Below are 57,671 nucleotides of genomic sequence, written 5' to 3'. Positions count from 1 at the left end.
GCAACAACACGTCGGGTTGCAGCACCTCTGTCAATTCCCTTGCCTCTTCGGCGTTCGTGGCAATGCCGACCACTTCATACCCATTCACTTTCTCGACAAAGCGCCGATTAATTTCAGCGATGCGGCGGTCGTCTTCAATAATAAGTACACGAATCATCCCCCCTGCTTCCCTCCCTCCGAAATATTGATGCATAAAGGTGTAGAGGCCTTTTATGGGAAATGCTTTCTTTCAGCATGGGTTGGCACGGCCCGACCGCTTCGGAATAATGACGGTAAACACCGTTCCCTCTCCTTGTTTCGACTGGTAGGTGATTTGCCCACCAAGCATCGCCAGCGCCTTCTTGACAAGATCAAGCCCATACCCACGGAGGCCGTTGGCTTTGGTCGAAAAGCCGCGGTCGTATATCCGTTCCGCCACATCCGGATCAACGCCTAATCCGTTATCCTCGACCTCAATAATCAAGTCATCGCCGAGGTCGGTCAAAAAAATGGTCACTCGTTTCTCTTCTTTTCCGTTGTGGAGGACCGCTTCCATGGCGTTATCCAACAAATTCCCGATAATCGTCACCAAATGGTCGCGATCGATCCATGGCGGCACATCGCGAAAACTGCTTTCCCGATCAATTTCAAAGGTGATTTTCAGCTCATGGGCGCGGTTGAACTTGCCAATCAGCAGCCCGCCGATGATCGGATCCGGGATTTCTTTCATGACAAAACGAATGATATTTTGTTGTAAGTTCGTTTCTTTCGTAATAAGCTCAAGCGCTTCTTCATACGACTCAAGTTGAATCAACCCAGAGATCAAATACAGCTTATTGGAAAATTCATGTGTTTGCGCCCGCAGCGCATCCGCGTACACCCGGAGCTGGGACAGCTCTTTTGTGAGGCGATACAGCTCCGATTTGTTGCGAAACGTCGATACCGCTCCAATGACGCGCCCAGTTTTATCCTTAATCGGGATTCGGTTCGCAATGACCGTTTCTTCACCTAACACCATTTCATCGTCAAATTCCGCCTGTCCCGTCCGAATGACTTCAGGCAACCTCGAGTGGGGAATAAGCTGTAAGATAGGCATTCCCAATACACCGCGTTCGTTCTCATACCCAAGCAACTTCAACGCGGTTTGATTGACCATTGTAATCGTTCCCTCTTGATTGATGGCCACAATTCCTTCGCGAATCGCTTCTAAAATCGCCTGCTTTTCTTGGTAGAGCAAACCGATTTCTTCCGGTTCAAGACCATGAATCGATTTTTTCACCGTGCTGGCGATCGCCATTGCACCCACCGCTCCGAGAAAGAGGGCAAAAACGGAGAAGAGAAACATCTTCATACGATACGACCATACTGTACGCTGAATATCCTCTAGCAAAAAACCAACCGAAACAATGCCGATCACATGTCCGTTTTCATCAAAAATCGGCGCTTTTCCCCGGATCGCCGGACCAAGCGAACCGACCGCCTCGGAAATAATCGCTTTGCCTTTCAGCACTTCGCCGTTGTCGCCCCCTACCATATGCTTTCCAATCCGATCTGGCAGTGGGTGAGCGTAGCGGATTCCCTTACGGTTGCCAATCACTACGTACTCCGCCCCTGTCTTTCGGCGAATATGTTCGGCAAACGGCTGCAAGCGCACTGACGGATTCGGGTCGCGGAACGCCTCGCGCACGAGCGGAGTCGACGCGACCGTCTCGGCCACATTCAGCGCTCGCATGCCAATTTGTTGTTTGAGCGTCGTCGCAAACATATGCTGAAACAAAAACGTTAAAACCACGATCACCAGCAGCAACAATGAACAAATAATGACCATTAACCGTGTTTGAAGCTTCATAGGGCTCGCTCCCCAAACAGCAAATAAAGAAAGACAGTCCGCCTGTTAGGCGGAACGTCTTTCTTTCTATTATTACATATCTTCGTTGATGACGACCGATTTTCCTCTTAGTTTCATGACAAACGGCACGGCAATCCATAAAAAGGCAATGACCAACAAGACGAGCGAAATCGGCTTTTCAACGAAAACGAGATAATCGCCATTCGATGCCGTCAACGCCCGGCGCATATTGTTTTCGATCATCGGCCCGAGAACAAGCCCCAACACAAGCGGTGCCAATGGATAGTCGTGCTCTGCAAGCCAGTAGCCAAGCAGACCAAACGCCAGCAACAGGAACACATCAAACGTCGTCACTTGCACCGCATACACACCGAACACGGAAATGGCAATAATAAGCGGCAACAAATATTTCGTCGGCGTCTGGATAATTTTCGCGAACACTTTGACGAGCGGCATGTTGAGAATGAGCAACATGACGTTGCCGATAAACATGCTGGCGATCAATCCCCAGGCGACAGCTGGATGCTCATCGAACAACAGTGGACCTGGCTGGACGTTGTACATAATGAGTGCACCCATGAGGATCGCTGTCGTCCCTGAACCAGGAATGCCCAGCGTCAAAAGCGGAATCATTGCGCCCCCAGAAGCCCCGTTGTTCGCCGACTCCGGCGCCGCCACACCGGCGATCGTCCCTTGCCCGAACTTTTCCGGATGTTTGCTCACTTTCTTTTCAAGAATATAGGAGAAAAACGATGCCAACGTGGCCCCGGCTCCCGGCAGCACCCCGATGAAAAAACCGAGCAGCGACCCACGGGCGATCGGCCCCGCGCTTTCTTTCAAATCCGCTTTCGTCGGCAACACGCGCCCGATTTTGGCGATGTCCCCGTCGTTCGTCTCATGATGGAGAATGGACTTGAATACCTCTCCTAACGCAAATAGCCCGACCGCTACGGTTAAAAACTCGAGACCTCCATATAAATAGGAAATGTCGTACGTAAAGCGGGCCACGCCGGAAACGTTGTCGAGCCCAATCGTAGAAAGCAACAAACCGAACACGGTCATGATCCACGCTTTTGTCATCGATTTGCCGGCCAGTCCGCTCACCGCCGCCAACCCGAGCAGCATGAGTGAAAAATATTCCGCCGGGCCGAACTTCAACGCGACATTCGATAACGGCTGAGCTAATAGCACGAGGCCGATTAGCGAAACAATTCCGGCGACAAAAGAGCCGATCGCGGCAATGGCAAGCGCCGCCCCCGCCCTTCCTTGCCGGGCCATTTGATAACCGTCCAGTGTCGTGACAACCGATGACGATTCCCCAGGCGTATTTAACAAAATCGATGTCGTCGAACCGCCATACATCGCCCCATAATACACACCGGCCAGCAAGATGATCGAACTGGCTGCCGCCTGTTCCGGACTAAGACCGGACGTCATCGACGCCGTCACCGGAATAAGCAGCGCCACCCCGCTCATCGGGCCAATCCCAGGAAGCACGCCGACCGCCGTGCCGATCAATACACCAAGAAAAGCGAAAAACAAATTGTGCGGCTGTAGCGCCGTCTGAAATCCATCAAGCAAAAACGATAGTGTACTCATGCTGCTCCTCCTTTCATTGGAACCAAACCGGCCAGCTTGGCAGCGTTCCTTGAAGCAGTTTGACATAAAGGCCGTAGACGCCTAGCGAAAAGCCAGCCGCAATGGCGATCGACTTCCATAGCGCCCCTCTTTCCATCGTTTGAAAGCCGATAACAAGAAACAGAAACGTCGTGATTACATACCCAACCGTTTCAAGCAACGTCGCATAGAAAACAGCAGCAATGAAAATGATGAGAAACTTTTTGTACTGCCGCGGCGGCTTCTCTCCCACTGAATCCTTATAATCCTTATAGCCTCTCGTTTCAAACAACAGCTTGATGCTTAATAATGCCAGAACAAGTCCAAGCAAAAACGGAAATACGTTCGGTCCTACCGCACTGCCGTAGGCGCTTTTCGATAGGCGCAAGCTTTCCGCCATAAACAAGGAACCAACCGCCAAGAATGCCACCGCCGCGATACGATCAGCCGTTTTGTTCATGGTTCTTCCTCCTGTTCTTTACAAAAAAGGGGAAGAATGTTCTTCCCCCTTGCTTCATTTATGCATGCCAAGCGACTTCAGAAGGTCGCCGATTTGCTGCTCCTGCTCTTGCAAAAACTTCGTAAATTCGTCCGAATTGCGATATTCCGCCGCCCAGCCTTGTTTTTGCAGTTCTTCTTTCCACTTCTCGTGTTCAGACAACTTTTTCAATGTTTCTTCCCAAAACGCTTTTGCCTCTCGGGACATTTGCTTCGGCCCAAAAACCCCGCGCCAAATCGTAAATTCCGCATCAATGCCAAGCTCTTTCAACGTCGGCACGTCTTTCAGCACTCCGCCGAGGCGTTCTGGAGCGGAAACCGCCAACACCCGCACTTTGCCGGCTTTGAGATATTCGCCAACAGAAGAGGCATCCGTTGCAATCACATCGGCATTGCCGCCAAGCAGCGCAGCCATCGCTTCCCCGCCGCCATCGTACGAAACATACTTGACTGATTTCGGATCGATGCCCGACTTATAGATCGGCAAAATCGCGACTAAATGATCCATCGAACCTGGCGCCGATCCCCCGGCTACCGTGACCGATTTCGGATCTTGTTTAATGGTATTAAGCAAGTCGGTTAACGTTTGAAATTTCGAATCCGCCTTCACAACAATCGCGCCAAAGTCCTTCGTCAACTGGGCGAGCGGTGTCGTGTCTTTGTAGCCAAACGGGCTGTTCCCTTCTTTTTTCAAGTTGTTGATAATAATTGGCGGGGAGTTGACAAATAGTTTGTAATCGTTTTTCACATCTTGGGTGGCGTATTCGGCCATAAAGACCGCCCCGCCGCCGCCTGGTTTGTTTTCAACCGTCATGGTCTGTTTGACGAGCCCCGTCTCATCCAACACCTTCGTAATCGCGCGGGCCGTTAAATCCCAACCGCCGCCCGCCCCAGACGGAGCAACAATCGTAATCGGCTTCGTCGGATAGTTTGAGGCCGATGAGCCAGAGTTCGAACCGGATGATTTCGACCCCGCCGATTCATTGCCCCCACAGGCCGCCAAAGCCAGTGTCATCATCCCTGCGGCGAGCAATCCCCACCATTTCGTTTTCTTCATTTCTCCCTTGCCCCCTTGTTTTTTGATAACGTTTTCAATCACAACCTTACCATGCCGCGGGATGAGCGTGAAGTTTTTGAAAATAAAATGAATTTTGTGCATTTTGTTCATGGAGGTATAATCAGACCTGATATCAAGCACCTAGCGGAACGCTGGAGTCTCAAAGCAAAAAAAGACCGCCAGCCTTCAAAGCAGACGGTACGTGAACTACCCCCACTTAATTTTCTAGCGAAAATTTGAAGTGGGGGCTTCCAAAGAAGTTTGACTGCTTCAAGCAATCCTTATTCTTTGAGGCGTGTCCACTTCGCCGCTAGAGCATAAGACACTCAGGTCTACAGCTTTACTTTTCTTTAAGATGTTTAATGCGCCATTGACATCAGCATTAATTAGTTTGCCAGACTTTGTTCGATACAAGCCGCGCTTAATACGTTTGCCGCTGAACTTATATTCTTTTGGATTGTCGGCATTATATTCAGGAATCTCATCGCCGTCAAAAAAGCTGGCTTGAGACGTATATGATTCTTCCTGTTTCAAGAATTCAATGCCGTAAAATTCACAAAGATATTCTAGTTTTTCTTTTATGTTACCGAGAGGAATATTGACAAAGTTTTGATTTGTCTTTTTTCCTAGATTAATATTGCGTTGCCATGTTTCCGCATAGCCAATGACAAGTTTGCCAATTTGATTTTCAATACAGTAGTTAATGATGTAACGGCAAGTCTTGTTGATATAATCATTCACTTTATTATTGCGATTCATAGCAAGCAAAGCCTGTTTACGAGTGGTGCCTTTGATTTTTTGCTTATCTTTTATGCTTTGAAGTCTGGCATTTTCTTTGTTAAACCATTGATTTATACTTTTTAATCTCCGCCCATCAATGATGAATGATCTGCCGTCTGATGTGACACAAGTGGCAAAATTGTTTAATCCTAAATCAATTGCCAGTGCTTTTTGGTCATTTAATTCTCTTTGATCTTCAGGCATTTCATATTTGTACTGAATCTCAAAGAACCTGGCATGATGCTTAGGAATGATTTCAATCTGCTTAATCTTTTTGTCCAGTAACACAGGCGGAATCGTTATCGTGATAGGCTTGCGAGTCTTTTTAAATAGGCGAGAATACGGTATCGTGAATTTGTTGCCGTCTATACGAATCTGGCCAATGATCAGTGAATGAAAGCCATCTTTTTTAAGATATTTTGGAATACTGATAGCCTTGTGGTCATATTTTCCTTGTTTGGCAAGACTGATCAAACCAAAGAAAGATTTAAAGGCTTCATTGACCTTTTTTAAAATTTGCTGTGCCATGTTGCTGTTTAACAGCTTATAGTTTTCGTTAGTTTTTGCAAGATGATAGTTTTTCTCATAATTAAGAAATTCCTTGTGTTCAAAATAGTATTGTCTGACATTGTACAATCCGACGTTGTACATGTTCTTGGCAATATGGCACAGTTCTCGAAGAGTCAAGTATTCTTCTTTGGTCAAACCATTTAGCTGTTGTTTGATACAAAAATACATTTTTTCACCTCCCATCTAACTATATTATACTATATTTTACTGAATCTATCCTATTTTCAGCAAAATATAGTTAAGGCGATTCATCTCCCACTTACTCCGCTTCGCTTCGTTGAAGTGGGAGTCTTCTCGCCTAATTAAGATAAAACTTTGGTACAGTACATATTTTATGTGACAGGACAATCATCCGTTTTTTTACAATCTATCACTTACGAATCAATGATTTCATCTGCCTCTTTTGTCGCCGCCAACCGTCCTCGTTAGATAGCCGCCTCTTGTGTTTAATTTCCCTGCTCTTCAAGCAATTCCCAAACATCTTGCTCTGGAAGATCCACCAACCGAGCAATATCTTCCACCTTCATTCCTTTGCGCGCCATGTTGCGGATCAGTTGTTTCATTCCTTGCTTCATTCCTTGCTTCATTCCTTGTTTCATTCCCTGTTTGATCCCTTGTTCAATCCCGCGTTTAATTCCTTCTTCCAACCCCTGTTTTCTTCCCCTTTGCTCATAGGAAATGATCAGCTCCAACATTTTCTCTTTTTCTGTCGTTTCCATCTCCTTCACCTCTCTTTGCAGTTGTTGCTCTTCCTCCTCCGACAGCTTCACATACGTTTCAAAAAAGCCCAACAAGAGCCGTTGCCTCGCTTCATCCAGCTCCAATCGCACCAACATGCGCAAAAACTCTTTTTTCAACTCAATTTTCTCACTTTCAGTATACCCCATTTTGCCAAGGAGGGCAGCCGCAATCGGATTGTCATGCCGGATATAGTCTCTCCAATGTTTCTTGCGCAACTCCACCGGGAAAAAGCGAAACTGCAGCACGTCGCCAAAGGGAAACTCGATTGAGAACACGGACGGTTCTTCGCGGAGGGTGTCATGGCTGAAGACAGCGATCGGAACGATGCGGGTGCGGTATTTTTCAAACAAACGGCTGAAATAGATAAACATGCGCTCTGGAAACGATGGTTGCACGTAGCTTTGATTCTCCACATGAACGATGATCAGCCCATCCTCCCCTTTCAGCTTCGTCTCGACTAATAGATCGACGCGGTATTTTTCACCTGCCGTGACATCGGTAAACAGTTCTTCGGACAGAAAGGACAAATGGCTGAAATCAATGTGTTCATGCATGTCGGGAAAAAAGAGGAGAAGAAACTCTTCGAAGAACGTTTGGATCAGTTCTTTAAACAACCGGTCGTGGTCAATAGCCATTCCATCACCCCTCTTTGAACGTGTTCAATTCTATCCATTCGCAAGCAGGGGGTGAAAATCCTGCATCGGGGACAGAAAAAGTTGTACCGTACTGTATAGCGCTTCAGTCCCCCACAGGTACGATAAAAACGTATTCCTGTACCACGTGATTTAACTGTTGAACAGATGTTTCAATCCCTCATAGGTACGATAAAAACTAATCACTCTGATTTATGCGCTGAGTTTCTGCATAGTTTCAATCCCTCATAGGTACGATAAAAACCTTTATTTTGGCGTAAAGAAGAAGCATTCTTGTTTCTTCTTCTATGAAAAGCCAGTCATCGTACTATGTGTCAAAGGATTCACTCCATGCACAGGAATGGCCTTGACGCATATTCACAACTGTTTCAATCCCTCATAGGTACGATAAAAACTCTTTTGCGGTTTGCTTCAAATCCTGAATGATCGTCGTGTTTCAATCCCTCATAGGTACGATAAAAACTGACGGATTGGGATTGGTAGGCTGTTATCGGACATTAGGGTTTCAATCCCTCATAGGTACGATAAAAACCTTTGCCATACGTCCACGCTGTTTTCATCTACAGGTTTCAATCCCTCATAGGTACGATAAAAACTCTTTTCCTCGGTGGAAATCCGTTCATTTTTGGTGTTTCAATCCCTCATAGGTACGATAAAAACGTGGGAGCGGGTTATTTACGACGCTCCAAAAATACGTTTCAATCCCTCATAGGTACGATAAAAACTGTGAAAATGGATTTTGACGCTCGCAATGTGAAAGCGAGGTTTCAATCCCTCATAGGTACGATAAAAACTCAAGACCGATGACGTGACCGTAGGCGATTTGTTGGTTTCAATCCCTCATAGGTACGATAAAAACGGAAGCCGACTTGCCGGAGAAAACGGCGAAACTGTTACGTTTCAATCCCTCATAGGTACGATAAAAACGAATGGCAACCGGTTCGTGCTTGTTGGGCAGCAATGTTTCAATCCCTCATAGGTACGATAAAAACGTCGGAGAAGGTGACTTCAATGCTAGCGATATTGCGTTTCAATCCCTCATAGGTACGATAAAAACACAAGTTCCACATCTCGTTTGCGGAACTCGTCGTCGTTTCAATCCCTCATAGGTACGATAAAAACTCAATGAAGTTGGCGATTGATATGGCAAAAAACATTTTTGTTTCAATCCCTCATAGGTACGATAAAAACGATCATCCACCACAATCGTGACGTATTGACTTGAGTTTCAATCCCTCATAGGTACGATAAAAACTGATGGCCGGATCTAAATCAACGTTGAATACCTTTTGTTTCAATCCCTCATAGGTACGATAAAAACCCAAACCATTCGCATAAAATCAAGCTTTTCCCCTTTTGGCTGTTTTCAGAATATCACGTTTCAAAAATTCTGTCAATACTGTTGAGCCGTGTTGGTTGTAGGATTTTGACGCAAAAAAATATTGTCGTCGATCCCCCGGGGTTTTTGCACGATTGGAGGTCGACGACATTTGAAAGGCGGTCAGCTTTTGTTTTTCTCCATTCTCCCGTACTCTTCCCTCACCGCGGCCACAAGCGGGTGCGCACTCTCAAGCCCCGCGTATTGCCGAAGCGCTCCTTCGATTCCGTGGTGTGCGATCGTTTGTTGCAGAGCGGCGGCTTCTGCATCGCTCGCATCATCAAAGCGCAACAGCGCGGCAATTCCTTTGGCGAGACCAGCAGGAACGCTGCCAAATAGTGTGCAGTATTGCGTCGCCGGAGCGATGAGCCGGTCGTTCGGCCCGAGCTTGCGGATCGGCGAACGGGCGACACGGACGATATCGTCGGAAAGGGACGGGTTGGTGAAACGCCCGATCGTCGTTTTGATATAGGAACGGTGCTCTTCCTCATGCCATCCGTGCTTTTTCAATAAGACGGCTCCCGACTCACTGAGCGCTTGCTCGACATTCAATCGAATACCTTCATCGTTCATCGCTTCCTGGACGGTTTTGTAGTTTCGCAGATACCCTAAGTAAGCGGCCAACGCATGGCCGGTATTGACCGTAAACAATTTGCGCTCGATATACGGCTCTAAGTCAGCGACAAAATGAGCCCCTTGAATCGGCGGAACAGTGCCGATGACGTTTCGCGTTTCAATCGTCCATTCGAAAAACGGTTCCACCGTGACAGCGAGTGGATCGTCATTCGTCTGATTCGGCACGATGCGGTCGACCGCGCAGTTGAGAAAACCAACGTTTTCATCTGCCAGCTGCTGCCCAGCCGTGGAAAGATGGGCAAAGACGTGCATTTTCAGCGTTTCCGTGCCGCCGATCATGTTTTCACAGGCAATGACGTGAAGCGGCTTCTGATGAACCGTGAAGCGCCGCTCAAGCCCAGCGGCGATGACTGGCGCAATAGCCGGCAAAATGTGCGGGCCGACCGCGGTCGTCACCAAATCAGCGTCTGCGATCGCCTCGATGACCGCTTCCCGCTCCGTTTGGCTGTTCAGGGCCGAAACGCCGCGCACCCATTGTTCTTCGCGCCGCTCGCCGGCAACAATGACGCGATACTCCCCCCGCTCTTTCAGCAAACGGACGATTTGTTCATTGACATCAACGAACACGACGTCATATCCCGACGCCGCCAGCAGGCTGCCGATAAAGCCGCGGCCGATGTTGCCGGCGCCAAAGTGGACGGCCCTCATCAGCCGTTCACCTCATGGAGCAGCGCAAGAATTTCCTCGGCCGTTTTGGCGTTCGCCATGGCGGCCACATTGTCTGCTTCGGCGCAGACGAGTGCGAGTTTCGAAAGAATATCCAAATGTTCCCCGTCTTTGCCGGCAATGCCGATGACGATCGTGGCCATGTTGCCGCCTCCAAAATCGACGCCGTCCGGAACTTGCACGATCGAAATGCCGGACTGTTTCACGAGCGCTTTTGCCGCTTCCGTTCCGTGCGGAATGGCGACGTTGTTGCCGATATACGTTGATGTCAGTTCTTCCCGTTCAAGCATCGCATCAACATATGCCGGGGCGACATATCCTTGCTTGACCAACACCTCGCCGGCGAGGCGGATCGCCTCTTCTTTCGTTTTTGGTTGCGCATTGAGCACAATGTTTTCTTTGTTTAAAATCGAATGGGTCAACATCCGTGTCACTCCTTCATCGATATCCAATAATCATCGAAAAATTGTTCCAAATGGCCGCTAATAAGCGAATACACTTCGTCTTCGCCGCCATAAGCCAACGTGGCCGCGCTTTGCTCGTTCTTTACGAGCAACGTGCTCACATGGCTTAATACTGAAAGCACCTCTTCATCCGCATCAGCAGGGCCGAGAAGCAACACGACCGTGTTGATCTCCATCGGCTCCCCGTCCATCCCCGCCACCGTTTGCGGCGAATCAAGTCGGTACATCGTCAGAGACGGACGAAGGACAGCGAAGCTTCGAGCGTGGTAAAGCGCCAGCGTCGTGCCAGGGACGCCAAGCCCGCCAAGCGACTCGCGGCGCCGCAGCTCCTCGATGACGACATCGGCATCGACAATGACGCCACTTCGTTCGAGGCGGCGGCACGCGTCCGTCAATATTTCATGAACAGAGCGCCTCTTGACCACCTCGAGGGAAAAACCGTCCAAAATGTGGACGATCGTCTCGCTGATGCGCCGAACCGCCTTCATCGTGTCGATGGCTGGCCTGTTTCGCCGTGCGGTTGACTCTTTCCTCATCCGCTTTTCAGCGGCCGATTTTCGCTCTAAACACTCGCGAATCTTCCGCGCTTCCTCCTCGGTCAGCATCGGGCTGACGACGATATGCGGCCCATACTCCTCAGGAAGCGGCACGGTCGAGATGACGAGATCGTACGCGCTGACATCTTTTCCTTTCCATTCAAACGCGGAAGCTTGTTCCAGCGAAACAATGTCCGGAATCTCTTTTTTCAGCCTCGTCGCTAAAATTTTCGCCGTCCCAAGCCCGCTCGAACAAATGACTAACACCCGCCAGCCTTTTTTCTCCCGCATGAGCGCGGCCGCAAAATGGAGCACCAAATAGCCAATCTCCTCATCCGGGATCGGAATGCCGCCAAACAGCTGCCGCGCCCCATCTGAGACAATGGCGAACAGCTCCGCATAGTCTTGTTTGATTGGATCAAGCAGCGGATTGGCGACCCCCATTCCGTGTTCGAGGCGATACAGAGCCGGCTTTAAATGGACGACAAGGTCTTCGTATAACGTACGGTCGGCGGATAAATCAACGCCGAGCTTATCACTGACAAAGCGGATGAGTTGTTGCGCCTTCATGCCGACGGCCAAACTCGGCTCCTCCATCACCATTCCTTGGCGGCTGCGCCATTTCGCTCCCATCAAGTGCATCGTCATATAGCCGACTTCTTCGTTAGGGATGTCAACGTCAAAGACTTTTTCTAACGATTCAGCGAGCTCATGCGCGATCTCATATTCTTTCGTCGCTTGCAACGCCTGCAGATCCCGCGGATCGAAGTGGATCGCTTCTCCCCGCTTGATGCGCTCCATGGCGAGCGCCAAATGGACGACGAAGGCGATGTACGAACTGTCGGCCATCGTAAACGGAAGCTTTTCTTTCACTTGCTCGATTTGCTGCTCAATGACAGCGAGCTTTTTTCTGTCCACAAGCCCGAGCAGCTTCTCCGCCACGGTGTCAAGCGGAGCGTCCGTCCGTTTTTGGATCGTCTCTTTCATCAATGCCAAAAATTCGTGTTCATCAACATGGCGGAACAACAAGTCGCTCATCAAGCGCCGTTTCGCCGATTCCGAACCGGCAAGCTCCACCCCGTATCCACGCTTGCGGATGAGCGAAAGCCCGTACGCTTCTACCGTTTGTTCCAATTTGTCCAAATCCAAGCTGACAGTGGCGACCGTGACGTTCAAGTCATGGGCCAATGTGACGAGTTTCACTGGCTCGTTGGCTTCCAACAGCGCAATTAAAATCATGAGCTGCCGCTCTTCGGGGGTGTATTCATGATGAGAAAGGCGAAACAGCTCTGCGGCCAGCGCCTGCTTCTTTTCCTCTTCCCCGACGAGGCGGATGCCGACTCCTGCTCTTTTCGCGAGCTTAAGCCCATAGCGGCGGAAGACCGATTCCAAACCTTGCAAATCACGATGAACCGTGCGGGCGCTGACATTCAGTTCCTCCGCCAATTCGCCGACTGTTATGTCCCTATCGTCCGCCAACAACCGTTCAAGCAACTTCCGCTCCCGTGCCGATACGTACATCGCCGTTCACCTCCCATCACGGAACAGCATTATTGACATTTTTGAAATAAATCTTTGCCTCTTCCATTCTTATTTTAAGGGCTTTTTTCTTGATTTGACAATGAATAGATGTTTCGTTTTCGTCATTGTTATTGTTGACAGATTTTAATTTTGCATGTACTTTTCTCTTTCGTCGTTTGACGAAGTTCACCGCGGTCGGGCACATCCATGCGGATGGGAGCGGAGGAAAGTGCCCCTAGCCGTCGAGGTAAACGGGAAATCACAAAGCAAAACGCAGGGGGAACGCCATTTCCCCTGCGTCTCATGCCGATTTACGCGTTCTTTTTCAATTGCTCGATCAATTCATCGTATTTCGGGCTGTTTAAGAAGTTTTCGACCGATACATGGTACGCATTGGGCAACTTCGCCTTCGCCCGGTCGGTCAAGTTTTGATGGGTGACGACGATGTCGGCGTCGGCCGGAAGCTGGTTGATCGCTGTATTCGTCACTTCGATATCGAGCCCGGCCTTTTGTACTTTGTTGCGCAAAATCGATGCTCCCATCGCGCTCGAGCCCATTCCCGCATCACACGCGAACACAATTTTCTTCACGCGGCCAGGAACCGCTTGGGCCACAGTTGCCGAAGCGGCTTCTTTCTGTTGCAATGCGGCAGCCACTTGGCTCTTTTTTCCTTTCAGCTGTTCCATTTTTTCCGTTGCTTTCGTCAACTCTTCTTCCTCTTCGGATTGTTTCGCCGCTTTTAAGAAAATCGAAGCGACGAGGAACGACACCGCTGCAGCGACGAACACGCCGGCTAGCACGCCGAAATAATTCCCTTTCGGCGTCATCGCCAGCAAGGCGAAAATGCTTCCCGGCGACGGCACCGCCACCAGCCCGGCATGGAGCACCGTAAACGTGAACACGCCGCTCACGCCGCCCGCCATGGCTGCCAAAATCAAAATCGGTCGCATGAGAATGTACGGGAAGTAAATTTCATGAATCCCGCCAAGGAAGTGGATAATGACTGCCCCCGGCGCCGATTGTTTCGCCATCCCCTTGCCAAACAGCCAATACGCCAGCAAAATCCCCAACCCTGGACCAGGGTTCGTTTCCAGCAAGAACAAAATCGATTTCCCGGTTTTCGCCGCTTGTTCGACGCCAAGCGGGCTTAAAATTCCATGGTTGATCGCATTGTTCAAGAACAGCACTTTCCCCGGCTCGATGAACAAGTTCGCCAGCGGCAACAAGTGCCAATCAATGATTTTTTCCACTCCTGCCGCTAACGTTTTACTGATCACAGAAATGACCGGGCCGACTCCTTTAAAGGCGAGCAGCGTCAACACGCCGCCGACGATCCCGGCCGAAAAGTTGTTGACGAGCATCTCAAACCCTTGTTTCACTTTTCCTTGGAAGAGCCCGTCTACCTTTTTGATCACATAACCGCCAAGCGGCCCCATGATCATCGCGCCTAAAAACATCGGGATTTCCGAACCGACGACCACGCCCATCGTCGCCGTCGCCCCGACGACACCGCCGCGGACGTCGTACACCATTTTGCCGCCCGTATAGCCAATCAACAGCGGCAGCAAATACGTAATCATCGGACCGACGAGCTTCGCAAACGTCTCGTTCGGCAGCCAGCCGGTCGGGATAAACAGGGCGGTAATCAGCCCCCAGGCGATAAACGCCCCGATATTCGGCATAATCATGCCGCTCAAATAACCGCCAAACCGCTGAATCTTCACACGGAAGCCTGTTTCGTTTCCGGTTGTATGCGTCATAAAGCTGTTCCTCCTTTTTGGCTTGACTGTACCTTTATCTTAAAACGCTTACAACCGGCCCTTCAATGATAAGTAAACGCGATTTTGTCAAGGGGGTTGTTGACAGGTTTTAAAAAGGAAAAGCCGAGCGCGGCGGGCGGGGTTACGGCGTTTCTTCTGCCAACGACAACGCCTCTCGATAGAGACGTTGGGAGAGATAAAATCCATTTTCAAGCAAAGTGTCTAACAGCGGCTTGACTTCCGCTATTTTCCTGTTTTTCTTTCCCAGAATCAAAACTCCGATTGTACCGATAGGCCGTAAAAGGAATTGTTTCGACAATGGTCTGGCAGCATGCTCATCAATCACAACGACTTGAGCACCAAGTTCTTTCGCTCCAATAATAACTTCTAACTCCCCGGCATGGAATTTTCCATATAAACTTTCAACAAGGCTGCGATTTTTTACATGGTATAGCCTAAACACCCCCTCGCTGACCAATCGTTTGAGCTCCTCTTTTCCATAATGGCGTGGGGCATGGTTATGAACAATTTCTTGATAGACAGCTTCCGGAACATATACTTCATCAAATAGTTCAGACAAAAGAGTCAATTGACCAACGATCGACAGACCTATAATCGGTGTAGAATTAACCGTAACCCTACTCATTGTGATCCCTATTTTCTTTGCTCAATTTTTGCACCGTGTCCCAATCATCTTTGATGTGTTCCTCCGTATATTCCATCCAAGGAATCGCCTTCGAACGCAATACATCGATAAATTCCCCTAAGGATTTTCCTGCCAATTCAGCCGCTTTCGCCAGCGTCACCTGTTTTCCAACAAACAAACCAATCGCCAATGAAAGCTTTATTTTTGCCTCAACTGTGTTGCCTTCCAATTCATTAATGGCGGGCAAAAACTCTTTCGGCAAGTTCACCTGAAAGTAGTCCATGGCCATTGAACTCACACCCTTTTTTATTTTATTCTATCACACTTCGCGCCTTTTGGATGCTGTCACGGAACGAATAGCATTTCCAAATTTTTTACTACACGCTCAACACGATAGAAATGAAACCGACTCAATTGAACACTCCCCACCCGCGCTCACGTAGAGAAGTAGGGGATTCTCGGGAACACCCTAACATACGGTAAGCTGTCAGCTAAGCCATCCCTGTGCATCCCACCGTTGAGCTTCCTCAAAAAGATCGCAATCGAAGCCCTTCCTTTGTTCTTTTGGTGCAAGGGGAAGATCGTTGGTGGAAGACGCCGGTTCATCCCCCACTTACGCTCATGCTTGGAAGTTGAGGCCTTCTCGGTTCGAGGTGATAAAAAGGGGACTGACCCAAAAGGGTAATTTTCCTTAACAAAACACAACATATTGTCTATATACGGTAATAAGAAAGGGTGTCCCGATCCTTTTGGGACACCCTCTTACAGCCTATTTTACTAATATCTCGCCGTCACCATTTTCTTTCTCGTGTAAAACTCGACGCCGTCGCGGCCGTTGGCGTGAAGGTCACCGTAAAACGAGTTTTTGTAGCCCGAGAACGGGAAGAACGCCATGGGCGCCGGGACAGCGACGTTGACACCAAGCATGCCGGCATCGATTTCTTCACGGAACTGGCGGATCGCTTTGGCGCTGTCCGTGTAGATGCAAGCGCCGTTGGCGAATTCCGACCGGTTGGCGATCTCAATCGCTTCGTCCAAGTCGCGGGCGCGGACGACGGACAAGACCGGAGCGAAAATTTCATCCGTCCAGATCGTCATGCCCGGCTTGACATGGTCGAAAATCGTCGGGCCGATAAAATAGCCTTTTCCGCTTGTCGCCGAGTCGCGGCGGCCGTCGCGGACAAGGAGCGCCCCTTCTTTTTCGCCGATTTCAATATATTTGATCGTCCGTTCTTTATGCGCCTCGCGGATGACCGGGCCTAAAAAGACGCCTTGGTCAAGTCCGTTCCCGATTTGAATGCGGTCGGCAGCTTCTTTGAGCCGTTCGACCAACTCATCGGCGATATCACCGACGGCGACGACAACCGAACACGCCATGCACCTCTCGCCCGCCGAGCCAAAGGCGGCGTTGATGATGTTCGTCACCGCCATATCGAGGTCGGCGTCCGGCATAACAATCGAATGGTTTTTCGCGCCGGCAAGCGCCTGCACCCGCTTGCCGTGGGCGGCGGCCGTTTTGTACACATACTCGGCAACCGGCTGCGAGCCGACGAACGAGACGGCTTTAATGTCTTTATGCTCCAGGATGCCGTTGACCACCTCGTGCGCTCCGTGCACGATATTGAGCACTCCCGGCGGCAGGCCGGCTTCCGTGAACAGTTCCGCTAAGCGGTTGGCGAGCATAGGCGTCCGCTCGGACGGTTTCAACACAAACGTGTTGCCGCAGGCGATGGCAAGCGGGAACATCCAGCACGGCACCATCATCGGGAAGTTGAACGGCGTAATGCCCGCGACGACGCCGAGCGGGTAGCGGTACATGCCCGATTCAATGCCGGTCGCGATATCCGGCAGCTGCTGGCCCATCATGAGCGTCGGGATGCCAGCGGCAAACTCAACGCATTCAATGCCGCGCTGCACTTCGCCGTGTGCGTCCTCATACACTTTGCCGTTTTCGAGCGTCACAAGTCTAGCGAGTTCGTCCCAATGTTCGACCAACAGCTGCTGGCAGCGAAACAAAATGCGGGCGCGGCGCGGAACCGGCACTTTGCGCCATTCGCGGAACGCTTCTTTCGCGGCCGCCACCGCCGCATCAAGCTCCTCGCGCGAGGAAAGCGGCACTTTCGCCAGCACTTCCCCCGTTGCCGGATTCGGCACGATTTCTTCTTTTCCAGATGTCGAAGCGACCCATTGGCCGCCAATAAAGTTTTTCAACGTTTTTGTTTCCGTGACAGAACTCATGAACGAAACCACCTTTCTAGAAAATCGAGTATAAGAGAGTGCCAAGGGCACGCCGGCGGGCGAATCGATGCAAACGCCCGCCGCATGCCTTATCGCCGACCGTGCACGATGCGTACTTCCCTACGCAGCGAATCGATCGCGCCGGCGGCTTGGGCATTGCCTTATCCGTGGCTAATGGGATTTGTGTCGTACTGATAGTCGTAACAATAATGGTACAATGCCACAATTTCCTCATGGGTCGGCACTTTCGGATTGTTGAAGGGGCTGCCGCTTGCAAGCGCGTCAGCCGCCATTTTGTCAACCGCCTTGTCAAACGCCGTTTTGTCAATGCCCCACGTTTTCATATTCGGGATGTGCAAATCGCGGCAAAGCTGCTTCACTTCCTCAACGAGTGCATCAGCCGCTTCCGTGTCGGAAACGTCTTGGAGCGGTGGCTTGATGATGCGGGCGATGACCGCCAATCGCTCGATGGCGCTGTCTTTTGTAAACTCAAGCACCCCAGGCAACAACATCGCATTCGATACACCGTGCGGCACGTGGAACAGCGCGCCGATCGGCCGCGACATGCCGTGCACGAGCGTCACCGAGGCGTTCGAGAACGCCATGCCGGCTTTCATGGCGGCGATCGCCATTTTTTCCCGCGCTTCAACGTCTTCCCCGTTTTCATACGCCCGGCGCAAATGGCCGACAATCGCTTCAATGGCAGAGAGCGCCAGCACATCGGTCACCGAGTGGGCGCGTCGGGAAATGTACGCCTCGATCGCGTGGCAGAGCGCGTCGACCCCGGTTGCCGCTGTGACGGATGGCGGGCATGAAACCGTGAGCAACGGATCGACGATCGCCACGGTTGGAAGCAACGCGGGCTGGGAGATCATCATTTTGACGTCCGTCTTTGTATTGATAATGACCGTTACTTTCGTCACTTCCGAACCCGTTCCGGCTGTCGTCGGAATGGCGATGAGCGGCAGCGGTTTTTCGATGAACCGTTTCTGATTGCCGACATAGTCGCTGATCGTTCCTTCATTCGTCATCATCACGGCCACCGCCTTGGCGGCGTCGATGCTGCTGCCGCCGCCAAGGGCAATAATGACATCGCATTGCTCGCTTCGGCAGACGTCAAGCGCTTCCTTCACATGGACATCCGTCGGCTCCGTATCGACACCTGTGTACTTGGCAAACGTCATCCCCACCTGTCGCAAATATTGCTCGCAACGGGCGACAAGACCGATTTTCTCCATCACCGGATCGCTGACGATAAGCGCTTTCGTTCCGAGCGCCTTCGCCTGCGGGCCAACTTCCGCAAACGTCTCGCGCCCGTATACTACTCGGCTGGGCATCAACAATTCGTACACCGTTTCTCCCCCCCACCTTTTTTTGATAACGGTTTCACTCTCTTTAAGGCAAATTCTGTGCCAACATCAAAAGGCGCAATGACAAGGAACAGCTTCGAAACAAAAAACGTACTCGCCAACAAAAACACGACACTTATCCTACATAACCAGACAATTCCCCGACATTATGAGAAGCAAAAAAGAACGGCCTGTCTGCCGTTGCTTATAGTCCGTATTTTTTCAGCTTCTCGTATAACGTCGAGCGGTGAATGCCGAGCCTTCTCGCCGCTTCCGCCTTATTGCCGCCCGCGGCGACAAGCGCCGCAGCGATTCGTTCCCGCTCGGATTGATAGACCATTTCCTTCCATTGATCAGCGATGTTCACGCCGCCGTCCGGCAGAGAAGCAGTTGCCGTCCGAATGGTCGACAAGTAAGGCGGCAAGTGGTCGCGTTCCACTTTCTCCCCTTCGACCATGCCGATCAGCCACTCGACGACGTTGACAAGCTCGCGGATGTTTCCCGGCCATGAATAGTTGACAAGCACCTCCATGGCCTCTTTTGCGAACGTTTTCGCCGCCACGCCAAACTGCCGGCACATCCGCTCCATATGGTAAGCCAAGAGAGCCGGAATATCGGTTTTTCGCTCGCGCAGCGGCGGGAGGTGGATGCGGATGATATTCAACCGATAAAACAAATCCTCGCGAAACGTCCCGTTTTGCACCATCTCCTCGAGCGGCTTGTTCGTGGCGGCAATAATGCGCACGTCCACCTCAGCCCCTGACAACCCGCCGACTTTCTCTACTTTCTTTTCTTCTAAGACGCGCAAAATTTTCGCCTGCATGGCAAGCGGCATGTCGCCGATTTCATCCAAAAACAGCGTCCCTCCGTCGGCGAGCTGAAACTTGCCAGGCTTGCCTCCCTTTTTCGCTCCGGTGAACGCCCCGTCTTCATAGCCGAACAGCTCCGCTTCCAAAAGCGACTCAGGAATGGCGGCGCAGTTCACGCTGACGAACGGTCCATCCGCATGAGGTCCTGCTTCGTGGATCGCCCGCGCCACCACTTCTTTTCCTGTCCCGCTTTCACCGGTAATCAAGACCGTCGATGGCACGCGCGCCGCCCGACGGATCATCTGCTTCACAGCGGCGATCGCCGGGTGGCGGCCGATGATGCGCTCGATTCCTTTCGGGGCGGAGGCGATCTCCTCCTGCTTTTTCGCTCCCGTCTCTTGCTTCTCCTTCCGGCTCGCCTCGCGCGACAGCTCCTGCAGGCGCCGAAAAATTTCATACACTTCCGATACTCCTTGGAAAATAAGCATCCCGACCGCCCCGATCACTTTACCATCACGCCAAATCGGAATGCGGTGCACGACCATCGGCTGGCCGTAAATTTTTTGAATATATCCCCGCTCGGGAATGCCCGATTGAACGCAAATGTGCAGACGGGTGTTTTCGATCACTTCCGTCACATGTTTGCCGATTGCCTCTTCCCGGCGGATGCCAAGAAACTGGCAATACGCCCGGTTGATCTCGCGGATGACGCCATCTTCATCGACGACGACCACTCCTTCATACGCCGCATCCAACACCGTTTTCATCGTCTCGGCCAGACGGTGCGTTTCCTCCAACTCAAGCCGCAGCCGTTCGAGCTCGTCCGTTGGTTTCAAACCGCTTTCCACATCGGGCGTTTCAGCACAGACGCCTTCCTGTTTCGTTTCCCCCTCGTCAGAAAGCACCGTCAATGCCTCGCCGATCGTCATAGAACGATCGAGCCCATCCGCTGCCGCCCACAGCATCAGCCGCCACGTGCACCGCCCCAACACCCGACCATGCTCATCGACAACGTCCATCCCCTTAAGCCCACGAGCCGCCATCAGCCGCATGACCTCTTGCAACGTTTGGCGACAGCTGACCGTCGGCGAAGCGCTGCAATCGCTCGTCATCGCCATCCCCCCTTTTCGTCGTTCCCTCTTTCCGTACCGTTCGCCGTTGGCATGGAAAATTCCTTCTGTTTACTTGTTTGAAAATCATGGCGAAGACAAGGCCCGCTAGAAACCCGGGGGCCGTCGAAAAACAACCGTTTCCCGCTCGCAAACCAAGAAAAAGGTGGCTTTTAAGCTTTCTCTATTAAAAAACCTAATCGTTTCCCACATTTCCCACTGAATCACCAGCCTTCTAGAAGGCTGGTGAAAAAAATGATCTTTTCCTGCGAAATCGATCGCTATTCGTTGAAAAGAAATACAGCATTTATGTGGCTTCTCGATTTGTTGAACGCTCTCCCACCTACGTAAACTCTTAGAGGGGGGAGAGTCTTGGGAACACCCTCCCCACGGCAGGCTATTGTCCAAGCCATCCCCGTTCGTCCCACGGTTTGGCTGTTTTCACTTACGCTGGTCACGTTAAAGTGGGGGGCTTCTCGATTATTAGAGATGATAAAAAACGGAGACAAGCGTTTGCCTGCCTCCGTCTCTTTCACCCCAAAATCCCCTCAATTTTCTCCAACACCTCTTCGCTAAGCACAACATCGACCGCCTTGACGTTTTCTTCGACTTGTTCCGGACGGCTGGCGCCGATTAAGGCGCTGGCGACGTTCGGCTGGCGCAGCACCCAGGCGAGCGCGAGCTGGGATAGCGTGATGCCAAGCTCAGCGGCGACTTTTTCGAGCTGTTCGACTTTCGCCAACACGTCATCATTCAGCAGCCGTTGAATGAACGCATTCGCTTTCGGGTCGGCGGCGCGGCTGTCCGCTGGCGGCTGTTGGCCGCGTTTGTATTTGCCGGTGAGCACCCCTTGGGCGAGCGGCGAGAAGACGATTTGGCTGATGCCGTTTTGTTCGCACACCGGGATGACTTCGTTTTCAATATAGCGATGGAACATGTTGTACTGCGGCTGGTTGACGACGATCCGGTCAAGCAAGTAGCGATCGGCCACGCCGAGCGCCTCTTGAATTTGCTGGGCCGTCCATTCACTGACGCCGACATAGAGCACTTTTCCTTGGCGGACGAGATCATCGATCGTGCGCAACGTTTCGTCAACCGGCGTCTCCTTGTCGTACCGATGGCAATAATAGATGTCCACGTAATCCAGTTGCAACCGCTTTAAGCTCGCATGGAGCTGCTCAAACACATGTTTGCGCGACAGGCCGCGGTCGTTCGGGCCATCGCCCATCGGCCAAAACACTTTCGTCGCAATGACATACGATTCGCGCGGATATTTGCGCAGCGCCTCGCCAACGATCTTTTCCGCTTCCCCGCGCGCGTAGACGTTCGCCGTGTCAAACGAGTTGATGCCGAGTTCGTACGCCTTGTCAATGACGCGGATCGCCGTGTCTTTTTCCACCGAGTTGCCGTATGTAAGCCAGCTGCCTAAACTAATCTCGCTCACTTTCAGCCCCGTGCGGCCGAGTTTTCGATACTTCACTTTCGCTCCCCTCGCCTCCTTCAAGTATAGGCAAACGCTACATCATTATTATAGTCGTTCCCTATTCATTTGAGAAAAGATTTGCCTCACTATTCTAAATAAATCGACGATAGCAGCGATTTGCATCGACAGCCGCAACATATCCGCTCAAAACATTTTTTATTTTTGAACTTCCTGTAGATTTCAGTAGATTCCTGTAGATGTTTCTTTACAATCAATTCGTAAAACGTTCACCATTTTGTCAAAAATCGTCCATGAGCCGCTTTTACGGATCATGTAAACACGGCGTGGGCGTACGATGTTGACGGGAAAGGAGGGGGGCTATTGATTTATTTCCACCAAGTGAACAAATATTACGGCGATTTTCATGTGTTGAAAGACATTAATTTGACGATCAACCAAGGGGAAGTCGTCGTCATCATCGGACCATCGGGCTCGGGCAAAAGCACGCTCGTGCGCTGCATCAACCGGCTCGAGACGATCTCAAGCGGCGAATTGATCGTCGACGGCGTCAAAGTGAACGACAAAAACATCAACATTAACGAACTGCGGCGCAACATCGGGATGGTGTTCCAACATTTCAACTTATACCCGCATATGACCGTCTTGCAAAATATCACGTTAGCGCCGCGCAAAGTGCTCGGCATGTCCGAAAAAGAAGCGAACGAGATCGCTATGTATTATTTGGAAAAAGTCGGCATCCCTGACAAAGCGAACGCCTATCCGTCCGCGCTGTCCGGCGGCCAGCAGCAGCGTGTCGCCATCGCCCGTGGATTGGCGATGAAGCCAAAAATCATGCTGTTTGACGAGCCGACATCCGCCCTTGATCCAGAAACGATCGGCGAGGTGCTCGATGTGATGAAACAGCTGGCCAAAGAAGGAATGACAATGGTCGTCGTCACCCACGAAATGGGGTTTGCCCGCGAGGTGGCCGATCGCATCGTCTTTATGGACCAAGGCCGCATTTTAGAAGAAGCGCCGCCTGATGAGTTTTTTGCGGCGCCGAAAGAGGAACGGGCGCGCGTCTTTTTAAGCCGCATTTTAAACCATTAATTCCGGTCAATCAAAGGGGGTTTTTTCTCATGAGAAAGAAAGCATGGAAATGGTGGATCGCGGTTGCCTTGACCGCCTTATTGAGCGCCGTTGCTTTGACGGGCTGCAGCACGACGGACAAAGGGGAAGGCGGAACATCGTCAGAAAACGCCAAAGCGACCAATACGCTTGAAAAGATTAAACAGCGCGGCAAGCTTGTCGTCGGCGTCAAATACGATTTGAATTTATTCGGGTTAAAAAACCCGGAAACCGGCAAAGTCGAAGGATTTGACATCGATATTGCCAAAGGGCTGGCGAAAAAAATTCTCGGGGATGAAAACAAAATCGAATTGAAAGAAGTGACGTCAAAAACACGCATCCCGATGCTGAACAACGGGGAGATTGATGCGATCATCGCCACCATGACGATCACCGAGGAACGGAAAAAAGAAGTCGACTTTTCGGACGTTTACTTTATGGCCGGGCAATCGCTGCTCGTCAAAAAAGACAGCCCGATCAACAGCGTGAAAGACTTGAAAAAAGGCATGACCGTTCTGACGGCGAAAGGATCGACATCGGCGGAAAACATCCGCAAAGTCGCGCCGCAGGTCAACGTGCTGGAGTTTGAAAACTACGCGGAAGCGTTTACCGCGTTGAAAGCCGGCCAAGGCGATGCGCTCACGACCGACAACGCGCTGCTTTGGGGCATGGCGAAACAAGATCCGAACTACCGCGTGCTTGATGAAACGTTCACTGAAGAGCCGTACGGCATCGCCGTCCGCAAAGGGGATAAAGAATTGCTGCAAGTCATTAACGAATACTTAAAAGAAATTAAAGAAAACGGCGAATACGATAAAATTTACGAAAAATGGATCGGCAAAAAACCGCAACAGTAACAGAAACGGTGGGCGGAACACATCCGCCCATCTGTTTGCCCAAAGGACAGGCAAGGATTCAGCGAAGAAAGGAGGCGCTTTTCCATGCTGCGCTTTTCCATCTTACTCGAACATTGGGATCTGTATATGCAAGGGTTTGGCCATACGATTAAGGCCAGCGTGTTGGCGCTGATCGGCAGCTTGGCCATCGGCACCGTCATGGCCATTTTCCGCATCGCTCCGATTCGTCCGCTCAATTGGATCGGAACAGCGTATGTAGAATTTATCCGCAACATTCCGCTTGTGTTGATCGTCTTTGTTTTTTTTATGGGCTTGCCCGCCGTCGGCATCCGCTTTGACTCGTTTACCGCCGGAACGCTCGGGCTGATGGTGTATACCGCCGCTTTTATCGCTGAAGCGATCCGCTCGGGCATTCAAGCCGTTCCGAAAGGACAAATGGAAGCGGCGCGCTCGTCTGGATTGACGTACTTGCAAGCGATGCGTTACGTCATCTTGCCGCAGGCGGTGAAAATCGTCATCCCGCCGCTTGGCAACCAGTTCATCAACTTGGTGAAAAACTCTTCCGTGCTTGGCGTCATCGCCGGGTTGGATTTAATGTATTACGGCGACTTAATTTCTTCCAAAACGTTCGTCACCTTTGACGTTTATATTTTCGTCGCTTTGTTTTACCTCGTCTTAACGATCCCGCTCAGCCTTGGCGTCGGCTACTTAGAGCGCCGTTTGCTTAAGGCGCGGTAGGAAAGGAGGCTAAACGATGGATTTTGCCGGTGCTTACGCGCCCGCCCATTTGAAGTTTTTGCTTCAAGGGTTTCTCGTGACATTAGAAGTGGCATTCATCTCGATTGTCTTAAGTTTTGTGTTCGGCATTATCATCGGGGTCATTCGCTATACGAAAATCCCGGTGCTTTCCCAATTTCTGGCTGTAATGGTCGAAACGATTCGGAATTTGCCGCTGTTGTTAATCATTTTCTTTACGTATTTCGCCCTTCCGGAAGTCGGACTCAAGCTGGATAAACTATATGCCGCCATTGCGGCCTTGGTCATTTTTGAATCGGCCATGTTGTCGGAAATTGTCCGCAGCGGCCTGCAGTCGATCGATAAAGGGCAAATCGAGGCGGCGCGCTCATCGGGGCTTACGTATGTGCAGACGTTATGGTACATCATTTTGCCGCAAGCGTTGCGGCGCATGGTGCCGCCGATCGTCAGCCAGTTTATTTCCTTATTGAAAGATACCTCGCTCGCCATTGTCATTTCCTTGCCGGAGCTGATGAACCATGCGCAAATCATTAACGGGCGCAACGTCAATTTTGTCATCCCGATTTTCATTCTCGTGGCATTCATGTATTTTATCGTCAACTATTCGCTGTCATTATTATCGCGCCGGTTGGAATACCGTCAGCGGTGATGGAACCGTATCCCCTTCTTCGGCTGGGGCATACGGTTTTTTCTTGCCGTCTCTTTTGTTAAAAAGATCCGTTGTTTTCGCTTTCCTGTTATATAATAGAATTACAGATTAGCCCATGACCTTCACAAAGGCGGTGACGTCCACTGACACCAGCAAAAAAAGAACCGCTTTGGCTTCTTTTGCTTTTGCTTTCCGCTACTGCGTTTCTTGGCGAAATGAAAATGAACCCGTTTGACAGCCCGTTTCGCGTCTCACTCGGCAGCGCCGTCTTTTTTCTCGGGCTTGTCGCCTTTGCTTCTCTTCCGCCGCTTGTGATCGGTGCAAGCACCGGAGCGGTGGTCGTCGGCTTTCGCATCTTTCTGGACTCGTTGACAGGAGAAATGTCGACTTCTGAGAGTCTGCTGACCCATCTTCCGGCAGCGGGGTATTATATCAGCTTTGCGGCAATGGCCTCTGTCCTCCGCTTGCGCCGTCAAATTACAGCCCCGATTCGGGCTGGAGCGGTTGGAGCGGCGCTTGATTTTTTGGCTAACGCCTGTGAACTAGGGATCCGGTATTGGATGGGCGAACCGTTTGCCTTCAGCGGCCAAACGATCATCGTCTTATGGTTATTCGCCATTTTGCGCAGCTTTTGCGTCATTGGCGTTTACAATATGTGGGTGACGAAGCATGTCCGCTCGCTCGCTGAAGCGAGAAAGCAAGAACTCGAACGCCTCATCATGGTGAGCAGCGGATTATACGAAGAAATGTTTTACTTGCAAAAATCAATGGCTCTCATGGAAGACATGACGCGCAAAAGCTATGACCTTTACTCGCGGCTGATGGAAAGAGAACACGTTGAACCGCGCGTCGCCCTGGAGCTTGCCGAACATATTCATGAAACGAAAAAAGATATGCAACGCATTTTCGCCGGCCTTTCCAAGCTCATCGGCCGCCAATCGGTGCGCGGGCGCATTTCGATTGCCGAACTGTGTGCCATGGTCATTCGCGCCAATGAAAAATACGCCAGCTTGTCCGGAAAAGCGATCACGTTTTCGTACAACGGCCATATCGATCTCATGACCGATCAACTGTATCCTCTTCTTTCCGTGCTTAACAACTTGGTATCGAACGCCGTCGAGGCGATTGGCGAAAGTGGGTCCATCTGTCTGCGCACACGCCTTGAAGGAACCGAATTGATCATCGAAGTGGAAGATAGCGGCCCCGGCATTGCCGCTGATGACATCACCTGGATTTTCCAGCCTGGATTTACAACGAAATACGACCGCCAAGGCAACCCGTCAACAGGCATCGGGCTTACCCACGCCCGCGATATCGCCCAAACGCTTGGCGGCCATCTTCAGCTCGTCAAAAGCGAGCCAGGGCAGACGGTGTTTCGCCTTGCCGTTCCGACAGCCCGCCTCCTGCAAAGCACACCGATCACAGCCGAAATGTCCGATCGCGAGGCCAACCGGCAAGAAAATGCCGTGATGTAGGCAATGGCACCCATTCTTGAGCTTCCAAAGAAAGGAGAGAAAAAAGGGCATGGGACTTCGCTTTTTTCTCATCGAAGACGATCCCGTCGTAAGGAAGATGTTAGAAAAGTTGATTCATGAATCAGGACTCGGCGAAGTGGTCGGCTGCGCTGAAGACGGTTTGAATGTTCGCGCTGCCGACTTGCTTCACGTTGATGTGGTGCTCATCGACCTATTAATGCCGGGGCGTGATGGCATTCAAACGATGAAAGCGCTGCGACAGGAAGGATTTATGGGGACATTTATCATGATCTCGCAAGTGGAAAACAAAGAAATGATCGGCCAAGCGTACTTGCATGGCATTGACACCTACATTCAAAAACCGATCAATCGCTATGAAGTGTTGTCTGTGCTCAAGCGCGTCGCCAACCATATGTCCGCCGTTCGCTCGCTGGAATCGATCCGCCAAGTGCTCAGAGGGCTTGAGCCGCAAACGGCCGATGCCGATGCCGTTTCCAAATCGTCCGCCCTCGAACAGCAGGCGCAGCAGCTTCTCCTTCTTCTCGGCGTCGCCGGCGAAGCGGGAAGCGCCGACGTGCTCCTTGTGGTGCACTGGTTGGCGGAACAGGAAGCGAAAGGCCGCCCTGTGCGTGAACTGCCGCCGCTCAAAGAACTTTATGCGGAACTCGTCCGGCGGGAATACGGCCTGCCGCCCGCTGAAACCGTCAAAGAAGCGCGGGCGATGGAACAGCGCATCCGCCGCCTCGTCTTGCAGGCGTTCACCCATCTCGCTTCCCTCGGCCTAACCGACTACACGAACCCGACGTTTGAGCATTTCGCTCCAAGGCTGTTTGATTTTGCTGACATCCGCCGTCGGATGAAGGAACTCGAACGAGGTCAAAGCGAAACGGAGTGCCGCATGAATGTGCGGAAGTTTTTAACAGCTTTTTTTCTCGAGCTGAAACGGACATAACGTGCAACAACTCTTCTTCCCCCGAAACGACTCAGCTGCCTCTCTCGTCAACCAACGGCGCCGGGACGCCAGCATCACGGTGAATAGTGTGAAAGGCAAAGCGACCGGCTGCCGTCAGTTGATTGTTCTCAGTTCATTGTTTTTCCCTCCCGTCTTGTTCATTCTTCAAGCTCCTTTCATACAAAACCGTCAACACCTGTCGAACTCCTCATCAAAAAACTCGAATAAAAAATGTTTGAATTCGAGATATATATTTGCTATGATAATGATGTGAATATTAATCGCATGACAAGAGGGGGAGAACCATGACGACATTTCAACTCGACAAAGCGCACAGCTCTGTCGCCTTCCAAGTCAGACATATGATGATTTCCAAAGCGAAAGGAGAATTCACCAACTTTGACGTCGAGGTGCAAGGCGATATCAACGAACTCGAGTCGCTGAAAGTCAAAGCGACGATCGACGCCGCCTCGATCGATACGAAAAACGCCGACCGCGACAACCATCTCCGCTCGGCTGACTTTTTCGACGTCGAAAACCATCCAACGATCACCTTTGTCAGCGAATCGGTGCGCAAACTTTCCGACACGGAATATGAAGTGACCGGGAAACTGACGATCCGCGGCGTGACGAGAACGGAAACGTTCAAAGTCGAATACAACGGCCAAGTGAAAAACCCGCTCACCGGCGGCATCTCGGTCGGTTTTGACGTCGAAGGAACCATCAACCGTGAAGACTACGGGTTGGTATGGAACGTCGCGCTCGAAACCGGCGGATTCCTCGTCGGGAAAGAAGTCAAAATCCTTGCAAGCTTTGAATTCGCCCTCAGCTGAATGATCAAGCGAAACGAAGGTGTCCCAAAAAGCAATGGGACACCTTTATCATTTCCCGACAGAAGACTCCCACTTCCATTTTGTGCAGGGCGCAGCCCAAAAATAAGCGGGAGATGAATGTCGAAAAGTCTAGCCTAAATCGTTGAATTATCCGAACAAATGTGCTATCCTGTTCTTGTACGTTGTTCTGCGAAAACGGAAGATAGGGGGCTGTGACAGGAAATTCGTCTGTCACGTAAAATCTTCAACGTTCGATCACTCCACGCTCACCGAAGGGCGAAAACCAAGCGAAAGCAGGGAGCGTGGCTTGTTCAACGCATGAGATGTGAACCGTTTTCACCATTGGAACGACGGGCAGAGCCTGCTAAAAAACTGGTGAATACACTGGTGTTCGCAGGAATCTCCACCTTCAAATTTCGTTAGAAATTAAGGTGGAGTAGTTCAATGCGCTGTATACCCGCCGTCAATCACGACCGCCTGCCCAGTGACGCCTTTGGCCTGTTCCCCTGCCAAAAAAAGAACATAATGGGCGATTTCTTCGGTCGACGCCGCCAACGTTTTCGCCACCTCATAGCCGATCCCCCGCGCCGCTCCGGTGATGAGTGCCACTCGCTTTTCCATCATTCCCCTTCCCCCTGCTTCATCTGTTTGTACACATCATCATACTGCTTCGCCAGTTCAAAATCGAGCTTCGTCAGCCCTTTCGCCCGCCATGAGGACAACTTTACGGTGATGAGCTTGTAGTCGATCGAAATGAACGGATGGTGGTTGGCGTTTTCTGAAATCGCGGCGATTCGCCGGACGAACTCGATTCCCTGCAAGTAGTCTTGAAAACGGTATTTTTTCACAATCCACCGCTCATCGGCCAGCTTCCAGCCGTCCGCTTCTTCGAGCAGCGCTTGCACTTCCGTTTCCGTTAATCGCACCTTTATCCCTCACTCTCTATATTTTGAAATATAGCGGCTAGCGGAATCGCCAAATCCGCAAACAAAAATGAGGAGAGCGTATCGCGTTCGCCAAACACGCTCCGCTTCATACCCTTTTTCGCCGCGGCCGTACACTTCCACTGTCCGGTGCAGCGGGTCGACGATCCAATATTCCTTGACGCCGAACTGTTCGTACAGCTTATATTTTTCGTTCCGGTCTTTCAGCGCTGTACTCGGCGAAAGCACTTCCACGACGAAATCCGGCGGACCATCGCATCCTCGGCTGCCAATTTTGCTTTGATCGCAAATGACGGAGATGTCTGGCTGCACCACATGCTCCGCCTGTTCATAGTCCGCCTGCTCATCAAGGCGTACATCAAACGGCGCCATGACAACCGCACATCCTTTTTCGCGAAAAAATGATCGCAAAGCAACATACAATTCGCCGACGATAGACTGGTGGACTAACGAAGAGGCCGGTGCCATGTTATAGGGCACGCCGTTGATCAGCTCCCACCGTCCGTCCCACTTGGCATAATCTTGATACGTATACCGTTCATTTTGCCGCTCGGTCGGTTTCAAGCCCATTCCCCCATCCGCTAGGTTTGCCTCTATTATACCATCGGACATCCGCGGCCGTCATACAACTCAGGTGCTTGCTCCACAAAAAAAGAGCCATCTGACCGAGATGGCTTTTTGTCCGTTCTCCTGATAATCCCTTCATTAAGGCCGCAAACTCGCCAACTGCTCGGCAAGGCGTAAATAAAAGGCATGAATATCAAACAACGGATTCGGGTCAACGCCGATCACTTCCAAATGATCGACATTGTACGTTCCCATGTCATTCCAAACTCCTTTTTTCAACGTCCCGTCATACGGCACGATCCGATCGGTCGATCCACGCTTCGGCCCGTTCATCGAAAACGTGTTGACGATGCCATCGTTCTCAAGCCAGCGGTCGTCAATGCCAAGCGCCGCATTGCGGTACGAGCCGAGAAACGGGGCGCATACGGCGGCGCTGAATACATTCATCCCCAGTTCGGGATAATAGTTGCCTGTGAGAGCTCCTCGATACGTCCGTTCTGTGGCAAAGCTCAAATAATACGTGTTCGGACTTGCCTGCACCCATTGGTTCAGCGCCTCCGCACCGGGAACGGATAAATCATAGCGGGCGGTATCTGCGGACGTCCAAACGGGGGACTGTTTGAGCCGCTCAAAATATTGGTCAAACGATTCACCCGGCTGACGGCGCAACCCCCATTGGTCGAGCTTAAAATCGTATACTTGACTCGTGTACGGCACATTGCTGGCGACAGCCGCCGCTTTCAACACCGCTTTTTGCAGGTCAAAGAAGCGATCAGTGAAATCGACCATATTGACAAGCGTCGTCCCGTCATGAGGAGTGGCAATGGTTGTCACACTCAACACAAAATTATGTCCGCCTTCAAACAACGGCGACAACGACACGTTATGCGCCTTGGCGTACTCCCGCTCTTCTTTGCTTCCGTTCTCTAGGAGAGACACAAGCATGCGGGCCGTCTGTCCTCCTTGGCTATGAGCGATGATATGGACGCGGCCGCCTCTTTTCAATTCCGGCAGCAAGCCCGGATACGTGCGGCCAAACCGCGCATGGCCGTGCTTCGCCGCATGGGCCGCACCATAATCGACCGTTCCGCCGACAAGCTGGGCGTACGCTTCGCATGCCCGGTCCCAGTTGCTTGAGAGCGGGCCGACCGCCAACGTGTACGTTCGATACCCCTGGGCGTTAAGCAGTTGTTCGATATCGCCGCGCACCCCGCCCCAGTACTTGAACCCAAACATTTCTTCTCGTCCCCAGCCGGTAAAGCCATGGAGAAGCACAATCGGCGCATCATTGGCTCGCGAAGCCGCCGCTTCAGCTCGCCCTCCCGGAACAGATAGGCAGAACACAAGCCATAATCCGAGCAACACAAGGGCAACACGCCGACAGCATTTCATCATGTTCTCCCTCTCCTTCCAACGGGCTGAAGTATTTTTTGAATTACCTAAATATTTTATACATAAGACCAAGCCCCTTCAATCCCCGCAATTGTCGGGGTTTCCTGCCGGAGAAAGGAAACGCGGCTATATCGGATCGCGACTTGACCGCCAAAGAGCGGCAGTTGATCAGCCACATCCAGGCGATGACGGCGGAAAAAGCGGATCGATTAGCGCCGCGGCGCATAAACGCACAAAACGCGGGCCACGATAACGACAGAAAAAGGTGAACGATCCGGCGCGCTACACCGAACCATTCACCTCCTACCAATCATACTTGAAGCGGTATATTAACGGCGCCCGCGCGAAAGGGGCAGCCCCTGTCCTCATCACTCCGGTCGAGCGGCGGCGCTTTTCTGCCGACGGACGAGCGCTCAACTCGCATGGACTTTATCCTGCGGCCATGAAGGCGCTTGGGGAGAGAGAGCACGTTCCCGTCATCGATTTGACGGCAAAAAGCAGACAACGGTTTGAACAGCTCGGCCCGGAACAGACGAAACAGTTGTTTCTATGGCTTGCGCCCGGCGAGCATGCAAATTATCCGCACGGAATCAAAGACAACACGCACTTCCACGAACGCGGGGCAAAAGAAATCGCCCGTCTGATCGTCGAAGGGATCATCGAGCTCAACCTTCCTCTTCGCCGCCATCTCATCCGCTTCCCTGACCAGGCGCGAGCACCGAGCCGTTAGCTCTGTCCCTGCTTCAGTCGCGAAGCGAGACTACACGCCGGCATACACCGGTACATCGAAAACTTCGCTTGTTTCTCATATGATGGCCGCTTAGAGCAGATGGCTTTTTCTTTGTCTTTTGCATTCGCCGAATCGTCCCGTCATGGCGTTGCACCTGCCTACAGCCGCTATGCAAGGCGGCAGACCGCACGCGTTGGGCAAAACTCCAATGAGAACGGCCGCTTGATCGTCGCCGCCCACTCATGGCTTCCTAGCGGGCGCTGCCGATAAAAGACGTTGGCCCACTCGCTGACGAATGATACGCTTTTTCCAACAGGCGATGGTACATCGAGGCGAGCACTTGCTGAAACAACATACCGAGCACGACCGGCACGCTGACTGCCGGAGGAAAATACGTCATCGCGAGCACCGCGCCAGCGCTGATGTTGCGCATTCCGCCGGTGAACGTCAACGCGATGATGTCCGCCGGGGCAAACTTGAGCCAACGGGCGGTCATCCAAGAAAGAAAATATCCGGAGCTCGCAATCGCCAAGACGAGAAGCGCCATGAACAGCAATCGGCCGCTTGCATGACCGAAATGCGGTGCGACGACTGCGCTGTTGATCATCACGACAAGCACCAGCGCCAATTTGGAAAGCGGCGCCAACACCGCCGCCAGCTGTTCGTTCGCTTTGGCAGACAGCCGTTCACTCACAACCATGCCGGCCAATGACGGCAAAATGATCATGAAAAACAAGCCGAGCATCATCTGCCAAACATTCATCTCGACCGCGCTTCCAGCAAGCAACAGCAACGTCAGCGGCACGACAACCGGCGATAAGAACGTATCAATCAAAATGACAGAAAGCGCCAAAGCCAAGTTTCCCCGTCCGAGCGACACCCAAATAAAGCTTGTCACCCCAGTCGGAATGGCTGCGGCCAGCACAAATCCGATCACCGTCAACCGGTCGCCGCCAAAAAATAGATGCCCAAGCCCAAACGCCCAAAGCGGAATGACGAGGTGAAGCAGACACAGCGCTACGGCGATCGGACCGGGATGAACGAGCGCCTCTTTCAAATCAGCCAAACGCAGGCGCAAACTGCCGCTGAACGTCATAAATGCAAACAGCCACGGAACAAGCACCGCATAACCGCGCAATTCATCCGACAGCCATACGCCGACCGCCACGCTCGCCGGCGTAAGCACCGGCAGCACCTTTTCCAGCATGTGATTGATCGTTTGCCACATCGGTTTCATCTCCACATCGAGCCATTGGCAGATCCGCAGCGTGAACCCGCCTACATTTTTTTATTATACAACGGAACAACTCTATTTGAACGACAAATTTTCATCGAAAACCGTGCGGAAACGACCAGGCGGCCGGCGCCGCGTTCATGTCGCTATCCTTTTTCCAACAAGACGAACACGCGCGCTGTTGCACTCCTTGCCGCGTTATTTCACTGCTTTTTCTTCCAGCCCTTCAGCCGGCAGCACAATCTCCGCCCGCTTGACATCGTACAAACCGTACGGGATTAGGCGAAGACCCGGCAGGAAATCGCACGTTAAAAACAGGAGAGTATACAAAATATCATGGAACGGAAATCCACGTTCTTGCAACAGCGCCAACAGCTCATCGTGGAAGCGGACAGCCGTGTCAAACGAATGACCGGTCGTCATCATGCCGGTAAACGGCAGCGGAATTTCCACCACTGTCTTGCCGTCATCCACGACAACAATCCCGCCGCCCATTTCGTGCACTCGTTTCGCAGCGGCCGCCATCGCCTTTGGATTTCTGCCGATGACAAGCAGCTCGGTCGTCGTATTGTACGTCGATGCCATGCCATCGATATCGACCGCAAACCGCTCCAAAATGGCTTTCGCGACCCATTGGCCATTGCGAGCAATCAACGAAGCGTACAACAGCCCTGGATGTCTGGAAAGATCGGCGTAACCGTTGACGGACGGAAGGTGGATGTCTTTTCGCTCGGTAATGACGTTGCTTTTGAAATAGGCGACCGGCACCGGCTTCTCCGGCTTCGGATGCGGATAGCGGTATAGATGCTCATCCTCAAGCCGCTCTTTAGCGAATAAAAACGGTTTTTTCGATACATACCGCCCCCAGTCTATCTTAGGCAGCGGGACAAGCAGCTTGCCGTCGCAGGCGACGATGCGGCCTTTGGAAATCACTAACGACGGTTGGAACGTGGCCAAATCCGGAAGCAAGATGACATCTGCCAACTTGCCTGGGGCGATGCCGCCGAGGTCATCGTCAAGCCGCAAATACGTCGCTGCGTTGATCGTCGCCATTTGCAGCGCGGTCATCGGCGGCACACCAAGCTCCACGGCCTTGCGAACCAGCCCGTCCACAAAACCTTCCCGCTCGATAAATCCCGGATGCGGGCCGTCTGTTGTCATCGTAATTCGGTGCGTGCTGACCCTTTTCTCTGTGATCAAGCGGATGATTTCCGGAAAATCCGGGCGGAGCGAGCTATGGCGAAGCGTCGTCCACATGCCGAGCCGCAGCCGATGGAGCGCCTCTTTAGCCGTGATAGCTTCATGGCAGGCGCTGACGCCGCTTGCGGCAATGCTATTCAGTTTCTCATATGAGCAACCGGCCGTGTGGCCATCAATCACTTTTCTCATGCGTTTTGCCACTTCAATCGTGTCGATCAAAAACGGGTCGCCTTGATATAACAGCGGCCATCTTGTCACTTCCGCCGTCCCTACGACTTCGTCCATCTCAAGCAACTTTTGAATTCTCTCTGGATCGAACCAGTCGCGTTCGCCCGGAAAGTCGGCTTGCGACACCAAACGGACGAGCCAAAAGAAATTGCCCGGCAGCGCCCGCAAATCCTCAACCAGCTGACGAAACCCATCGACGCCGAAATGCAAATAAAAAAACAAGTTGTCATTGACTGTCGTTGTCGTGCCGAGCGGCAGCACCTTAGCTGTCATGCTGACGGGATTGTAAAACACCCACGGGTGAGCGTGCGGCTCAATGAATCCGGGGGAAACGTACATCCCTTCCGCATCGATGACGATCGTATGTTCATCGGTGGCGACTTCGTTTTCTCCAACGTAAGCGATGGCATCTTCGTAAATGGCAACATTTTGGCGCAAAAATTCCCCCGAATAAACATTGGCGACGATCCCGCCTTGAATGACGATATGAGCGGGACGGCGCCCTTGCGCCACTTCAATCAGCTCCGTCCGCTTCGCTGTTCGGATCATAAACTCTTTCCCCTTTCCTCAGCTTAGAGAAAAAGCAAGCCAAGACGCAACAAGGCGAACTTGGCTCTCCCAATCATTAAGCATTCAGCAGCGGATTCATATGGGGGCATGCCCCAACGCCGTCTTCTTCGAGCAGCTGCCGAACGTCATCAGGAATCGGCATGGCAAACATGCACCCGCCCTCCTCCTTGACCCAGCCTCTCAGCTCAAAGCCGTGGCCGGTCCGCACCTCTTCGCGAAACACTTCATGGCGCAGTTTAATCGTTTTGCGGTTGACCTCCTCCACCGTTGTCCGAATCGTAATAATGTCGTCGTAATACAATGGACGCTCAAACGTGCAGCCAACATCCAGCAGCGGCAAAATGATATTCTGTTCTTTCATCAATTTCGCCGGCGGCAGCCCGATGCTGCGGAAAAACTGATGTCCGGCAATATCGAACCATTTAAAATAGTTCGGATAATAGACGATGCCGGCTGCATCGGTGTCGCCGAAGTTGACGCGCAGCTGAAACTCGTTTCGCTTCATGGCCGAATCGTCCCTTTCGCCTCGTTCATCGTTGTTTCAATAGCTGCCGCAGTTTAAAGCGCTGAATTTTTCCAGTGGCTGTTTTCGGGAGTTCGTCGATCAATTCGATGATGCGCGGGTATTTATAGTGGGCCAGATGTTGCTTCGCAAATTGCTTGAGCTCTTCTTCCTTCTCAGCTGAACGAGGAACGCCGTCTTTCAACACGACGAACGCTTTTGGAACCACCAACCCGTTTTCATTTTCCACACCCACTACGGCTGCTTCCAGTACATCGTCATGCCGCAGAAGGCAGTTTTCCACCTCGATCGGGGAAACCCAAATGCCCCCGACTTTCAGCATATCATCGGAGCGCCCGCAATACCAGTAATACCCTTCTTCGTCGCGGTAATATTTATCGCCAATATACAGCCATTCTCCGACGAATTTTTGCTTGTTTTGCTCGTGAAGGTTCCAATATCCGTGGGCAATCGAGTCGCCGCGAATGATCAAGTCGCCCACCTCATTTGGCGGCAGTTCATTCCCTTGCCCATCAATGATTTTTACTTCATAGCCCGGAACCGCCTTTCCGGAGCTGCCCGGTTTGACGTCGCCAATGCGGTTGGAAATGAAAATGTGCAACGCTTCCGTCGAGCCGATGCCGTCTAAAATGTCGACCCCAAACAGCTGTTTCCATTTATAATAAAACGATGGCGGCAACGCTTCACCAGCGGAGACACAGACGCGCAACGAACGAACGTCAAAGCGCCGGCCGGCTTTTTCTGCATAATCGATCATGGCGCCGTACAACGTCGGCACGCCGAAAAAAATCGTCGGCTTGTACGTTTCAATCGCCTGAAACATCACCTCCGGCGAAGGCCGCTCTTTCACAAGCACGGTCGAGGCGCCGACGCCTAACGGAAAATACATTCCGCCGCCGAGGCCATACGCGAAATACAGTTTCGACGCCGACAGACAGCGGTCATTCTCGTTGATTCCCAGCACTTGTCTGGCGTATGTGTTTAACGCATATTCCATATCGTGCTGCAAATGGATGATTCCTTTCGGATCCCCCGTGCTTCCTGAACTGAACAGCCAAAACGCCGCATCATCTTTGTTCGTCGGCGCCGCTTCCAGCTCCTTATCCGTGCGGGCAAGCAACCGATGAAAGGAAAGCGTTCCCTCGATGGAACTGTTAGCGTTTTCATGAATGACAATGACATCTTGCAAAAAAGCAAACCGCTCGCGAATCGGCTGAAGACGCTCCCATAAGTCTTCGTGAATGACCAACCCTTTCGCCCGGCTGTTGTTTAAAAAATATTCGTAATCCGACGGTTGCATCATCGTATTGACCGGAATCGGCACCGCTCCGATTTTGATGGCGCCAAAAAACGTATAGATAAACTCGGGGGTATCGTGGCAGACCATCACCAGCCGGTCTTCCATCCGATAGCCAAGCCCCCGCAGCATATTGCCGGTTTGGTTCACTTTTTCTTGCAATTCCTGGTAGGAAATTTGCTCATCGCGATAATAAATGGCCGTTTTCTCGCCCAACCCGCTATGGACGTTATAGTCAATAAACAATCCCGCCGCATTGTACAGCCTTCCGAACCCGCGCAATTCCATTGTTCACCATCCCATTCCCCATGAAATTGAACTGCCCGGTGAATCAGCGTGCAAAACAACTGGGCAGCGAAGCCTTTGAAAGGATGAATCTGTCTCCATTTCAAAGGCTCCGCTAACCACACGTTAAATGCCTTTCCAATTCGGTTGGCGTTTTTCCAAAAAGGCGCTCATCCCTTCTTTCGCGTCTTCGGAGCGGAACAGCAAGTTTTGCAGCTCGCCTTCGTAGCGGATCGCCACATTCAGCGGCATCTCTTTCCCGTTCATGATCGCCAGCTTGATGTTCGAGACCGCATACGTCGCGCTGCTCGCGAGCTTGCGCGCATATTCCCGCGTCCGCTCTCTCGTTTCCGCCTGCGGAAACACTCGGTTCACCAGTCCAATGTCCAGCGCCTCTTGCGGCGTGATCGTTTCGCCCGTAATGTTCATATCCAGCGCCCGCGAATAGCCGATGAGCCGCGCCAGCCTCTGCGTGCCGCCTGTTCCGGCCAACACGCCAAGCGACACTTCCGGCAGCCCGATTTTCCCTGCTTCATCGCCCATAAACCGCAAATCGCACGCCAACGCCAGCTCCAACCCGCCGCCGACCGTATGCCCTTCTAAGCAGGCAATGTACACTTGCGGCGAACGCGCGATTTTGTCGAGCGTCTCATTGCAGAACAGGCAAAATTGCGTTTTAAACCGCGGATCAGCCGAGCGTAAAAAGTTGATATCCGCCCCTGCCGAGAAAAACTTCGGCACATCGCTCATGACGATGACGACTTTGATGTCTGGGTCAAAGCGGATGTCATCGATGGCTGCATTGAATTCTTTGTAAAATTCCAAATCATACGAGTTCGATTTGTTAATGTGCAAGTGAATCTCGGCAATCCCATCCTCTTTGACAACCGTTAAATATTGTTTTTTCGTTTCTACAGCAGTCATTGTTTCATTCCCCTTCCTTCAAAAATGATTTGATTGTTTCACGCAGGCAACGACGGATAGACCTCATTTTGAAAGTTCATTTCCCTTGTGCTTCAAGAGAGAAAGAACACCGTCTGTTCCTCACCTCCTTGTGTGCTGTTGTTATTTCAACTGAACGAAAGGTTCAGCCGCAACCGTTTTCAATTCCTGCTGCAGCCGTTCAACGAGCTTGACTCCGTTCGGCAAGTACCCTTCCTGCTGCAACTCTTCCTTGCTTTCAACCTCTTTTAACCAAGCCGCCGCTTCGTTCGCCGCGGCGTTCAACGCTTCGCGGAAACGATGAGGAACAGCGCCGCGCTCATGGGCGAGCTGCTGCGCCCAATGTTTGGCGTATACAAGATGATCTTGTTGTTCTCGGATCAACTTCTGGATTCGCGATACAATGGCAGGATGGTTGGCATCAAGTGCGGATTGCAAAACAGCGTCAATGGCGGTGTTTGTTGCGTATAGTGCAGCGATGAGCGTGATCCAGTTATGCACGTTGACGGCGCTTTCCAGCGCTTTTCCGGTTTGGCCGTAAATTTCCGGCTTTTTTCCTTTCAAGCCGTGCAAATCGAAACACCAGTTGTACAACAAGCGCGCATGTCCGAGCTCTCCTTGCGCCATCGCGATCGATGCCAGCGTGGCTTCCAAATTCGGACCGCTGACCCCGACCTCAACGAGGCGGTCGCCAAGAACGTATTTATTGTCAGCGATCGTTTCGAGCAACTCAATCAGCGAATGCACAGCAGACTGCCTTTGTTCCATTGCGCCTCCTCCCCCTTTTAGGCAAATAGCCACTTCGGTTTTCTCACCCAAACGAGCTCGCTGCGGTCGACAACAACCATTTCCGCCCAATCTTCCTCATCGTACGTGTAAGTGGCATATACTTTTGCCAGCTCCTCGTTTTCCGCCTCCACCGTGCCGATGTGGGCCAATTGGTCGCCCCGTTTCACGCGAGCGAAAATGTCAAACGTTTTTCGTCGTTGGGCCGCTGTCATGTGGAGCTCACCCCCCAATATTTCAATTTCTCGCGCCCTTCCGGACTGATCCTGTCGACCGTCCACGGCGGATCCCAAACGACGTGAATATGCACGTCACGAACCCCTTTCTCTTTGAGCAGTCGATCGCGGATGTCTTGCTCGATCCACTCCATGCAAGCGCATGATACCGCTGTATATGTCATGGTCACATGAAGCTCGTCATCCACTTTTTCAATGTGGTAAATGAGTCCCATATCGACGACGCTGATCGGAAATTCCGGATCCATCACTTCTTTCAGCGCTTGCCAATACTTTTCCGTTTCGGTGTTCCGTTTGTCCATCACACCGCTTCCTTTCGCAGTTGTTCGAGTTCCTTCGCCCCGCGTTGAATCCGTTCCACGAACTCTTTATTTTTCGGACCCCGCTGTTTAAACCGCTTGATGACGTTGTCCCACGTATCCGGCTGGTCAAACAGCCATTTTTTGTTCACCGGGTCAAACTTGCACGGGAACGGCACATCGAGCACGTATTTTTGTTGCTCCTCATCATAATGGGCAGGAACTTTGACACCGATTGATTCGCAGAACGGAACGGCCGTTGACAGCCATTTTTGCCGCAGTTCGTCATTCGTCCGCCCTTTTAAGCGGTACTCCAGCTGCGCCGAGCGGCTTTTCAACCGGTCCTCGACCCCGAAAAACTCAAGCGCCATTAAAAACATCCAGTCGACCGCTTTTTGCACTTCTTCGCGCAAATTCGGATCCTGCATCGCTGTTCTCATAATGATCTCGCCGTTGCGAAGATGGAACAGCTCCTCTTTGTCCACTTTCACGAGCGCCCGCTTCCACGGCCCGTACGACGTATGCTCAAACGCATCTCCAAGAAGGGTGTAGCCCGCGCGGTCAAAAAAAGCATTGAAGACGCCGAATTCAATCCAGTTTGACAACTCAAAATCAAAGGCGTACGGGTTTTTCCAACGGTGCGCCTCCCGCTCGTACAGCAGCCTGTCAACATCTTCGCCCAAATCTTTCAACAGCCGATAGGCGATGTGGGCATGGCCGATTTCATCCTGCATAATGGCCAGCGCTGTAATTTTGCTGTTTAACGTCGGCGCTTGGTCGTACACCGTAAGCAGCGGCGGGACGCTCAGCAGCTCGGTGTCGCCGACGATCGTCAGCGTCTGTTTCAACGCGTTTAAATACTCTTCATTCATATCGTCAATGCCTTCGACGATAAATCCATTTTGAACTTTTTCCTTTAGCAGCGTTGCTTGATCCATATTCCCACCTTCCTTATTACGTTTTTTTAACTATCGTATTCTATACATAATGTTAATACAGCGTAAATAGTGTTGTCAACATAAAAATAAGAAAAATCGGAAAATTATTTTTAGTTGGGAATCCTTTTATTTCTGCTGATCAACCGTCCATTCTGTCTCTTTGTTCCATTCGGTCGTTTTTCAGAGTATACAACATTTGTTTTCCGTTCGTGTAATTTTCATGGAGCCACTAGTTGCACAACTAGGCAAAAAAAAAAAAAAAAAAAAGCCAGCTGGCTAACAGCTGGACATCGGGCATTGCCGATAGATGACCGCATGGCGATGCTCCTCTTTTTGCAATTCGCCGACAGACACCAAATATTCCAAATGCGCCAGCGTCTCAGCCACTGCAAATCGCCATTGGTGCGCCGTCAACGGCTTATGGCCGAACACGCGATGGGCGACTTCATAGGCGGTGGACCCCGCTCCTGCTAGCGCTTTCATTTTTTGCAACCGTTGTTCGTGATGGCGGAAAATGTCGCCGATCCGCTCGCGAAATTGGCGAATGACCCCGCCATGGGCAGGCAGAGCCACATCCACCCCAAGCTCCTCCACTTTGCGAAGCGAAGCAAAATATTGCTCGAGCGGATTTGGGTGGGCGCCCGGCCATACACTAATGTTCGGTGTGATGCGGTCAAGCACGTGGTCCGAGGCAAGCAGCTGGCGCGATTCTGGCTGATAAAAACTGATCAATCCATCGCTGTGCCCTGGGACTGGGATGACTATCCACCGCCGTTGCCCCAGCACAATGTCTGGACGGTCCAAAACGGTTAACACCGGAAACGGGCTGACGCGCAGCGACAGCTTCCACATGTTCTCCTCAATTTCGGATACAAGCTCATCCGGCACGCCATGGCGGCGAAACATGGCACCTACTTCGCTCGCCTGGACGCTCTCTTCCCCCCACACCCGTTCCGCCATCGCATAATCCGGTTCGCTGATCCAGACGGGCGCTTCCGTCTGCTGCTGCATCCACCCGGCCAAGCCAAAATGGTCTGGATGGAAGTGAGTGATGTAAATAGCGCGAACGTGCCGCGGCTTGATTCCCAACTGCCGAAACACTGTTTCCCATGCACGAATCGCCTCAGGATCGCGAAAGCCAACGTCAACGATGCTCCACCCATCCGTCTCCCGGCATACGTAACAATAGACATACTTCATTGGAAACGGGACTGGAATCGGAACGCGGTAAATTCCGTCTCCTACCGTTTCCATTTCAATCTGCGCCATCCTTTTCCCCTCCCCCTGCTTTTTTCCTTCCTCTTATTCACAGCGCCTCAAGTGGACATGCCAGGCGCCGATATCCCCCAATCCATTTTAGACGCATAAACGGTGACATCCCCCGCCATCTATGCTTTGCTTAGAGGTAGGGGCTTCTCGGATGATCCCGTCTTATGACTAAAATGGACCGAGCGACCCCCGTCTGCCCGACGGTTGTCATCCCCCACCTCCCCTTCGTTTAGAAGTGGAGGACTTCTTTCGGAATGGCGTTAAATCATTTCCATAAACGGATTGATCGCCTTATCGCGGTTGAATGTCACCTCACGATCTGGTGCGGCCTCAAACAATGTTTCAAAATAGCGGATGGCCGGAACGGCGAGCAGCTGATGGACATTAAAAAACAGCTCCCGCGCCCTCGTTCCGCTCCAATCATCCGGTAATAAATCGTTCGGAAATCCCGGATCAATAAAGAAAAAACTCCGATATTCATGCACGAGTTTCGTCCGCTCAATGAAACATTCGCGGTCAGTCAGCTCATTGTTCCAAGCCCGTTGTTGGAATTCTTCGTACTTTCGTTCGTACGTTTCAATAAACCGGTCATACTCCTTGGCAATATAAGAGAAATCCCAGCCGCGCTCGATGATTTGCTCGTTGCTGTGCGACACGATGGAGCTCGCCGTAAACAAAATGACGTACGGCTCCAAATGATAGTCTTTAACCCATTCCATCACTTGCGGTTCGATCGGATTCGGACTCGCCCACGTCCCGTGGGAGATGAGGCCAAACCCCATCAAGCTTAATTCTTTGCGGATTTGGCTGCGCAGCTCCCGTTTTTCTTCGGGAACGGAGTACGTCAACACCCGCCATTGGCCGTCCCACTTGTAGTTCCGCTGCGAATAGACGCGGTTGAACCCGTCCATCATCGTCCGTTTCCCTTTCGGCGTCAACGAATAATAGCTGTTGTTGCCGATTTTCCGGACTTCAAAAAATCCCTGTTGCACCATCCTTAGCGCCGCTCCGCGGATGGACGACTCGGAAATGCCGAAGTGGGACATCATTTGGATCAAGCTTCCGATCCATACTTCGTTCCCATAATGTTGAATATATTCCCCAAATAACGTAAACATGAGCGCTCTCGGCTTCACTGCTGTTCACACCTTGTCTTTTTTTTGAATTTTTCTTTTATTATGGTACGAAATCACCTTCCCTTTCAAGCGCTAAATTTATGTTTTCATAAAAACATATCGGCCGAAACGGCCGATATGCACTCTGAATCATTAAACTCCTTTCCAATTCGGTTGGCGTTTTTCCAAAAAGGCGCTCATCCCTTCTTTCGCGTCTTCGGATCGGAACAGCAAGTTTTGCAGCTCGCCTTCGCAGCGGATCGCCACATTCAGCGGCATCTCTTTCCCGTTCATGATCGCCAGCTTGATGTTCGAGACCGCATACGTCGCGCTGCTCGCGAGCTTGCGCGCATATTCCCGCGTCCGCTCTCTCGTTTCCGCCTGCGGAAACACTCGGTTCACCAGTCCAATGTCCAGCGCCTCTTGCGGCGTGATCAAATGCCAAATAGGTTCAACGGTTTAGTGCCGATATAAGAGACGACGCTTTTTGTCTCAGTGTATAAGTTCAACGTCTCAAGCGCCAGCTCGCGGCCAAACCCCGACTGCTTGTACCCCCCAAACGGCGTGCCTGGAAATGCGGAAATCGGCGAGTTGACCATGACAATCCCAGCGCGGATGCGCGCGGCGACGCGATGGGCTCTTCCGTGGTCTTTCGTCCAAACGGCTGATCCTAACCCGAAAATCGTATCGTTCGCCAGCTTAATGGCCTCTTCCTCGTCACGGAACTTCATGACAACGACGACTGGACCGAAAATTTCTTCCTGCGCCACCCGCATGTCGTTTCTTACATTGCCGATAATCGTCGGCATGTACCAATAGCCTTTCGCAAACTCCTCACCTTCCGGGATTTTCCCGCCGTATAAAATTTCGCCGCCTTCCTCAACCGCCAGCTTCACATAGCTGTCGATCACTTGCTGATGGCTTCGCGAAATGACCGCGCCCATATGCACCCCTCTTTCAAACGGGTTGCCGACGCGGATGCGGGACGCTTTTTCAATCAATTTCTCCATAAACTCATCGTAAATGGTTTCATGCACAAACAGCCGCGAACGCGCTTCGCACGACTGCCCCGTGTTGTAAAAAATGCCGTAAAGCGAGCCGTTGACCGCCGCTTCGATATCGCAATCATCAAACACGATGTTTGGCGATTTCCCGCCGAGTTCGAGCGTCACTCGCTTCAACGTCTCCGAGGCGCGCCGCATAATGTCTTTGCCGGTTTCCGTCTCTCCGGTGAAGGCCACTTTGTCAATGCACGGATGCTCGGTCATATACGGACCGATTTCAGAACCACTTCCAGCAATGACATTGACGACGCCATCCGGAATCCCGGCCTCTTGGCAAATTTCCGCCAGCATATAAGCGGTGATCGGCGTATAGCTTGCCGGCTTTAACACGACCGTGCACCCGGCTGCCAATGCCGGCGCGAGCTTCCAAGCCGCCATCATCAACGGATAGTTCCACGGGATGATTTGTCCGCATACACCGACCGGCTCTTTGACCGTGTAGTTGAAAAAGCCGTTTGGCACTTGGTTGACGTCGCCTTGCAACGTAATTGCTGCGGCCGCATAAAATTCAAAATCCTCAATCGCTTGCATAATTTGCCCTTTGGCCGCATCGACCGTTTTACCGCTGTTTAACACTTCCGCATACACCAAGTCATCGAATCGCTCCCTCATCAAGCGGGCAATTTGATTCAGCAGGCGCGCCCGCTTCGCCCCCGTCATTTTGGGCCATTTTCCCGATTCAAACGCCGCGCGCGCCGCCTTGACGGCACGGTCTACGTCTTCTTTCGTGGCTTTGGCGACGGTCGCAATCACTTCCTCTGTCGCCGGATTGATCGTTTCAAACACTTCTCCGTTGCTGCTCTCGACATACTGGCCGTTAATGAACAGCGGATAATGTTGCTTGATCTTCATCAGTGGGCTCCCCTTCCTCCTTGGCATCGTCTCTCCATCTCACCCGCTCAAACACGCTTTTGCATTGATGGCAATAGTATTGCGAAACGAGCTGAGCGGTCCCAAACATCGATAGCGGCGCTACGTTCACTGAGCCGCAAAACACGCAGCGCACCTCCCTGCCTATCGGCATCGGCTAGACACCTCTCTGTTTTATTACGTTTTATTTAATATCGTCTGTTTAACATAATACTATTAAAATTTAAACACACTGTCAATAATAAAACTGAAAAAAATGAAGATTTATAATATTCCTTCTATCCTTTGATCGATACGAATTAGCTCATGGCTTTTTAATTATATGGAACAGAAACGACCGTCCTGATCAAGAAAACCCAATGGGATGCGTTACATCCCGTCGGTTTTCTTCTCAGATCATGACGATGCCCTGCTGCCCGCTTCATTTTTCTCCTTGTTTGTTTCTCCAGACGCTCCTTTACACCAACTCGTTACGTTACGTTTCGTCCCGTCGTTTCCTCCTTCAAGAAGCAACAACATCATTCCTCCTTTACCCGACGGCTTCCATTCAACGGTTAGCATACGTTTCCTCTAAAAAGTCATACATGGGAAACATTAGACGACGATGGAGCGGTTTTTATGTAAAAGCTTGAAAAACTGCTGGCTAAAAACGGCGATTCACTTGACAATTACGCGACGGTCGAGGAACTGGCGGAGGCGGTCGTCGATTACTTGCTTCCGGATTTGGACGAGCTCGGCTTGACGGACGCGGAGTTAGAAAAGTTATACAACCATTTTGAATCGCTCAATATGGAAGATCCGCAATTCGCCGAAAAAATGGAGGAAATCGGCCAGCGGCTTGAGGCGATCGGTGCGTACGATTTCACAAGCGTGACGGAACTCTCGCCAGCGCAAATCGCTGAAATCGCCGATGTATGGACCGACCTGCTTTCCGCTTGCCAGCTGGAAGCGAAGTTTTATTTGACGAAAGACGGCGAGAAAAAGCCTCTCAGCCTGTCGACATTGTTGACGTTAGAATCAACGAACGGCTACGATTTGCTTGTTGAAATTTACAGCACCGAAGGCGAACTGCTTGCCGATTTTGTTGTGACCGAAGAGATGTTTGCCTCCGATATTTTCGATGAGATCGGGGAAGACTTGCAAAATGGAGGTCAGGCGGCAAAAATCGAAAAAGTGGTGAAACCGGCGCCGCCGAAACCGCTGAAGCGTACTGAAGCCGAGGCGAAACTGCCGAAAACAGCCTCGCCGTATGCGGCTTATATGCTGCTTGGCTTGTCCTTCATCGGCGCGGGCGCATTCCTTGTCCACTCCCGCCAAGGAGCTGAGGCAAACTAGAATGAACCGAAAACCAAAAGCGACGCTCACCGTTTCCACGTGTTATCCGTTCCGCTACGTCGGCCCCGCCCCGCAGCGGTGCGTGCTCGTCGCCAACTTAATCAAGGAACGCTCGTAACTTTGTCAAAAACGAAAAGGGATGGCCCTCGGCATGAAGGCCATCCTTTTTTGATTTCTTCCAAAGACCGATGGGGAAACGGAAAACGTTTAAGCGAGGAGACGTTCTCAAACCGCCATCTTTCTCAGGCCATTGTAAAGAAATCATCGTTTTTCACCAACTTTTAGGCATGGATCAATGGGCCTCATATGCCGTCCACGTCGGTTTCACGATTTTCGCTGATAATGAGACGATTTTCCCTTTCACTCGTTTCGCTTCCTTTCCCGTGAGCGGCACCGGCTGATAGTTGTTTCTTGTCGTCACCGACGAAATGCGAAACGGGATGACGCGAATTTCTTTTTTGGCCGTCCGTTTGCCGTTTTGGAAAGAAAACGTCTGCTGAAACACGTACGTATCTTTGTCGCTCGGATTTTTGTTCCCTCCGAACATGAAATTGCCTAGGCTGTAGACGATAAACTTCCCTTTATACTCCTCAATGCCTTGAATGACATGCGGATGATGGCCGACGACCAAATCGGCGCCGCTGTCAATGGCAAAGCGGCCGAGCGCCTTTTGCGTGCTGTTTGGCGTATAGCTTCGTTCGACTCCCCAATGAAAATGAATGAGCACGATATCGGCCCCTTGCTTCCGAAGCGTGCGAATGTCGTTGGCGATCTGCTTGCGCAGTGCGCTTGTATTGCTCCAGCCTTCATAGCCAAGCGCTCCGATTTGGATTCCTTTCACCGTTTTCAGCAGCCGAAACGTGCGACCAAAATAGCCGATGTTTTCTTTTTTCAGATTGGCAATCGTGTCATTATATCCTCGTTGCAAATAATCGTACGTATGATTATTAGCCAGATTAACAGCGTCAATGCCGCCATAGGTTAAAATCTTCGCATAGCTCGGATGGCCGCGGAAACGGAATTTCTTGCTCGCTTTGCGCGTGGAGGTGGTCAACGTTGTCTCCAAATTGACCGTGGTAAAATCATCTTTTTGAAAGATCGGCTCAATGTATTTCGTAAAATAGCGCAAGCCGTGCTTTTTCGCCTCATCGTCGAACGAATACGCATAGCCGTAGTTTTCATCGCGCCCGAGCGTCACATCTCCCGCTGCGCTTAACGTAATGCGCACTTCACTTGGCGCCGTTGACTTCATTGCCGCCTGCGCCACAGCCGCTTTGTCGGCTGGCTTCAGCAACGGCGGATGCTCGGCCGCTCGCCCAGCCGTTTCGTTTCGCGCAGCCAACACTTCTTGTGCGCCGTGGTCCACCGCATTTCCGCATGAAAATAAAAAGATTGACGCCATACACACAAGCGCCGCATTTCTCCTCTTGATCCATGAGTTCATTTTTTCTGCTCCTATCAATCTGTTTCCTTCGAACTTTGAAAACTTCCATAACTATTATTCAACATGCCCTCTATCTATTCCTTTCTTTTCACAAATTTAGAAAACTGGTGAAAAACTAGTTTTTTGCTCAAATCAGCGGCGTTTGACCAGAAAGGAGAGCAGATCTGACAAGGTTTCTCTAATTGAAAAAGAGTTGGGATGAGCCGCCTTTTTCAATAAATCGCCGCCCTTTTAGGAATGATGGCCTGGCCAATCTATGGTATAATAATTCTGTAGGCATTTCCTTCCTCATTCCACACCTCAGACTTCCCTCCCTCCATTGGCGGAAATGCCCCTCATTAGCGCGATATTCAAGTTAAGGAGGGCTCCTCATGCAAGAACAGCTTTTACGCCAATTGACTGAACTTGTACAAGGTTTAGTCAATGACATGACCGTCGTGAAACAAGATATGCAGATGGTCAAGCAAAACATGGACGCCATGAAAAAGGATATGGATTCCATGAAAAAAGATATGGATTCCATGAAAAAAGACATGGACTCCATGAAGAGAGAAATGGATTCCATGAAACAGGAACTCCAAACGGTAAAGCAAAAAGTGGACAAGCTCGAACAACGAATGGACAAACAGGAAGAAGAATTGCGCTGGTTAAAAGAGCAAATGAAAGAAAACACAGAAATGATCAAAGCGATCCGCGACAATCAACTCGAGCAGCGAAGCATCCAAGACGGCATGCGCCACGAAATCGCCAACCTCCGCGGAGAAATGGCTGGCATTCGCGAGCAGATGGCAACAAAAGACGAGCTCTCCCGCCTTCGCGAGCAAATGGCGACAAAAGAAGACATCTCCCTCATTCATCAGCGGCTTGATTATCAACTCAGCCGCATCGCGCGAGCGGAAGAGGAGATTTATTTGCTGAAGAAGGCGGAGTAATAAGATCCCCCATCCTGACCGTTTCCGAATGCATTGTCTGTTTCTCCCGTTTCGTCGTCCATCGTTTTTCGAGAAAAACTCCGCTACCCCACCATAGGGCTGCAGTAGGGAAAATGTGCTTTTTCTTTGCAATAACTCACACTTGCAGGGTTGAAGCGATCCAAAGATATGAAAATCCTTCGCACAGTGCCGGCGCAAGCCATGCTTGCGCCGGGCAGACTGCCCTCAACACCCCGCCATCTCAAGAGTTCGCCGTGCGATCTCTTCTCCAATAGGAAAACAGGCTGTTGCCGCAGGCGATGGGGCATTTAAAACATGAACGGTTCTCTTCGTATTAATAATGTAAAAATCATCAACGAGTGTTCCATCAGAGCGCAATGCTTGGGCGCGTACGCCTGCCGGCGCCGGGATCAAATCGTCCGCCTCTACATCTGGAAGCAAACGCTGGACATTTTTTACAAAAGATATTTTGCTATATGAACGGACCATTTCTTCCATTCCTTCTCGCCAGTACGTCAAGGCTAATTTCCAAAACCCCCTAAACGAGAAAGTATCTAGCAGGTCCTTGACATCCACATCCGTTTTTCTGTATCCTTCACGCTTGAATCCAAGTACAGCATTTGGTCCCACTTCCACCTCACCATTGATCATTCTTGTTAAATGAACGCCAAGAAAAGGAAATTGTGGATTCGGAACAGGATACACTAAGTTTTTCACAAGGTAGCGTTTTTCAGGGCGCAACTTATAGTACTCCCCGCGAAAAGGAACAATTTTTAGGTCCATTGCTACTCCCGAAGCACGAGCAATACGGTCGCTATGCAACCCTGCACAGTTAACTGCAAAATCAAATGATTGGGCGCCGCGGTTAGTAATTACGCGGACTTTTGAACGCTCTTCTACGATTCGCTCCACCTTTGTATTTAATGATAGTTCGGCGCCTACATCCTTTAATAGTGATGCTATTATTTCACAAACCTTCTTATAATCGACGATGCCAGTTTCTTTTACATGAATAGCCCTGATCCCACTAACATACGGTTCGAAATCTCGCAAACGATCCTGACCAATCAACTCGAGATTCAGACCGTTTTGCAACCCACGGTCATATAAGTTTTTCAAGAGTGGAAGCTCTTGCTCACTCGTGGCTACAATCACTTTTCCACACCGTTCAAAAGGAATCCCATATTTCTGACAAAAACGAATGAGCGCTTCCCCTCCTGATCTCGCAAATTTTGCTTTATAACTTCCAGGTTTATAATAAATCCCTGAATGAATAACACCGCTGTTATGGCCTGTTTGATGCGCTCCCCAATGATTTTCCTTTTCAATCACTGTAATTTCCGCCTCTGGTCTAGCCTGCTTAATAGAATAAGCGGCAGCTAAGCCAACAATTCCTCCTCCAATAATGGCTATATGAATCATGTTAAGATCTCCTTATTTCATACTTTCTTTTCGGAATAGTCTCTGTTCGCTGTGCTCTACATCATTTAAAAAAATTTCCGCTTTTTGCTACCGACAGAAAAGAAAGAACGGGGAAATTCTTCCCCATCTTTAACACGATGCTTCGTCATGTAAGCAATCACAATAAAGTGAACGGTTAGTGGGCACTTCCCAACAGTTTTCCAACACCATGAATTTTCTCTAAAATCAAAATAAGTACAATTGAAATCAAAATTACAACACTCGAAACCGAAGCAACAATCGGACTATATGCATCTTGCATTGTTGAAAAAATTTCCAAAGGCAATGTTCTCATCTCAGGAGACACCATAAATAATGAAACCGTAACATTATCAAATGAAGTCAAAAAAGAGAATAACGCCCCGGATAAGACCGCCGGCCGAATTAAAGGAAATGTTACTTTCCAAAAAACAACCACCGGACTAGCTCCAAGAATTGCCGCTGCCCGTTCCAAATTGTAATCAAAACCACTTAATCCTGTTAGGACAAAACGAACTACATATGGTACACAAATAATAATATGAGCGATCAAAAATCCCGTCGGAGTACCCGCTAACAACATAGGCGTGAAATAAATTAATAAGGCAATGCCCAGTACCAATTGTGGAACAGTCAACGGAGCGGTTAACAACGAGACAAGATAAGATTTCCCAGGTATATCGTATTTGGCAATAGCAAGAGCTCCTAATGTTCCCAACAAGACTGAAAACAATGATGCTAAAAAAGCGAATTTTACACTATTCCAAAAAGCTTCGACAAACTCTGGCCGTTCTAGCAACTTGGTGTACCATTGTAGTGAGAAACCCTTTGGCGGAAAACTCGGATAATTGGCGCTGGTAAGTGAAGCCGGAATGGTTACAACCAATGGGATTAAGATGTAAATGAGACTAATTATGGCTAGTAATAGTCTCAATCTTCTCAAAATACTCATTAGCGAAACACCTCCCGATAGCGCCCCTTTTCCATCATTCGAGTAAAAATAGTAACCATGATTAATGTAATGCCAAGGAGAACATACGAAATGGCAGATCCGTACGTCCAACGCAGTAAGTTAATAATTTGGTCATAAGCCACAACCGGGAGCATAGGTACATTTGCCCCTCCCATCAGCGCTGGAGTCACATAGGCACTCATCGACATGCTAAAGACCAACACGACCCCTGATACAATCCCTGGTAAACTCAATGGCAAGGTAACCGACCAAAATGAACGGAGAGGACCGGCGCCGAGAATGGCTGCAGCTTTCTCAAGAGATGGATCAATATTATATAAACTTGTAGCAACCGATAAAATCATAAATGGTAAATAGGCATTAGACAGTCCTATAACGACACCTATCTCCGAAAATAACAATTTAGGCGGTGAAGTGGTAATACCAAGGCTAATTAATAATTGATGGACTGTCCCGTTTGGTAATAAGAGAAGATACCATCCGAAATTACGCACAACAATGCTAATAAGCAACGGTGAGGCTACAAGCAAAGTTAATAATCCGCGGACACGCGGGGAACATTTAGCCATTGTTAATGCTACAGGATAACCGAGCAACAGGGATACCACTACAGTGTACAGGCTTATTTTGATTGTCAGCCATAACGAATGTAAATAGTAAGAATCAGTAAAAAAATGTACGTAGTTTCCTATGCTATAAAACGCATTCGTTTCCCCTTTGGTTTCAATAAAACTTAAATATAAAATGTAAAGCATTGGTATCACAAAAAAACCGAAAATAAATGCCACTAGGGGGAACAAAAGCAAACCGCAATATATATATTTTCTCCAATTTCTTTTTCTCCTTGCCGTAACAATTTCTGTTGACAATCTGACTATTTTTTGACGATCATCATATCTGACGGGTTCCATCCCACAGTCACCTCAGCTCCTATTTTCCAATCCGATTTAACGAAAGGTTGTAGCACTTGCACCCGTTTTCCAAACAATAGCAACTCAATTTCCCAAGCGGAGCCAAGATAGTTCATTTGAACGATCGAAGCATTGTACTTGTTGTAATAAAAAATTTCTGGCTCGCTTTCTTGTTCCTGAATGGTTAATTTTTCTGGTCGAATGTACAGTTTGACCTCATCTCCAATTGAATAAGAACGTTCCGGGCCCATCATATTTTTTGACTCAACGAGTACCTGAACGCCTTCCTCTAACTCAATACATACCATTCGACTGTCGACCGTTTTTACTTTACCCTCTAATTGGTTTGATTTCCCAATAAATTGAAAAACGAACTCGGTGCATGGATGCTCATAGATTTCCGTTGGTGTTCCAACTTGTTCAATTATTCCTTTATTCATTACCACGATTCGATCAGACAGGGAAAGTGCCTCCTCTTGGTCATGTGTAACAAAAATAGTTGTAACCCCCACCTCTTTCTGCAAACGCTTAATTTCAGCCCTTAATTCATAACGTAATTTAGCATCAAGATTGCTGAGTGGCTCGTCAAGCAACAATAACATTGGTTGCACTACTAGAGCACGAGCAATTGCCACCCGTTGTCGTTGCCCTCCGGATAATTGGCGCGGATACCTATTCTCCAATCCCACCATTTTCACTAACTCTAACGCCTGCTCGATTCTCTTCTTCCTCTCTTCTTTTGGAACTTTACGCAAAGATAAACCAAAATCAAGGTTTTCATAAACAGTCATATGCGGAAATAGAGAATATGTTTGGAATACCATTCCTAAACCACGTTTATACGGAGGAATATGTGTCACTTTTTTCCCTTTAATAAATACTTCTCCTTTATCAATATCAAGAAAACCAGCAATGACATTAAGTGTTGATGTTTTGCCGCACCCAGAAGGGCCAAGCAAGGTGAGTAGTTCACCTTGCTTGACTTGTAAATCGATACCGTTTAGGATAACGTTTTTCCCAATCTGTTTATAAACTCCCCTTATTTCTACGTCATTTACTACTGTTTGCATATGCTTTCACTCCCTAATTTATTTGCTAACCTTTTTCCCTAATTCTGGTGTAACTTCTTTAGCCCAACGATCTGTCCATTCTTCCCGAATTTCTGCCATCTTTTTAAAATCAGGGCGGAAAACATGATCACTATCTTTTAGACCAATAGATTTTTCGTACTTGGGCGCTACCTTCATTTCTTTGAGCACCGGGTAGAAACCGCTTTCTGCGATTTGTTTTTGCGACTCCTCACTTATCAAAAAGTTTACGAATTTTATCGCCGCTTCTTTATGTGGAGCATTCTTGACAACCGTCGCGCTGAATGCTTGCAATGGCGCTCCCTCTTTCGGAATAACCATTTTCAAAGGCACTCCCATATCAATCAACTCAGCTATCGCATAGCTGCCCATAACAGTGACATCTGCTGCTCCTTGTTGCACAGCTGGCATCATTTGAGTAGAGTTTTTGTAGAATGTATTGGAATAGCTAGCTAATTCCTTGGCTTTTTGCAAACCAGGTTCCAAATTATCCAAACTCCCACCATTAGCATTGGCAAGGTTATAAAGCAAAGCAAAACCCCAGTCATTGGCAATGTCGGCGAATGCTGTTTTTCCGTTATATTCAGGTCGAATAAGGTCATTCCAGGATGTAATGGGTGCCCACTTGTGTTTCTCAAACGTTTCCGTATTGTATGCAGGAGCAATTACCAACCCAAATACAGGCACCCCAACATTATTTACGACAACAAATCGCGGATCAACCTTATCCATGTTAGGAACTGTCGATGGATCTAATTTTTCAGTCAACCCTTTGTCATTAGCTCTTTGTACGTCCAAGGGTACATAAAACGCGACATCGTATTGGGGGGCATTTTTCTGCAATTCCACCTTTGACAATATTTCTCCAGATAACCCAGGAACAAAGTTTACTTTAATTCCGTATTCTTTCTCAAATTTTGGAGCAATTACTTCGCGAATAGCTCTCTCGATTTTGCCGCCATTCCCCGCGACTGTAATTTCAGTCGCACCATCTCCCGAATTGCTAGCCGGTTTAGCTTCGCTAGTTGTTTTAGGATTTGGAACACTGCAACCGACTAAAGACATAACAATTATAGAAACTAATATGGCAATCCAGCGTTTTTTCATTCGATTTCCCTCCTAACCTCTATTTACCTAGTTGTAAAACACATAGCCCTTCTACCATCCAATTTTCTTAATTACCATACATTCTTTTTGCCCCCCCTCAATAGAAAACGTTTTCACAAATGTTTATGTTAAAAAACAGAGATGCTCGGTTTTGTATAATATTGATTTTTTAAATCCACCTATTTTCCGTGACTTCACATGCCTCGGCGAGCAATTCAACAAGATGAACTGCCTTTATATGATCATGGAGATTTTCCTTGGCAATGCCCACCTTCATTTGCAATAAACAACCTGGATTAGTCGTTACAATAACATTCGCCTTTGTATCCTTAATATCAGACATTTTTGCATTAAGGATGTTCATAGACTCTTCAAAATGAATTAAATTATAAATCCCACCCGAACCACAGCAAAGGTTAGGCTTATTTAATCGTATAAACTCAATGCCTTCAATCGACTGAATCAATGCTTCCGGCTCTTTTGTAACTTTTTGAACATTAGTCATATGGCAAGAAGGCTGGTAAGTAACCCTGTAAGATAAGACTCTCTCTAGTTTTAAACCAAGCTTATTTAAAATCACGCTAATATCTGCTACCTTTTGCTTAAAATGTCTTGCGCGCTCCAACCATTCGGGATCACCTTCGAACAATCCATCATATTCCTTCAGCATGGCGCCGCAACCTCCCGCGCTATTTACAATATAATCAAACTCCTCTTTTTCAAACACTTCAATGTTCCGTTTTGCCATTTCTTTTGCTAGTTCTTCTTCCCCAGCATGCAGTTGCAACGCACCGCAACATGTTTGATCATTAACTACGACAACCTCGCAACCAACCTTTTGCAACAGGCGAATGCTAAGTAAATTAATTCGGTAAAAAACCGCTTCCATCACACAGCCGGTGAAAAATGCAACTTTCAAAGCCGGACGCTCGCTAATCGAAGGGTATCGGCGACCATCGTTTTTTCGAAAAGGAGGTTTCGCTTCAGTTAACCCCTTATCAAATAACTCCAACTTTTTCGGGAGCAAATATCGAAGCGGCTTCATATGAACAACCTTTTTCACACCTGATTTCTGATATACCCATAGAAAGCTACCAAGCTTATTCATGATGCTTTTACTTGGAAACACATGTTTAAAGACGAAACCCTCACAAAAACGCCGCAATGGAGACGAAGTCTGCTTTTTGTGATAGCGAATACTGCCTTTTACAAGCTCAAGCATTTTCCCATATTGGATGTTGCTCGGACAAACATGTTCACATGCACGACAGCCAAGACAAAGATCGATTGGAACACTTAATTCATTCACTGTGATATGTCCCTCTGCCGCCATGCGAACAAGATTGATGCGCCCCCTTGGGGTTTGTGTTTCCGTTTTCATTGTCAAATAGGTAGGACAGGAGGGCAGACAATAGCCACATCGAACACAGTCATATGTTAAATCCGCCGCCTTCTTTAAATACACGTTTTCTTGGGCTTCCATTATCTTAACACCAACCTGTCACCTGGTTTTGGGAAAATCTTTCCTGGATTCATAATGTTATTTGGATCCCACGCCTGTTTAATGCGTTTCATCATTTCAAGCGAAAACTGATCAAATTCCATTGGCATAAAGGACTTTTTCATCAGCCCGATTCCATGTTCCCCGGAAAGCGTTCCTCCGAGATCAAGGGCGGCTTCAAAAATCGCAGCCACCGCTTTCTCTACCTTCTTCATTTCCTCTTTATTGCGCTGATCACAAAGAATGTTTGGATGAAGGTTTCCGTCGCCGGCATGCCCAAAAACAACGAGCTCGATGTCGAATTTGTCTTTAATTTCCCTTAACCGTTTTAGAAAAGATGGAATTTGGCTTCTTGGAACCGTCGCATCTTCAGAAATTTTCGTCGGTTTATGTCGCGCAACAGCCGGAGACACAAGTTTTCGCGCTTTCCACATTTTTTCTTCTTGGTCACTCGTTTCAGCTTTTTGGACGCGCAACGCTCCTGTCTTTTGCATTAATTTATAAACATAGTCCGCCTCATCTCGAATAGCTAGGGGATGACCGTCAAGTTCTATAAAAAGAACCGCTTCGGCATTGATAGGCAATCCCATCGGCCGGTAACTTTCCACCGCCCAGATAGACGCTTGATCCATGAACTCGATCTTCGACGGAAGAATCCCCGAAGTAAGTACATTGGTAATCGCATAGCCCGCTTGCACAATATCATCGAAAACTGCCATAAGAGAAATCGTCGCCTGCGGTCTTGGAATAAGACGCAAAATTGCCTCTGTAATAATGCCAAGTGTTCCTTCTGAGCCAACAATTAATTTCGTTAAGTCATAACCTGTGACATTTTTGATCGTTCGTCCACCTGTGCGTATAATATGGCCTTCCGGTGTGACGACTTGCAATCCTAAAACATAATCTTTCGTTACTCCGTATTTCAGCCCCCGCGGCCCGCCCGAATTTTCCGCAATATTTCCAGCAATCGTCGAGACATTAGAACTGCTCGGATCTGGGGGATACATAAGACCAACTTTTTGAGCAGCCCGATCAATGTCAGCTGTAATTACACCTGGAGAAACAACAGCAATCATATCATCCCTGTGGATTTCCAATACATCATTCCATAAAGATACATCAATCACTATCCCGCCCTCAATAGGCAAAGCCCCTCCACTTAATCCAGACGCATTCCCTCTTGGTGTAATGGGTATTTTTTCTCGATTGGCGAGCTTAATAATTTCAGAAACTTCCTCCACACACTTCACTTGACAAACAAGATCAGGCACAAAAAAACCAAAAGACGCATCATACCCATAACTAAGAAGATCTGTTTTTTTAATAAGAACTCTTCTTTCTTCTCCAATAATCCGAACAATTTGATCTACAATATCCGGTTGTAACGGCATCACTCACCACCTCTTATATACCTTTGTAACGAGCGATGACACTTTCAAGATGATAACGCATAGCCTGACGTGCTTTTACTCCATCACCAGACAATATGGCTTCATAGATAGCACGATGCTCTTGAAGCACC

Annotated in this window: 50 protein-coding genes, 5 pseudogenes and 1 CRISPR repeat array (2 of these 56 cut by a window edge); of the genes and pseudogenes, 11 read left to right on the top strand and 44 right to left on the bottom strand. The window is 50.0% G+C overall.

Annotated features, from left to right (window positions below; translation table 11 throughout):
* From CWI35_RS00615 to CWI35_RS00525, 17 genes are all read right to left on the bottom strand, one after another.
* Positions 1-157: the beginning of a response regulator gene (locus CWI35_RS00615; protein WP_014196017.1), read on the bottom strand. The gene continues 530 nt to the left of window position 1, outside the view; 157 of the gene's 687 nt are visible here — the first part of the coding sequence; the start codon lies at positions 155-157; its stop codon lies beyond the left edge, outside the window.
* A 72-nt stretch (positions 158-229) separates the two neighbouring features.
* Entirely contained in the window at positions 230-1,828 is a 1,599-nt protein-coding gene (locus CWI35_RS00610) for an ATP-binding protein (protein WP_025039008.1), read from the bottom strand.
* 72 nt (positions 1,829-1,900) lie between these two features.
* The gene (locus CWI35_RS00605) at positions 1,901-3,427 is read right to left on the bottom strand and encodes a tripartite tricarboxylate transporter permease (protein WP_119877375.1); all 1,527 of its coding nucleotides are present in this window, start codon (positions 3,425-3,427) and stop codon (positions 1,901-1,903) included.
* 13 nt (positions 3,428-3,440) lie between these two features.
* The gene (locus CWI35_RS00600) at positions 3,441-3,905 is read right to left on the bottom strand and encodes a tripartite tricarboxylate transporter TctB family protein (protein ID WP_014196020.1); all 465 of its coding nucleotides are present in this window, start codon (positions 3,903-3,905) and stop codon (positions 3,441-3,443) included.
* 54 nt (positions 3,906-3,959) lie between these two features.
* On the bottom strand, positions 3,960-5,000 hold the full coding sequence (locus CWI35_RS00595) for a Bug family tripartite tricarboxylate transporter substrate binding protein (RefSeq protein WP_025039006.1): 1,041 nt from the start codon (positions 4,998-5,000) through the stop codon (positions 3,960-3,962).
* A 270-nt stretch (positions 5,001-5,270) separates the two neighbouring features.
* On the bottom strand, positions 5,271-6,518 hold the full coding sequence (locus CWI35_RS00590; protein WP_069304302.1) for an RNA-guided endonuclease InsQ/TnpB family protein: 1,248 nt from the start codon (positions 6,516-6,518) through the stop codon (positions 5,271-5,273).
* Between the two features lie 278 nt (positions 6,519-6,796).
* Positions 6,797-7,726, bottom strand: coding sequence for an Rpn family recombination-promoting nuclease/putative transposase (locus CWI35_RS00585; protein WP_014196023.1), 930 nt, complete (start codon positions 7,724-7,726; stop codon positions 6,797-6,799).
* Positions 7,727-8,108: 382 nt separating this feature from the next.
* Positions 8,109-9,065: a CRISPR direct-repeat array (repeat unit 30 nt; unit sequence GTTTCAATCCCTCATAGGTACGATAAAAAC).
* Positions 9,066-9,245: 180 nt separating this feature from the next.
* Entirely contained in the window at positions 9,246-10,406 is a 1,161-nt protein-coding gene (locus CWI35_RS00580) for a mannitol-1-phosphate 5-dehydrogenase (RefSeq protein ID WP_014196024.1), read from the bottom strand.
* The gene (locus tag CWI35_RS00575; RefSeq protein ID WP_014196025.1) at positions 10,406-10,849 is read right to left on the bottom strand and encodes a PTS mannitol transporter subunit IIA; all 444 of its coding nucleotides are present in this window, start codon (positions 10,847-10,849) and stop codon (positions 10,406-10,408) included. Before CWI35_RS00575 ends, CWI35_RS00580 begins: the two co-directional genes overlap by 1 nt.
* A gap of 5 nt (positions 10,850-10,854) precedes the next feature.
* Positions 10,855-12,945, bottom strand: coding sequence for a BglG family transcription antiterminator (locus tag CWI35_RS00570; protein ID WP_119877374.1), 2,091 nt, complete (start codon positions 12,943-12,945; stop codon positions 10,855-10,857).
* 311 nt (positions 12,946-13,256) lie between these two features.
* On the bottom strand, positions 13,257-14,705 hold the full coding sequence (locus tag CWI35_RS00560) for a PTS mannitol transporter subunit IIBC (protein WP_014196028.1): 1,449 nt from the start codon (positions 14,703-14,705) through the stop codon (positions 13,257-13,259).
* A gap of 142 nt (positions 14,706-14,847) precedes the next feature.
* On the bottom strand, positions 14,848-15,351 hold the full coding sequence (locus tag CWI35_RS00555) for a PIN domain-containing protein (RefSeq protein ID WP_119877373.1): 504 nt from the start codon (positions 15,349-15,351) through the stop codon (positions 14,848-14,850).
* Complete coding sequence (locus CWI35_RS00550) at positions 15,344-15,640, bottom strand: UPF0175 family protein (protein WP_011231436.1); 297 nt, start codon at positions 15,638-15,640, stop codon at positions 15,344-15,346. The genes CWI35_RS00555 and CWI35_RS00550 overlap by 8 nt, the downstream gene beginning before the upstream one ends.
* A 488-nt stretch (positions 15,641-16,128) precedes the next feature.
* Positions 16,129-17,589, bottom strand: a complete 1,461-nt coding sequence (locus CWI35_RS00545) for a CoA-acylating methylmalonate-semialdehyde dehydrogenase (protein ID WP_119877372.1) — start codon at positions 17,587-17,589, stop codon at positions 16,129-16,131.
* Between the two features lie 161 nt (positions 17,590-17,750).
* A complete protein-coding gene (locus tag CWI35_RS00540; RefSeq protein WP_119877371.1) occupies positions 17,751-18,941 on the bottom strand; it encodes an iron-containing alcohol dehydrogenase in 1,191 nt (396 codons plus the stop codon).
* Between the two features lie 202 nt (positions 18,942-19,143).
* A complete protein-coding gene (locus tag CWI35_RS00535; RefSeq protein ID WP_119877370.1) occupies positions 19,144-20,859 on the bottom strand; it encodes a sigma 54-interacting transcriptional regulator in 1,716 nt (571 codons plus the stop codon).
* Positions 20,860-21,388: 529 nt separating this feature from the next.
* Positions 21,389-22,336: an aldo/keto reductase family protein gene (locus tag CWI35_RS00525; RefSeq protein ID WP_119877368.1), complete on the bottom strand. Its 948-nt coding sequence runs from the start codon at positions 22,334-22,336 to the stop codon at positions 21,389-21,391.
* A 324-nt stretch (positions 22,337-22,660) separates the two neighbouring features.
* Here CWI35_RS00525 and CWI35_RS00520 point away from each other — a divergent pair, with 324 nt between their 5' ends.
* The 7 genes from CWI35_RS00520 to CWI35_RS00490 all read left to right on the top strand — a co-directional run bounded on the left by CWI35_RS00520 (position 22,661) and on the right by CWI35_RS00490 (position 28,929).
* Positions 22,661-23,389 carry an amino acid ABC transporter ATP-binding protein gene (locus CWI35_RS00520; protein WP_044731526.1) on the top strand — a complete coding sequence of 243 codons (729 nt, stop codon included), beginning with the start codon at positions 22,661-22,663 and terminating at the stop codon, positions 23,387-23,389.
* Positions 23,390-23,418: 29 nt separating this feature from the next.
* Positions 23,419-24,264 (top strand): glutamate ABC transporter substrate-binding protein, encoded by an 846-nt coding sequence (locus CWI35_RS00515; protein WP_119877367.1) that lies wholly within the window; start codon positions 23,419-23,421, stop codon positions 24,262-24,264.
* Between the two features lie 84 nt (positions 24,265-24,348).
* On the top strand, positions 24,349-25,002 hold the full coding sequence (locus CWI35_RS00510; RefSeq protein ID WP_119877366.1) for an amino acid ABC transporter permease: 654 nt from the start codon (positions 24,349-24,351) through the stop codon (positions 25,000-25,002).
* 16 nt (positions 25,003-25,018) lie between these two features.
* A complete protein-coding gene (locus CWI35_RS00505) occupies positions 25,019-25,669 on the top strand; it encodes an amino acid ABC transporter permease (RefSeq protein ID WP_119877365.1) in 651 nt (216 codons plus the stop codon).
* A 221-nt stretch (positions 25,670-25,890) separates the two neighbouring features.
* Positions 25,891-27,144 carry a sensor histidine kinase gene (locus CWI35_RS00500; RefSeq protein WP_240432127.1) on the top strand — a complete coding sequence of 418 codons (1,254 nt, stop codon included), beginning with the start codon at positions 25,891-25,893 and terminating at the stop codon, positions 27,142-27,144.
* Positions 27,145-27,193: 49 nt separating this feature from the next.
* The gene (locus CWI35_RS00495) at positions 27,194-28,096 is read left to right on the top strand and encodes a response regulator (protein WP_119877364.1); all 903 of its coding nucleotides are present in this window, start codon (positions 27,194-27,196) and stop codon (positions 28,094-28,096) included.
* Positions 28,097-28,401: 305 nt separating this feature from the next.
* On the top strand, positions 28,402-28,929 hold the full coding sequence (locus tag CWI35_RS00490) for a YceI family protein (RefSeq protein ID WP_119877363.1): 528 nt from the start codon (positions 28,402-28,404) through the stop codon (positions 28,927-28,929).
* Between the two features lie 441 nt (positions 28,930-29,370).
* Here CWI35_RS00490 and CWI35_RS00485 read toward each other — a convergent pair.
* The 4 genes and pseudogenes from CWI35_RS00485 to CWI35_RS00470 all read right to left on the bottom strand — a co-directional run.
* A pseudogene (locus tag CWI35_RS00485) lies at positions 29,371-29,475 on the bottom strand (SDR family oxidoreductase); the annotation flags it as partial.
* A 74-nt stretch (positions 29,476-29,549) separates the two neighbouring features.
* The gene (locus CWI35_RS00480; RefSeq protein ID WP_119877362.1) at positions 29,550-29,855 is read right to left on the bottom strand and encodes a 4a-hydroxytetrahydrobiopterin dehydratase; all 306 of its coding nucleotides are present in this window, start codon (positions 29,853-29,855) and stop codon (positions 29,550-29,552) included.
* A gap of 2 nt (positions 29,856-29,857) precedes the next feature.
* Positions 29,858-30,443 (bottom strand): annotated as a pseudogene (locus CWI35_RS00475) (Uma2 family endonuclease).
* 135 nt (positions 30,444-30,578) lie between these two features.
* Entirely contained in the window at positions 30,579-31,832 is a 1,254-nt protein-coding gene (locus tag CWI35_RS00470) for an esterase/lipase family protein (protein ID WP_119877991.1), read from the bottom strand.
* A 259-nt stretch (positions 31,833-32,091) separates the two neighbouring features.
* Between CWI35_RS00470 and CWI35_RS00465 the strand changes: the two are divergent.
* Positions 32,092-32,562 (top strand): annotated as a pseudogene (locus tag CWI35_RS00465) (rhamnogalacturonan acetylesterase); the annotation flags it as partial.
* A gap of 250 nt (positions 32,563-32,812) precedes the next feature.
* On the opposite strand, the gene CWI35_RS00460 reads toward CWI35_RS00465, so the two are convergent.
* The 14 genes and pseudogenes from CWI35_RS00460 to CWI35_RS18775 all read right to left on the bottom strand — a co-directional run bounded on the left by CWI35_RS00460 (position 32,813) and on the right by CWI35_RS18775 (position 45,509).
* Complete coding sequence (locus tag CWI35_RS00460; RefSeq protein WP_066228778.1) at positions 32,813-33,790, bottom strand: bile acid:sodium symporter family protein; 978 nt, start codon at positions 33,788-33,790, stop codon at positions 32,813-32,815.
* Between the two features lie 204 nt (positions 33,791-33,994).
* Positions 33,995-35,773: an adenine deaminase C-terminal domain-containing protein gene (locus CWI35_RS00455; protein WP_119877361.1), complete on the bottom strand. Its 1,779-nt coding sequence runs from the start codon at positions 35,771-35,773 to the stop codon at positions 33,995-33,997.
* A gap of 76 nt (positions 35,774-35,849) precedes the next feature.
* Positions 35,850-36,299: an acyl-CoA thioesterase gene (locus CWI35_RS00450; RefSeq protein WP_066228784.1), complete on the bottom strand. Its 450-nt coding sequence runs from the start codon at positions 36,297-36,299 to the stop codon at positions 35,850-35,852.
* A 25-nt stretch (positions 36,300-36,324) separates the two neighbouring features.
* Complete coding sequence (locus tag CWI35_RS00445) at positions 36,325-37,902, bottom strand: benzoate-CoA ligase family protein (protein ID WP_066228788.1); 1,578 nt, start codon at positions 37,900-37,902, stop codon at positions 36,325-36,327.
* 123 nt (positions 37,903-38,025) lie between these two features.
* Positions 38,026-38,823 carry an enoyl-CoA hydratase/isomerase family protein gene (locus CWI35_RS00440; protein ID WP_044731538.1) on the bottom strand — a complete coding sequence of 266 codons (798 nt, stop codon included), beginning with the start codon at positions 38,821-38,823 and terminating at the stop codon, positions 38,026-38,028.
* A 141-nt stretch (positions 38,824-38,964) separates the two neighbouring features.
* Entirely contained in the window at positions 38,965-39,609 is a 645-nt protein-coding gene (locus CWI35_RS00435) for a Phenylacetic acid catabolic protein (protein WP_119877360.1), read from the bottom strand.
* 17 nt (positions 39,610-39,626) lie between these two features.
* On the bottom strand, positions 39,627-39,842 hold the full coding sequence (locus CWI35_RS00430; RefSeq protein WP_066228793.1) for a hypothetical protein: 216 nt from the start codon (positions 39,840-39,842) through the stop codon (positions 39,627-39,629).
* On the bottom strand, positions 39,839-40,165 hold the full coding sequence (locus tag CWI35_RS00425) for a metal-sulfur cluster assembly factor (RefSeq protein WP_066228796.1): 327 nt from the start codon (positions 40,163-40,165) through the stop codon (positions 39,839-39,841). The genes CWI35_RS00430 and CWI35_RS00425 overlap by 4 nt, the downstream gene beginning before the upstream one ends.
* Positions 40,165-41,100 (bottom strand): Phenylacetic acid catabolic protein, encoded by a 936-nt coding sequence (locus CWI35_RS00420; protein ID WP_044731542.1) that lies wholly within the window; start codon positions 41,098-41,100, stop codon positions 40,165-40,167. Before CWI35_RS00420 ends, CWI35_RS00425 begins: the two co-directional genes overlap by 1 nt.
* 276 nt (positions 41,101-41,376) lie before the next feature.
* Positions 41,377-42,369 (bottom strand): MBL fold metallo-hydrolase, encoded by a 993-nt coding sequence (locus CWI35_RS00415; RefSeq protein WP_066228801.1) that lies wholly within the window; start codon positions 42,367-42,369, stop codon positions 41,377-41,379.
* 260 nt (positions 42,370-42,629) lie between these two features.
* Complete coding sequence (locus CWI35_RS00410) at positions 42,630-43,505, bottom strand: PaaX family transcriptional regulator (protein ID WP_240432125.1); 876 nt, start codon at positions 43,503-43,505, stop codon at positions 42,630-42,632.
* Between the two features lie 132 nt (positions 43,506-43,637).
* A pseudogene (locus CWI35_RS00405) lies at positions 43,638-43,919 on the bottom strand (enoyl-CoA hydratase/isomerase family protein); the annotation flags it as partial.
* On the bottom strand, positions 43,919-45,400 hold the full coding sequence (locus tag CWI35_RS00400; protein ID WP_373278019.1) for an aldehyde dehydrogenase family protein: 1,482 nt from the start codon (positions 45,398-45,400) through the stop codon (positions 43,919-43,921). The pseudogene CWI35_RS00405 and the gene CWI35_RS00400, both read right to left, overlap by 1 nt.
* On the bottom strand, positions 45,366-45,509 hold the full coding sequence (locus CWI35_RS18775) for a hypothetical protein (protein ID WP_430980858.1): 144 nt from the start codon (positions 45,507-45,509) through the stop codon (positions 45,366-45,368). The genes CWI35_RS00400 and CWI35_RS18775 overlap by 35 nt, the downstream gene beginning before the upstream one ends.
* Positions 45,510-46,054: 545 nt before the next feature.
* Between CWI35_RS18775 and CWI35_RS00390 the strand changes: the two genes are divergently transcribed.
* On the top strand, positions 46,055-46,753 hold the full coding sequence (locus CWI35_RS00390) for a processed acidic surface protein (RefSeq protein ID WP_346426319.1): 699 nt from the start codon (positions 46,055-46,057) through the stop codon (positions 46,751-46,753).
* A 10-nt stretch (positions 46,754-46,763) separates the two neighbouring features.
* Positions 46,764-46,871 (top strand): annotated as a pseudogene (locus tag CWI35_RS00385) (class D sortase); the annotation flags it as partial.
* A 174-nt stretch (positions 46,872-47,045) separates the two neighbouring features.
* Here the strand turns inward: CWI35_RS00385 and CWI35_RS00380 are convergent.
* Entirely contained in the window at positions 47,046-48,197 is a 1,152-nt protein-coding gene (locus tag CWI35_RS00380; RefSeq protein ID WP_066228804.1) for a CapA family protein, read from the bottom strand.
* A gap of 371 nt (positions 48,198-48,568) precedes the next feature.
* On the opposite strand from CWI35_RS00380, the gene CWI35_RS00375 reads away from it, so the two are divergent.
* The gene (locus CWI35_RS00375; RefSeq protein ID WP_119877358.1) at positions 48,569-49,129 is read left to right on the top strand and encodes a hypothetical protein; all 561 of its coding nucleotides are present in this window, start codon (positions 48,569-48,571) and stop codon (positions 49,127-49,129) included.
* 225 nt (positions 49,130-49,354) lie between these two features.
* Here CWI35_RS00375 and lhgO read toward each other — a convergent pair whose 3' ends face one another.
* The 8 genes from lhgO to CWI35_RS00335 all read right to left on the bottom strand — a co-directional run.
* The gene (gene lhgO / locus CWI35_RS00370) at positions 49,355-50,551 is read right to left on the bottom strand and encodes an L-2-hydroxyglutarate oxidase (RefSeq protein WP_066228809.1); all 1,197 of its coding nucleotides are present in this window, start codon (positions 50,549-50,551) and stop codon (positions 49,355-49,357) included.
* A gap of 175 nt (positions 50,552-50,726) precedes the next feature.
* Positions 50,727-51,521 (bottom strand): ABC transporter permease, encoded by a 795-nt coding sequence (locus tag CWI35_RS00365; protein WP_119877357.1) that lies wholly within the window; start codon positions 51,519-51,521, stop codon positions 50,727-50,729.
* Positions 51,521-52,453, bottom strand: coding sequence for an ABC transporter permease (locus CWI35_RS00360; protein ID WP_025948812.1), 933 nt, complete (start codon positions 52,451-52,453; stop codon positions 51,521-51,523). Before CWI35_RS00360 ends, CWI35_RS00365 begins: the two co-directional genes overlap by 1 nt.
* Positions 52,417-53,523: an ABC transporter ATP-binding protein gene (locus tag CWI35_RS00355; protein ID WP_066228812.1), complete on the bottom strand. Its 1,107-nt coding sequence runs from the start codon at positions 53,521-53,523 to the stop codon at positions 52,417-52,419. The genes CWI35_RS00360 and CWI35_RS00355 overlap by 37 nt, the downstream gene beginning before the upstream one ends.
* A gap of 18 nt (positions 53,524-53,541) precedes the next feature.
* Positions 53,542-54,648 (bottom strand): ABC transporter substrate-binding protein, encoded by a 1,107-nt coding sequence (locus CWI35_RS00350; protein WP_066228814.1) that lies wholly within the window; start codon positions 54,646-54,648, stop codon positions 53,542-53,544.
* A gap of 169 nt (positions 54,649-54,817) precedes the next feature.
* The gene (locus CWI35_RS00345) at positions 54,818-56,131 is read right to left on the bottom strand and encodes a (Fe-S)-binding protein (protein ID WP_066228817.1); all 1,314 of its coding nucleotides are present in this window, start codon (positions 56,129-56,131) and stop codon (positions 54,818-54,820) included.
* The gene (locus CWI35_RS00340) at positions 56,131-57,540 is read right to left on the bottom strand and encodes an FAD-binding oxidoreductase (RefSeq protein WP_025948808.1); all 1,410 of its coding nucleotides are present in this window, start codon (positions 57,538-57,540) and stop codon (positions 56,131-56,133) included. The genes CWI35_RS00345 and CWI35_RS00340 overlap by 1 nt, the downstream gene beginning before the upstream one ends.
* A gap of 13 nt (positions 57,541-57,553) precedes the next feature.
* Positions 57,554-57,671, bottom strand: the final stretch of a protein-coding gene (locus CWI35_RS00335; protein WP_236567204.1) for a FadR/GntR family transcriptional regulator. 548 nt of this gene lie beyond the right edge of the window; only the last 118 of its 666 coding nucleotides appear in the window; the start codon falls outside the window, past its right edge; it ends in the stop codon at positions 57,554-57,556.

The organism is [Bacillus] caldolyticus, assembly GCF_003595605.1.
Lineage (GTDB): Bacteria > Bacillota > Bacilli > Bacillales > Anoxybacillaceae > Geobacillus > Geobacillus thermoleovorans.
The sequence above is the reverse complement of the archived record's forward strand: the minus strand, read 5'-3'. Positions and strand labels throughout refer to the sequence as shown.

Bases quoted from the DNA above. Each gene is read 5' to 3' on its own strand.
- CWI35_RS00610 (WP_025039008.1), bottom strand. From the start codon at position 1,828: ATGAAGCTTCAAACACGGTTAATGGTCATTATTTGTTCATTGTTGCTG.
- CWI35_RS00605 (WP_119877375.1), bottom strand. From the start codon at position 3,427: ATGAGTACACTATCGTTTTTGCTTGATGGATTTCAGACGGCGCTACAG.
- CWI35_RS00600 (WP_014196020.1), bottom strand. From the start codon at position 3,905: ATGAACAAAACGGCTGATCGTATCGCGGCGGTGGCATTCTTGGCGGTT.
- CWI35_RS00595 (WP_025039006.1), bottom strand. From the start codon at position 5,000: ATGAAGAAAACGAAATGGTGGGGATTGCTCGCCGCAGGGATGATGACA.
- CWI35_RS00590 (WP_069304302.1), bottom strand. From the start codon at position 6,518: ATGTATTTTTGTATCAAACAACAGCTAAATGGTTTGACCAAAGAAGAA.
- CWI35_RS00585 (WP_014196023.1), bottom strand. From the start codon at position 7,726: ATGGCTATTGACCACGACCGGTTGTTTAAAGAACTGATCCAAACGTTC.
- CWI35_RS00580 (WP_014196024.1), bottom strand. From the start codon at position 10,406: ATGAGGGCCGTCCACTTTGGCGCCGGCAACATCGGCCGCGGCTTTATC.
- CWI35_RS00575 (WP_014196025.1), bottom strand. From the start codon at position 10,849: ATGTTGACCCATTCGATTTTAAACAAAGAAAACATTGTGCTCAATGCG.
- CWI35_RS00570 (WP_119877374.1), bottom strand. From the start codon at position 12,945: ATGTACGTATCGGCACGGGAGCGGAAGTTGCTTGAACGGTTGTTGGCG.
- CWI35_RS00560 (WP_014196028.1), bottom strand. From the start codon at position 14,705: ATGACGCATACAACCGGAAACGAAACAGGCTTCCGTGTGAAGATTCAG.
- CWI35_RS00555 (WP_119877373.1), bottom strand. From the start codon at position 15,351: ATGAGTAGGGTTACGGTTAATTCTACACCGATTATAGGTCTGTCGATC.
- CWI35_RS00550 (WP_011231436.1), bottom strand. From the start codon at position 15,640: ATGGCCATGGACTACTTTCAGGTGAACTTGCCGAAAGAGTTTTTGCCC.
- CWI35_RS00545 (WP_119877372.1), bottom strand. From the start codon at position 17,589: ATGAGTTCTGTCACGGAAACAAAAACGTTGAAAAACTTTATTGGCGGC.
- CWI35_RS00535 (WP_119877370.1), bottom strand. From the start codon at position 20,859: ATGACGAGCGATTGCAGCGCTTCGCCGACGGTCAGCTGTCGCCAAACG.
- CWI35_RS00515 (WP_119877367.1), top strand. From the start codon at position 23,419: ATGAGAAAGAAAGCATGGAAATGGTGGATCGCGGTTGCCTTGACCGCC.
- CWI35_RS00510 (WP_119877366.1), top strand. From the start codon at position 24,349: ATGCTGCGCTTTTCCATCTTACTCGAACATTGGGATCTGTATATGCAA.
- CWI35_RS00505 (WP_119877365.1), top strand. From the start codon at position 25,019: ATGGATTTTGCCGGTGCTTACGCGCCCGCCCATTTGAAGTTTTTGCTT.
- CWI35_RS00500 (WP_240432127.1), top strand. From the start codon at position 25,891: ATGAACCCGTTTGACAGCCCGTTTCGCGTCTCACTCGGCAGCGCCGTC.
- CWI35_RS00495 (WP_119877364.1), top strand. From the start codon at position 27,194: ATGGGACTTCGCTTTTTTCTCATCGAAGACGATCCCGTCGTAAGGAAG.
- CWI35_RS00490 (WP_119877363.1), top strand. From the start codon at position 28,402: ATGACGACATTTCAACTCGACAAAGCGCACAGCTCTGTCGCCTTCCAA.
- CWI35_RS00470 (WP_119877991.1), bottom strand. From the start codon at position 31,832: ATGAAATGCTGTCGGCGTGTTGCCCTTGTGTTGCTCGGATTATGGCTT.
- CWI35_RS00460 (WP_066228778.1), bottom strand. From the start codon at position 33,790: ATGTGGCAAACGATCAATCACATGCTGGAAAAGGTGCTGCCGGTGCTT.
- CWI35_RS00455 (WP_119877361.1), bottom strand. From the start codon at position 35,773: ATGATCCGAACAGCGAAGCGGACGGAGCTGATTGAAGTGGCGCAAGGG.
- CWI35_RS00450 (WP_066228784.1), bottom strand. From the start codon at position 36,299: ATGAAGCGAAACGAGTTTCAGCTGCGCGTCAACTTCGGCGACACCGAT.
- CWI35_RS00445 (WP_066228788.1), bottom strand. From the start codon at position 37,902: ATGGAATTGCGCGGGTTCGGAAGGCTGTACAATGCGGCGGGATTGTTT.
- CWI35_RS00440 (WP_044731538.1), bottom strand. From the start codon at position 38,823: ATGACTGCTGTAGAAACGAAAAAACAATATTTAACGGTTGTCAAAGAG.
- CWI35_RS00435 (WP_119877360.1), bottom strand. From the start codon at position 39,609: ATGGAACAAAGGCAGTCTGCTGTGCATTCGCTGATTGAGTTGCTCGAA.
- CWI35_RS00430 (WP_066228793.1), bottom strand. From the start codon at position 39,842: ATGACAGCGGCCCAACGACGAAAAACGTTTGACATTTTCGCTCGCGTG.
- CWI35_RS00425 (WP_066228796.1), bottom strand. From the start codon at position 40,165: ATGGACAAACGGAACACCGAAACGGAAAAGTATTGGCAAGCGCTGAAA.
- CWI35_RS00420 (WP_044731542.1), bottom strand. From the start codon at position 41,100: ATGGATCAAGCAACGCTGCTAAAGGAAAAAGTTCAAAATGGATTTATC.
- CWI35_RS00415 (WP_066228801.1), bottom strand. From the start codon at position 42,369: ATGGCGCAGATTGAAATGGAAACGGTAGGAGACGGAATTTACCGCGTT.
- CWI35_RS00400 (WP_373278019.1), bottom strand. From the start codon at position 45,400: ATGAAGATCAAGCAACATTATCCGCTGTTCATTAACGGCCAGTATGTC.
- CWI35_RS18775 (WP_430980858.1), bottom strand. From the start codon at position 45,509: ATGTTTGGGACCGCTCAGCTCGTTTCGCAATACTATTGCCATCAATGC.
- CWI35_RS00380 (WP_066228804.1), bottom strand. From the start codon at position 48,197: ATGAACTCATGGATCAAGAGGAGAAATGCGGCGCTTGTGTGTATGGCG.
- CWI35_RS00375 (WP_119877358.1), top strand. From the start codon at position 48,569: ATGCAAGAACAGCTTTTACGCCAATTGACTGAACTTGTACAAGGTTTA.
- lhgO (WP_066228809.1), bottom strand. From the start codon at position 50,551: ATGATTCATATAGCCATTATTGGAGGAGGAATTGTTGGCTTAGCTGCC.
- CWI35_RS00365 (WP_119877357.1), bottom strand. From the start codon at position 51,521: ATGAGTATTTTGAGAAGATTGAGACTATTACTAGCCATAATTAGTCTC.
- CWI35_RS00360 (WP_025948812.1), bottom strand. From the start codon at position 52,453: ATGGAACCCGTCAGATATGATGATCGTCAAAAAATAGTCAGATTGTCA.
- CWI35_RS00355 (WP_066228812.1), bottom strand. From the start codon at position 53,523: ATGCAAACAGTAGTAAATGACGTAGAAATAAGGGGAGTTTATAAACAG.
- CWI35_RS00350 (WP_066228814.1), bottom strand. From the start codon at position 54,648: ATGAAAAAACGCTGGATTGCCATATTAGTTTCTATAATTGTTATGTCT.
- CWI35_RS00345 (WP_066228817.1), bottom strand. From the start codon at position 56,131: ATGGAAGCCCAAGAAAACGTGTATTTAAAGAAGGCGGCGGATTTAACA.
- CWI35_RS00340 (WP_025948808.1), bottom strand. From the start codon at position 57,540: ATGCCGTTACAACCGGATATTGTAGATCAAATTGTTCGGATTATTGGA.